This is a genomic window from Flavobacterium qiangtangense (genome assembly GCF_042658345.1).
In the GTDB taxonomy this organism is placed as follows: domain Bacteria; phylum Bacteroidota; class Bacteroidia; order Flavobacteriales; family Flavobacteriaceae; genus Flavobacterium; species Flavobacterium qiangtangense.
This window is the reverse complement of sequence record NZ_JBHSQB010000004.1, coordinates 228966-286636: the sequence shown is the minus strand read 5'-3', so window position 1 is coordinate 286636 and position 57671 is coordinate 228966. Positions and strand designations below refer to the sequence as shown.

The following is a 57671-nucleotide window of genomic DNA, read 5'->3' as shown; positions in this document are numbered from 1 at the left end:
AGACGCGGAAATGCCGGAAGAAGCACGGTTTCGTCAACGATTGAACCGGTTCCTGACGAACAGCAATGGTTCAATGTTTTTCGTGTGGGAGTTTGGCCAAAGTATTTTGACAATGTTCAATTTGCAAGAGATTCTGCTACGCTTAATCAGTATTTCCGCTCGATGACTCCAAATATTGGAACAATTGATATAAATGTGACTACAAATGCTGCGTCAGCATTATTCGAAAAAATTGGGCCAGCAATTCTGGTAACACATTCGCATTCAGGAGGAATGGGTTGGATTACTGCTGTCAAAAATCAAAATGTAAAAGCAATAGTTTCTTATGAACCCGGAAGCGGTTTTATTTTTCCAGCCGGAGAAGTTCCCCAGCCGATTGCCAGTTCAGCGGGCGCTTTGGAGGCTTCTTCCGTACCTATGGAGGATTTTATGAAACTGACCAAAATTCCGATTATCATTTATTATGGCGATAATATTCCAGAAAAACCTTCTGATAATTCAGGTGCCGATGGCTGGAGAGCGCGCCTTCAGATGGCAAGACTTTGGAGAGATGCCGTTAACAAACACGGTGGCGATGTTACTGTTGTGCATCTTCCGGAAGCCGGTATGAAAGGAAATACGCATTTCCCGTTTTCAGATTTGAACAATATTGAAGTTGCCGATTTGATGAGCAAATGGCTTAAAGACAAAAAATTAGACCAATAGAAATTATGAAAAAGATAATGATCCTGCTTTTTTCAGTATTCTGTTTTTCCTCCTGTTCAAAAGCGCAAGAAACCACAGCCATGAAAGATAAAAACGTGCTGATTGTCTATCTGTCCAGAACAAAAAACACGAAAACCGTCGCCGAAATCATCCATCAAAAAACGGGTGGAAAATTAGTCGAATTGGAACTAAAAAATCCCTATCCTGAAAATTATCAGGAAATCGTGGCGCAAGTTTCTAAAGAAAATGAAACCGGTTTTCTGCCTCCGTTGAAGACAAAAATCGAAAATATAGAAAAATACGATGCAATATTTATCGGATTTCCTACTTGGGGAATGCAATTGCCTCCGCCGATGAAAAGCTTTTTAAAAGAATATAATCTAAAAGGGAAAACCATTATTCCTTTCAATACCAACGCGGGTTATGGCATCGGAAGCAGTTTTGAAACCGTAAAAGAACTAGCGCCAGAAAGCAAAATCCTAGAAGGTTTTTCAATCAAAGGCGGCAAAGAAAAAGACGGAATCTTATTTGTAATGAAAGGCGATAAAAAAGTCAAAGCCGAAAAAGAAATCCAAGAATGGCTCAAGAAAATTGGGATTTTATAAACATAAAATAGCACTATGAAAACAACCTACAATCTAAAAAATATTGGACTAATATTAATGCTATGCTTCGCTTTATTTTCTAATTTAATCAAAGCACAAAATATGAAAACACTAGAAAACGGACTTAATCCAAATCAGAAAAGCATCATTTATATCGCATCATTTACTGCAAAAGGTGATTTAGAAAATCTAAAAGTGCAATTAAATTCAGGACTCGACAATGGCTTAACCATCAATGAAATCAAGGAAATTCTAGTTCATACGTATGCCTATTGCGGTTTTCCCCGAAGCATTCGTGGCCTGCAGACTTTCATGGAAGTTTTGAACGAACGAAAAGCAAAAGGAATTGCTGACAAAGAAGGAAAACAAGCCTCAGAAATTAAAAATGATGAAGCAAAATATCAAAGAGGCAAAAAAATTCTGGAAGAACTTACCAAAACACCGCAACCGGAAACACTTTCGGGATATTCTGCCTTTGCTCCTGCTATTGATACTTTTTTAAAAGAACATTTATTTGCTGATATTTTTGAAAGAGATGTCCTGACTTTTGCCCAAAGAGAACTGGTAACTATTTCAGTAATTGCAACCATCGGCGATGCCGAACCAATGCTGAAAAGCCATTTGGGAATTTCCCTAAACGTTGGGATTAATCCAAATCAACTGCAAGATTTTGTATCCATAATCAAGATTTCTTCGGGAGAAAAAAATGCAAAATCGGCCAAAGAAGTTTTGGATGAAGTCTTGAAATCTCAAAAGTAATTTATAAAAAAAACTGTTATGAAATTTAGATCGAAATATAGTTTGCCCATCTTTTTACTTGCAATTTTTGCTTGCAATGACAAGAACGATGCGTCAAATGACAATGCCTTAATTTTTCCAAAAGGAGAAAAAATAACCAACGATAATTTTACCGGAACCGCTTATTTGCAGATGCTGGTAAAAAATGACAGTGTAAATCCAACAGCGGTTGGAAACGTGACTTTTGAACCCGGAGCCCGAACAAAATGGCATTCGCATCCTGGCGGACAGATAATTTTGGCAACCGACGGCATCGGGTTTTACCAAGAAAAAGGACAGCCAAAAAAAATTATTCACAAAGGAGACGCTGTAAAATGTCCGCCAAATATTGAGCATTGGCACGGCGCCAGCGCTGACAGCCATTTTGTGCAACTGGCAGTTACCAATAACGACAAAGGAAGTGTTGTGTGGCTAAAACCAGTCACCGATGAAGAGTATAATTTAAAATAAAAACAGCCACTCAAAAGTGGCTTTTCTTATAATGGAGTAATTACGAAATTTCGCTTATCGCTGTTTCTGCGTTTCCAATCTATTTCAAATATTTTTGAGATTAATAATTTTAAATCTCTGTAATCGGATGGCTTGCTAATAAAAGCGTCAGCACCGGCAATAAAAGTTTCCGCTTGGTCAAATTCTGAAGTTGAAGTGGAATAAATCGCGATAACCGGAATCGATTTAAACTCTTTCATGGCGCGAAGTTCTTTTAAAGCTTCCTTTCCGTTTTTAACTGGCATATTCAAATCTAAGAAAACCAAGTCTGGTATCGCCTGTTTGTTAGAAACCATGCCGTCAACAAATTCCTGACCATTTTTATATTGTGTGAGTGCTACGTTAAATGGAAGTTGGCTTAGTACTTCCTCAAAAAACTCTCTATCTTCTGCGTCGTCATCAACAAGAACGACTTTAATTATATCTAATTCTGCTAACATATATATTTTTAAAAACTTTGCCAAATTTATAAAAAATATACACATAAAAAAAGCGACCATTGATAGTCGCTTGTTGTTATAAAGGAGTGATTATAAAATTCTTTTTGTCAGTGTTTCTGTTCTTCCAGTCGATCTCAAAAATCTGTCGAATCAATCGCTTGAGATCTTTATAATCATTTGGCTTGCTGATGAATGCGTCTGCTCCGTGGAGAAAAGTTTCGGCATGATCTTTCTCAGATATCGAAGTGGAATAAATCGCAACCACCGGAATATTTTTAAAATCTGGCAACGCTCTCAATTCTTTAAGCGCCTGAACGCCATTTTTTACAGGCATGTTGAGGTCAAGAAAAACCAAGTCAGGAAGATTCGTTCTGTTAGCAATCATTCCATCCACAAACTCCTGTCCATTTCGATAAGTGGTGACTTCTGCCTCATAAGGAAGATCCTCAAGACATTCCATGAAAAATTCAATATCCTCAGCATCATCTTCTACTAAAATAACTTTTGTTTTTCCTAACTTATCAATCATAGCCACTTGTTTTTGAAATTTAAAGATAGTCAGAATCTTCAGGACAAGCAAATTAAATTTCCGTGACAATGGGCTATTTAACTATTTTTAAGACTATTTAAATAGTAACAGATTGAAATAATTATAGAAATAAGAATAAATCTTAAGGACGCGCAGAAACGGGAGTTTTGGAAAACTCCTCCTCCATTTTCTTCGGGTCGATCAAGTCAGATTCGATAACGTGTTTTAGATTTTCGCCTCGCACGGTCACTTTTAATTTATCCGTAGAAATAAAAGTAATGACTTCCACGGGCTTTCCTTGGTATTCGCAATGATACACCGAAGTATTGCGAACCGCAATCGCCTTTTTGATAATCTTTAAAGTTCCAAGCGGTTTTACATCGATATCAGAATCAGAAATGGTTAGAATCGTTTCGGGATCCAAGTAAGGAACGCCGTCGATAATATAACTTTCTGACTTGAAAACACTAACATCGTTAGATTGAGAATAGCCCGTGGCAACTGCCAAAAGCATTGCGAACGTAAATAATTTTTTCATAATAATTAATTTTACGTCGGAAACCGGGGGAATTGTCCGATAATTTGATGCAATTTATAAATTGAAACAGTGCGTTGTCTTACACTTTTTTAAGATTAGATTACCAGATTCCTATAATTTGGATCGGTTCTCAAATACCAGACTTTTTTTTAATCTCTAATTAAATAGTAACTTTGGGTAGTTAAATTTTAAGAATGTTATCACGAAGAGTAAAATATGCCTTAAAAGCGCTAGTCTATTTGTACAACACAAAAGAGGCAATCCCGGTGTCTGCAAAGAAAATTGCCGAAGCAGAACGCATTCCTTACAAATTCTTGGAAGCCATTTTAAACGATTTGAAACTAAACAAAATCGTTAAAAGCCAACGCGGACCCCAAGGCGGTTATAGTTTTGCAAAAGACCCAAACGACATCAGCGTGGCGTCAATCATGCGAATTATCGATGGGCCAATTGCCTTAACCTCTTGCACTTCAGAAAATTTCTATGAAAAGTGCGACACCTGCATTGACGAAGAAACCTGCCACATCAGAAAATTGTTTTTAGAACTGAGGATAAAAATGATCCCGATACTCGAAAAGTCAATCGCCTCATTTTCTTCTACCTAAAACATTTAATAAAATATAATTCCTATAGGATTAGTATGAATTAATAAAACTTTTTATCTTTGTTCGAACAAAAGTGAAGCATACTTAAATTCGAACAATGGAAAATATTAACTTTTTAGCTTTTGCAATGCCGGCCTTTTTCCTTTTCGTATGGCTGGAATTCAAGTTAGCGCAACGCAAAAAAAGACCCGAAATATTCAATTATGAAAGTTCCGTTTCAAACATCAGCATCGGAATTGCAGAGCGGTTAATCAATCTTTTTATCGCCGGAAGTTTTTACCAATTGTACTTTTATATCTACGAAAACTATAGAGTATTCGAAATCCCAAGCACTTTTTTAGTTTGGATCGCCTTGATTTTAGCCACCGATTTTGTTTGGTATTGGTACCACCGATTGGGTCACGAAGTCAATTTCTTTTGGGCAGCGCACATTGTCCACCACCACAGCGAAGAATTTAATTACACTGCCGCTGCAAGAATTACCACATTCCAGGCAATTATCAGAACGGGATTTTGGTGCATTTTGCCCTTTATAGGATTTCATCCGATGATGATCATCACGATGCTTGTGGTTCACGGAGCCTATTCTTTTTTCACGCATACGCAAGTCGTCGGCCGTATCAAATGTCTGGAATATGTTTTTGTGACGCCATCAGTCCACGGAGTGCACCATGCTTCCGATGAAAAATACCTGGACAAAAATTATGGTGATATGTTTACGTTTTGGGATAGAATTTTTGGCACATTTCAAGAGGAACAGGAAAAGCCAAAATACGGACTGACGCATCCTTTGAAAAGCTACAGTTTTTTATGGCAGCATTTTCATTACTACTTTGAGATTTATGAATTGATGCAACGCTCAAAAGGTTTTAAGCCAAAATGGAAAGCCGTCTTCGGAAGCCCCGCCGAAATGGACCAAGACATTCGCCCAATGCTCGAAAGAAAGTTTCTCCAAGACAAAACCGATCGAAGCCACCGCTTAAAATTCAGAAATTACCTTTACGTTCAGCTAGCAATTAGCGTGGTTGTCTTAACCGGATTTACCTATTATTTCGAAAGCGTAAATTTCTATGACAAACTTTTCGTGCTCACATTTATCATGGTCACATTGATCAATTGTTGCGCGCTTTTAGAACAAAGAAAATGGATTTATTACTTAGAATATTTTAGGCTGTTTGCGATTTCCACCTATATTTTACACTTAGAAAATGCCACCGAATACCTGTTTATCCCAGTTGTATTGATGCTGATCGCAGAAAAATCATTCTCGTTAAGTACCAAATACCAAAAACTTGTCTTGCAATTAGAGACACGTTAATTTTTTGTTTTGTTTGTTTTGTTTGTTTTGTTTGTTTCAAAAAAGCGCTCCGGAATATTCTGAAGCGCTTTTTTTCCATAAAAAAAATCCCGAGCTCTCACCCAGGATTTTATACAATACAAAAGGAAAACTACTTTCCTTTTCTTCTATCTCTTTCCGTTTTAATCAAATTCAGTTCACGGCTCGTCTGTCCGGCAACCGAAGTATTTTCCTCCGCTCTACGAATCAAATACGGCATCACATCACGAACTGGCCCAAAAGGCAAATATTTCGCCACATTATAACCATTCTCCGCCAAGTTATAGCTGATGTTGTCACTCATGCCATACAATTGACCAAACCAAACACGGTCATCACCTTTTTCAATTCCGTTTTCGTTCATCAATTTCATTAGTTTATATGAGCTTTCTTCATTGTGAGTTCCGGCAAAAATGGCCATCTTGTCTAAATGTTCCACCATATAAATCACGGCATCGTCATAATTAATATCGGTTGCTTCCTTTGAAATACAAATCGGCGACATATATCCTTTTTCTTCAGCGCGCTTGTTTTCCTTTTCCATATACGCGCCACGAACCAGTTTCATCCCAATGTAAAAACCTTCGTTTTTAGCAATCTCGTGAACCTTTTTCAAATAATCCAATCGGTCCCAACGATACATTTGCAAGGTGTTGAAAACAATCGCCTTCTCCTTATTATACTTGCGCATCATATCTAAAACCACATCATCCGCCGCGTCTTGCATCCAGCTTTCCTCGCCGTCAATCAACAGCGCCACATCTTTTTCATAAGCCGTTTTGCAAACCAAATCAAAACGCTCCAGAACACGGTGCCATTCAGAAGCTTCTTCAACGGTCAGCGTTTTCCCCTCGCCTAATTTTTCATACAATTCAAATCGTCCAAAACCAGTCGGCTTAAAAACCGCAAACGGAATCGCCTGCTTTTCTCTGGCAAATTCAATGGTTTTCAGCGTCATATCAAGCGCAATATCAAACTGCTTTTCCTCCTCTTTTCCCTCCACAGAATAATCCAAAACCGAAGAAACCTTGCCTTTCGTGTACATTTTATCCACAACCGTCAAGCAATCTTCCTCATTCACGCCGCCGCAAAAATGGTCAAAAACCGAAGCTCTAATTAAGCCCTCCACCGGCAAATGCGCCTTCAAGGCAAAATTTGTGACCGCAGTCCCAATGCGAACCAAAGGTTCAGAAGCAATCATCTTAAAAAGAAAGTAAGCTCTATCAAGTTCGGTATCACTTTTCAAGGCAAACGCCACCTGTGTATTATTGAAAATCTTTTCCATTCGTTAGTTTAATATTACCGCAAATATAATTACTCATTTGCGATTTTTTCTTAAAAATTGCCTTATTTTGCCATTTAAAATTAAGATTTTTATCAAGAGCGAATGGCCGGTAATTTTCAGTAATTCATTTTCCCGCTGAAGCCGCTCGCTTTGCTTTTTCTAGCGCAAAAGCAAGAGCTCAAACAACGGCATCATCGGGGCTATTTGAGAAACCATTTGATTTTTTGGAAACGCCAGTACCAATCTTTGTCGATAAACGTTGTCGGTATCCTAACAGGTTTTCAAAACGGGTTAGGTATTTATTCGATAGATTTTTTTTTAAAATCAGCAATAAAAGTTTCGGCTAAAGCCAAAATGACATTGCAAAAATAAAACGGGCTAAAGCCCGTTCCTATTCATAAAAAAAAGGAGACACAAAATATTCGATAACGTTTAGATGAATAGGATTGGGCTTTAGCCCATTCATTAAAAGATAAATCACAAATCGGCTTTAGCCAAATTTTTAATCGGCTAAAACCAAACAATATAAATGTTGACTAAAAATCAACAAAAAATAATAACAATGAACACAATCCAAGCCAACGGTTATCCAATCCATTTCAATGAAAATGCCTATTTAGAATTAAATAAGTTTCTTTCTGAAAACAAATACTCCAACATTTTCATCTTTGCCGACAGCGATACAAACGAACATTGTCTTCCTGTTTTTCTGCCAAACTTAGAAACAGATTTGACCATTGAAATCGTAGAATTTGAACCAGGCGAAGAAAACAAAAACATCGAAACCTGCGTAGAACTTTGGAAAGTCTTAACCGAATTAAAAGGCGACAGAAAAAGTTTGGTCATTAATGTTGGCGGTGGCGTTGTCACAGACTTGGGCGGATTTGTAGCTTCTACCTTTAAAAGAGGAATTGATTTTATTCACGTTCCTACTACTTTATTATCAATGGTTGATGCTTCCGTTGGTGGAAAAAATGGTGTGGATCTAGGCAATCTAAAAAACCAAATCGGGGTGATAAACGTTCCTAAAATGGTTTTGATTGACACACAATATTTAACATCGCTTCCGCAGAATCAAATGCGTTCTGGTCTTGCAGAAATGCTAAAACACGGATTAATCTTCGATAGAAAGTATTGGAACTTATTTTCAGACCTAAATAACTTAAATACAAACGATTTAGATATTTTAATTCATCAATCTGTTGAAATAAAAAATAACATCGTAATACAAGATCCCACAGAACACGGAATCAGAAAAGCGTTGAATTTCGGACATACTTTGGGGCACGCCATCGAGAGTTATTTCCTTGAAAATGAAACTAAAACCACACTTCTGCACGGAGAAGCAATTGCCGTGGGAATGATTTTAGAAGCTTACATTTCGTTCAAAAAACAATTGATTTCAGAAACTGACTACGAAGAAATAAAATCGGTCATCAACAGCATCTTTGATAAAATTACTTTTGAAGAAAACGACCTAAATCCAATACTGGAATTGCTTATCCACGACAAGAAAAATGAGTTTGGAACAATTCAATTCGCGCTCCTTGATGGCATTGGGAACATAAAAATTAATCAAACTGTTGAAAACGAATTGCTTATTGATGCATTTTTAGAATACAATTCTTAATATTTTTTTAATAAAAATCATTGCATAACAGCTATTTTATTTTTTACATTTGCCTCAATGAAAATGAACCAAAATCCATCTCTTTTTTTACTTGGCTTTAGCGAAAACAACAAGTATTATCAGCATTTGCTGAAAATTCTGTGTGCTATTAAAAGCATTATGGTTTTTGATATTTTCCAATATTCAAATACTTACCAAGAAAAACTGCCGATCATTTATGCAAATATTAGGGTTTGAACTTTAGATAAAAAATAATTTTTTACTATATTTAAATCTAAAATACTGACAAATAAATGAATACAAAATATTCTGATCTAATAAATCAAACATTCTATTTCCCTCAAGAAGAATTTAAGCTAAACAAAGACAACCTTTTGTTCCACAATATTGATTTGATGAAAATCGTTGAACAATATGGCACGCCTTTGAAATTCACCTACTTGCCTCAAATTTCTAACAACATCAACCGCGCAAAAGGTTGGTTCAGAAAAGCGATGGAAAAAAACAAGTATGAAGGAAAATATTTTTATTGCTACTGTACAAAAAGCTCTCATTTTGAATTCATTATGAACGAAGCTTTTAAAAATAACATCCATATTGAGACTTCTTCTGCGTTTGACATCAACATCGTGGAAAACTTGTTGGAAAATGGAAAAATCAACAAAAGCACGTATGTAATTTGCAATGGTTTCAAACGAGATCAATACATCACAAACATCGCTCGTTTGATCAATAACGGTCATAAAAACACAATTCCGATCATTGATAATTATGAAGAATTAGACTTGCTTCAGGCAGAAATCCCTGGTAAATTTAAAATCGGGATTCGAATTGCGGCTGAAGAAGAACCTAAATTTGAGTTTTATACGTCTCGTTTGGGAATTGGTTACAAAAATATCGTGAGCTTTTACAAAAAACAGATTCAGGAAAACCCGAATTTGGAATTAAAAATGCTTCACTTCTTCATTAATACTGGTATCAACGATACTTCGTATTACTGGAATGAATTGGTAAAATGTATTAAAGTGTACATTGCTTTGAAAAAAGAATGTCCAACTTTAGACGGTTTGAACATCGGCGGCGGTTTTCCAATTAAAAATTCTTTGGCTTTTGAATTCGATTATCAATATATGATTGACGAAATCTTGAACCAAATTAAAATTGCTTGCGACGAAGCTGAAGTTGATGTTCCAAACATTTTTACAGAATTCGGATCATTCACAGTTGGAGAAAGTGGCGGTGCGATTTACCAAGTTTTGTATCAAAAACAACAAAATGATAGAGAAAAGTGGAACATGATTGATTCGTCTTTCATCACGACTTTGCCAGATACTTGGGCGATTAACAAGCGTTTTGTAATGTTGGCCGTGAACCGCTGGAACGATACTTATGAAAGAGTACTTCTAGGCGGAATGACTTGTGATAGCGACGATTATTACAATTCAGAACAAAATATGAATGCAATTTATCTTCCAAAATACAGCAAAGAAAAACCGTTGTACATTGGTTTTTTCAACACCGGAGCGTATCAAGAAACCATCGGAGGTTATGGCGGTTTGCACCACTGTTTGATTCCGCAACCAAAACATATTTTGATTGATCGTGATGAAAATGGGATTTTGGCTACAGAAGTATTTTCTGAACAGCAGAGTTCGGAAGACGTGCTAAAAATATTGGGTTACACACAAAAATAAATTCAAAATTAGGCAACAAGGAAATTTGAAAATTCGTAACATTGCCGAAATTAAAAAAATTGAAACCATATAATAATTTCTATGATTTGAATAACATTTGAATCTTGAAGTTGTATAATTTTAAAAATAAAAAAATGAGTAAAGGACCAATCAGTCAGTTTATTGAAAAGTATTATTTGCATTTCAATTCTGCAACAGTAGTTGACGCAGCGAAAGCTTATGAACAGCAATTGCAAAATGGTGCGAAAATGATGGTGACTTTGGCTGGCGCAATGAGTACTGCTGAAATCGGTAAGATTTTCGCAGAAATGATTAGACAAGATAAAGTTCAAATTATTTCGTGTACGGGCGCAAACCTTGAAGAAGATATTATGAACCTTGTGGCCCACTCTCACTATGAAAGAGTTCCAAATTATAGAGATTTGACTCCACAGCAAGAATGGGATTTATTAGAAAGAGGATTGAATCGTGTGACTGATACTTGTATTCCTGAGCACGAAGCGTTTAGAAGATTGCAAAAACACATTCATAAGATCTGGAAAGACGCTGAAGATGCTGGCGAAAGATATTTTCCACATGAATTTATGTACAAAATGTTGCTTTCAGGTGTTCTTGAAGAATATTATGAAATTGACTTAAAAGATAGCTGGATGTATGCTGCAGCAGAAGCTAATTTGCCAATTATCGTTCCGGGATGGGAAGATAGCACAATGGGAAATATCTTTGCTTCATACGTTATCAAAGGAGAATTGAAAGCTTCTACGATGAAATCTGGAATTGAATATATGACTTACCTTGCTGATTGGTATTCTAAAAACAGTAGCAATGGCGTAGGTTTCTTCCAAATCGGTGGAGGAATTGCGGGAGATTTCCCAATCTGCGTTGTGCCAATGTTGTACCAAGATATGGAAATGCACGATGTACCTTTCTGGAGTTATTTCTGCCAAATTTCTGATTCAACTACAAGTTATGGTTCTTATTCTGGAGCAGTTCCAAATGAGAAAATTACTTGGGGTAAATTAGATATTAATACTCCAAAATTTGTTATCGAGTCGGATGCTACCATTGTGGCACCATTAATTTTTGCTTACCTACTAGACTTATAATAAAATTGTATGAAAAGAATTATTGTAGATTATTCTAAACTAACCAACGAAATCTTGACTTTATTAGTTGAGAAATTTCCTGACGGATATGATGACTCTAACATTATCCGATTCAGAAATGCAAAAGACGAAATGATCGAAGCGGTTGAAGTTCGTACCGAAGACACTATTTATTTAGTGAAAGTTAGCACGAAATTAGCCAGCAGAATTGAAAATTTTGATGACGAAGATGATTTAGATGATGTTGTTGTGCCAATCGACGCTATCAAAGGTCTTGACCTTGATGACGATATCGACGACGATGAAGAAGAAGAAAAAGAAGAAAAAATTGAGTTAGACGATGAAGATGATGAAGACAGAGATGTAAATGACATCGCTGATGATGAAGATGATGAAGACGAAGACTAACTTCTGAATAAAATTTAAAAGGGAACTCGATAAGACGTTCCCTTTTTTTATTTAAGATAAGTAGTACAACTGCAAAATAAACGTGATTTTCATCGTATATTTTTGACTTACATCGATTTAGAGAATTTGGCAATGATAATTTTTATATTTTTAAATTACCAATTACAACCAAAAAATCGATGTTTCCGTTCAACCAAAAACAAAACCGATGTCAGGAATGGTTTGACTTTAGAGTCTTAATCATCATTAAAATCATATTTCTACTTTGGGGATTAGCCATCTTAGGAATCCAACTAAAAATGTTTGAAATCACAGTTGGTTTCAAAGTTCTGCTTCCCATTGCGGTATTAGTTTTTATTTTCAGCTATTTTGCAAAAAATAAAATCAACAGAGAAAAAGCCATCGCACTCTCCTTATTTATCTTTGCGCTTTTTTTAATCATAAAAGTTATGGACATCGCGCACGGAACCAAATGTTTCTCTGGAATAAATCTATAAATAACGCTCCTCAAAAACCTTTTGATGATGCTTTTGATGGCCAATAATAATTACACCCAAAGCTCGAACCGAAACAGGAAAGCCAGAAGCCGTCCCCATTCTTAACAACGCTTCTTCATTAAATGTTTTAAACAAATGAATTGTGGATTGTCTCACGAGCGCCAGTTCTGTCAGCAGATCGCGAATGGTTCGTTCGCTTCCTCCGGCAATAGCAGCATAATCATTTTCATCAAAACCAGGCAACGGAGTTCTGTCGTTTCTGGCAATTCGCAAAGCACGGTAAGCAAAAATGCGCTCTGAATCCATCAAATGTTGCAAAATATCTTTTATCGTCCATTTTCCCTCCGCGTAGCGGTAATCATATTTATCCATCGGAATATTTTGAACAAATCGAATCAAATCGTGAACCGAAATTTCCAACTCTTCTAATAAATCTCCATCAGAAATCTGCCCAACATACGAAGTATAAAATGGCGCAAATTCTGAATCTGTCAATTGGCTAATTTTCATCTTAAGCGGAATTTCTGCTGGCATTAATATTTCCGAAAAGAGAACGCATTACGATTTTTTCGTATGTTTTCAAAAGATCATCGTCGTGCTTTTCATCAGCATTCAACTCGTTAATTTTTGACAAAGCATATTGTTGTATCGTCAAGAGTGGCAATACAATCTGCTCTCTCAATTGAATCGAAGCTTTACCATCAGGATAATTTTCCATCAATTCATCAAAACCAGAAAGTTTTAAAAGAAGGCGTTTTGTTTCTTCAAATTCCTTGAAAATAATTTCCCAAAATGCTCCAAACTCAGCATCTTCTTTCATATAAGCGGTCAACGGAAAAAATGATTTTGCCAGCGACATCATACTGTTTTCAATCAAGGTTTTGAAGAACAAAGAATTATTATACAAATCTTGGACTTTATCCCAATTTCCATTTTCTTCAAAATGTTTTAGCGCAGTTCCCACGCCATAAAAACCAGGAACATTTTGCTTCAATTGACTCCAAGCGCCGACAAACGGAATCGCTCTCAAGTCATTAAAATCTAATTTATCTGACTTGCTTCTCTTCGAAGGACGGCTTCCAATATTGGCTTGCGCATAGTATTTCAACGCACTTCTTCGCTCTAAATAAGGAATAAATTTTGGGTGATTTTTAAAGTCAGAATACGATTTATAGCTCACTGTTGACAATTCTTCCAAAAGTTCTTTTTCAGAATCTGAGAGCTTATTTTCTCCTTTGTAAAAAACTTGATTGGCCACACCGGCACTCAAAAGATTTTCTAAATTGAAACGACAAGAATCCAAAGTTCCAAAATTTGAACTGATGGTTTGCCCTTGAATTGTAATTTGAATTTCTTTATTTTCAATATCTGGTCCCAGCGAAGCATAGAATTTATGCGTCTTCCCTCCGCCTCTAGCCGGCGGTCCGCCACGTCCGTCGAAGAAAATTACTTCCACATCATATTTTCTGGAAATTGCTGTAAGCGCTTCTTTTGCTTTGTAAATACTCCAATTCGCCATCAGATAACCGCCGTCTTTTGTTCCGTCTGAAAATCCTAACATAATCGTCTGTTTTCCATTTCTTCGGTTCAAATGTTCAGCATATTTTTTATTGGAATAAAGCATATCCATAATTTTTTCTGCATTTTGCAAATCTTCCACCGTTTCAAATAGCGGAACAATATCTACCGTCGGGTTTTCCCAACCGCATAATCCAAACAAAGCATACGTTTCTAAAATATTCTGAGCACTTTGCGTATTGCTGATGATGTAACGGTTTGAACCATATTCGCCATTATTTTCTTGGATGGTTTTTATCGCATAAATCGAATCGATCGTGGATTTGGTATTTTCTTCCTCAAACATTGTTGCCGTCAAATCAGATTTTACTTCCATCAAAATGTTCAATCGTTCTGATTCGCTCAAATCATCATAATTTTCAGGAAAAATATTCAGGTTTTTATCTTTTGCCACTTTCTCAATCTCATCAAAAACAGCATCGTGAATCTTACTATTTTGTCTTACGTCAAGCGTTGCAAAATAAAATCCGAAGAGATTTACTTTATTTATAAATTTATCCAAATCATCCAAATATAAAGATTGATGATTGGTTACAATTTTTTCCCTGATTTCTGCCAAAGTCGCTTTAATTTCGTCAAGCGTAATGTAAAGTTCACCTTTTGAATAAAAAACAGAACGGTAAATTTTGTGTTCTAATTCTGTCCAAATCGTGTCAACTCCGGCAAATGTGAGCTTTCTTTTCAACTGACGGATGTCATTATAGTAACACTTTAAAATCGATGTGCGAAGTCTGTCGGTTACTTTCAGCGTAATTTCATTGGTTACAAAAGGATTTCCGTCGCGGTCGCCTCCAGGCCAAAACCCAAAATTGATGATTTGATTTTTAAGCAATTCTCCTTCAAAAACATTTTTTTGAAAGTATTGCATAATATTTCCTGCGGTTTCATAAAAAACATTCTCAAGATACCAAGTCAAACTCACCGCTTCGTCAAAAGGAGTTGGTTTTTCTTTTTTTATAAAAGGTGTTTTCCCCAATTGCGCTAACAATTCTTTGATCCTTTTCAAATCGTTTCCGGTAATCGCTTCTTCCAAATCGGTAATAATTCCCAAAACAGATCCTGGATAAAACTGCGTTGGATGTGCCGTCAAAACGGTTCTGATCTTAAAATCCTCAAAGAATTTCTTCAGCTCTTTTGACATATTTTTTGACTCTGCCCTATCTTTTGTATTTCGCACAGAATTGGCTCCATCCAAATTATTTATAATTGAAAAAGCAGCATCTTCAATGGCATCAAATAAAACGATCTGCCTTTCCACATATTGGATAAAGCGAAACATCAAGTCGATTTTTTCCTTTTCGGAAGCATTGTCAAGATATTTTTCAGAGAAGAAATCAAAAATCTGCTGTGGTTTCCATTGGTTTTTAAAACCTGATTCACAAACTTCAGCAAAAAGCGGAAGCATAATTCCTGTATTTCCAACGTTATCAAACGGAAGCGTGATTAACATACTGTTGTAAATCTGATATTTAGAAGCGACGTTTTCTTCGAAGCGCTCGAGTTTTGGGGATGTATACATTTCTATAATTTTTGTCGAATAATTTTGCCTTAAATTAATAAAAAAACCCTCAAGTTTTCACAAGAGGGTCTTAAATTTATATCAATAAAAGATTACATATCTTTAAAAATTGTGTGCATCAGACGCTTTTTATCGTTGATACTTTCGTCAAGCGAAATCATCGTTTCTGTTCTGTAAACTCCTTCGATATCATCGATCATGAAGATTACTTCTTTTGCATGTTTTGTATCCATCGCACGAATTTTGCAGAAAATATTGAATTTTCCTGTAGTAACGTGAGCAACTGTCACGAATGGAATTTCATTGATTCTCTCCAAAACAAATTTGGTTTGAGAAGTATTGTGAAGGAAAACTCCAACATAAGCGATAAACGAATATCCTAATTTTTCATAGTTTAAAGTCAATGAAGAACCCATGATAATCCCAGCCTCTTCCATTTTCTTAACTCTCACGTGAACTGTTCCTGCAGAAATCAGCAATTTTTTAGCGATATCTGTAAAAGGAACTCTTGTGTTGTCAATCAGCATATCCAATATCTGATGGTCAACTTCATCTAAACGAAACTTATTCATAAATTATAGTTTGTATTTGTTTTCTAAATTTGAGTACAAAAAAATTAATTTTTTTTCAATAAAAAAAGAAAATCCTTAAACAATTGGCAAACCGTTAACAATTTTAACATTGTCTCCCAAGTAAAAATCAAAATTTTGACCTATTTTCGGAATATTGGATTGCTTGTCAGAATATACTTTTCCTTCAGCATCAAATTCAAAGTGGCCAAAATTTTCTTTCAAATCTCCAATATCAGCAAGGGTTGCGACAAATTCAATATGTTTTTCAACTAAAACCTCTTTAAATTGAATTGCAAAATTCGTAATAATTTGTCTATTATCATAGTTAATTTTGATATTTTTATAAATGAAATCATAAAAAATCGGTTTATTCTGCGGAATATTGAAATATTTATCCGTTTTATTGCAAACTATATCGTTTTCGTAAATGTATTTTAAACCCGAAATCAACGCGATGAAAATAAATTTTCGTGTGATTTCACGGTCATAATCGCCTTGAAAATGGCCAGCTTCAAACAAAATTGTCGGAGTTCCAAGATATTTAAAAGTGTCTCCAACACAATTTAAGTTGAATCCGTCATCAAAACGTCCAACTTGACCAGGAATAAATTCTTGAAGAACTTCATTCATCGCCACAATCACGTTCATTGCTTTTTCGCGAACTTCATTAATATCTCGATTTTCATTGTAAGAAGGTGCTAAAAATGAAACTGTCGCGGGATTTCTAGTTTCTCCCGAAGCAAAAATTGTGCGCTGATCGTGCAGATTATAGCAAAAATCAGGTTTAAACTCGGAATGAATTTTTCTGAGCAATTGGCTTTCGGGTTGAGAAAGCGTTTGAAAATCTCTGTTTAAATCGACTTCGTTCGCATTCACGCGCGTGTAATTTTTTGCTCCGTCTGGATTTAACATCGGAATACAATAAAATGTAAAACGTTCCAGAAGCTTTTCTGCCAATTCACTTTTGCTATTCAATAACTTTAATAAATCAAAAAGTGCTTTTGTAGTCGTGCTTTCGTTTCCGTGCATTTGCGACCAGAGCAACATCTTCATTTTTCCGCTTCCTACTATATACGAATGAATATCTTTTCCTTCAACAGATTTTCCGATAACTTTTAAATTGTCATTTTGGTTCAAGGAATTTAAAATCGGTAGAATATTTTCAAGAGTTACATATCTTCCAAACAAAGATTCTACTTTGCTTTCAAGGAATAATTTTTCGAAATCCATTGGTCAAATTTTAGATTTACAAAAGTAAACAACTTAATTTTATTATTACTGCTGAATTGGGTAGGCATAAAAAAAGGAAAACCTCAATTCGAAAGAATCAAGGTTTTCCAAACCAATAAAACAAACACAAAAAATTAATCTCTTAAATAAATTCCTGTAACTCCAGGTTCTATTCTATTTGCTGTTGGTGCCACATTCGCGTCTGCCGCCGTTGGATAAGCAAAAGTCAAAACTCTACCTCCACCGTTTAAACGCTCTGCCACGTATATTTTGTTTGAATCATCATCGATAGAAACATCCACCGGATTTCCTAACATTGTGTTCGATCCATAAATTCTTTTCTGATTTGATAAAGCGATCGTTCCGCCATCAACTGTTCCTGAAAAAACTGAAATGAAATTTTCGATTACAACAATTCCACCATCTGAATCAGAATTTGCATCTCCAACATCTGTCAAAACAACAGTGTTATCATCAAAATCGATTCCGTGTGTTCTAACAAGACCTTCAATTGCAACTGATTTATCGGCAGTTAATGCACCACTTTGCTTTGAAAAAATGTTGTTGAAAACTGCAACTCTATTAGTTAAATCTTCAACGGCAAATAAATTTCCGTCCTTAATATGGATTCCCCAAAGTTTAAAACTTACGTCAAAAGTTTTTTCTAATGTAAAACCAGTCGCTGTTCTCAAATAAACAAAAAGTCTATTTTGCAATCCGTTTGTAGCGAATTGATCTTGAGCAACAATCACTCTGTCGTCGTCAACTGTAATTTCTCTAGCGTTTGTGAAATCTCCTGTTGTGCTACTTGCCGTCATTGTTAAGCTTGAGCCAGTTCCTGCCAAAGCTTCTCTGAAGTTTCCATAAACTTCTAATCTGTTGTTTGTTCTTGACGCGATAATCACTTCGTTTCTGTCGTCGTCAAAATAAATTCCGTCAGCATCAACTGACCCTGTGCTAAAAAAACGAGCTACTGGACTTGATGTCGTTAAATCTGTGTACGAAATCGTACCGCTTGTGTTACTTGAAGCAAATAATTCCGTGTCCGGATCGTTGCTTCCTCCGTTGTTGTTTCCTGAATCATCATCGCTACTGCACGAGACTACTCCGATTGCGCTTACCGAAAGCGCCACTAAAAATAAATTCTTTTTCATAATTTATGGTTTTTTAAAATGGTTGAACATACTTAAAATTACGAAAGCTGTTTCGCTTTGGTTTTAAAACGATTCACAAACGTTTGTTAAAAAATAAATTTAAAATCACAACAATCTAAAAATCAATAACAAAAACTCAACGAATTTTCATTTTATATGCTGAAAATATTCTATTCGATTTTTAAGAACATATCGCTTATTATTTTATTTTTGAATCAAATTAAATTTTGTGTTTAAAAAACTTTTCAGCTACATACTTCCAGTAAATATCCACAAGCAAAATTCTTCCATAAGCAAGAATATCGAAATTACGTGGGCAAATGGCGAATTGGTTTTAGATTCAAAAAACACAAATTATTCTTATGGAAGTTTGCAACGCATTTTGAGAAAAGGTCTTAAAAGCATTGGTTTTGAACGAATTTTAAAGATGAATCATATCTTGGTTTTGGGTGTTGCCGGCGGAAGCGTAATAAAAACTTTATCGGAAGAAATTAAATTCAAAGGAAAAATTACCGGCGTTGAAATTGATTCTGAAATTATAAAAATTGCGAATTCCTATTTTCATTTGGACCAAATTCCAAATTTTGAAGTAGTTATCGATGATGCTTTTGAATTTGTTTTGAAAACTAAAGAAAAATATGACCTTATAATTATTGACATCTTTCAAGACACCACGATGCCTAATTTTTTGTTTGAAGAATTTTTTCAAAACCGAACTTGTTTCTTATTAAAGGAGAAAGGGATAATTCTGTTTAACACGATGTGTCTTTCTGAAAAGGAAAATCTTCGGAACAAAAAATATCTGGAACAAGTTAATTCAGAATTATTTTCTGCAAGAACAATTCCGCGTGTTGAAGACCACAACGAGCTGATCATTTTAGAACGAAAATAATTTTATAACAATTTATCGAAATTTTCACTCTTGAAAGAAGATTTCCTGCGTACCTTTATATCTCAATTTTAATAAAAATGTCTGAATTCCAAATACTTTCTCGCGCCCATTTCGATGATTATAAAAAATCACTTCAATCCAATTTCCAAGCCGATTATCTTGCCATAAAGTCAAAGCCGATGGACCCCGATTCTTTTAAAGTTTATAATTCAAATTCTGTTGTATTTTCATCAAGAATTGAAGGCGAAAAAATTGAATTGGATGATTATTTAAAATACAAATTACTGAAACAAAATCTGGAGGAAGATTTGGTTGAAAAGCCAGACGACTTATATGAAGCGTATATTTTTGCCCAAAGGGAAAAACTGAAATTTGATAATTTTTTCAAAGCACATTCGATACTTTCAAAAAGCCTTTTGCCACAAGAACAACAAGGAAGAATGCGTTTTGGACAGAAAGTAATTTCAACAGAAAAAGATGGAAAAATTACGTATGAAGCTTGTCAGGCCTCAGATGTTCCAAAGGAATTCAGAAAATTATTTGAAGACATTGACTATTTGTTAGAACAAGATTTAACCATGGAAGAAAGCTTTTATTTTGCTTCTTATATTCATTTGGTTTTCGTGAAAATTCATCCGTTTGATGACGGAAACGGACGTTCTGCACGGCTTTTAGAAAAATGGTTTTTAGCCAGAAAACTAGATATTTCGGTTTGGAGCATCAATTCTGAAAAATATTACCACGACCATTTATCTGAATATTACAAAAATTTGGAAGACGTCGGTTTTTTCTATGAAAATTTGGATTATGGAAAAGCGAATGATTTTTTAGGAATGTTGGCAAAGGCGGTTTCTTATGAATAATTAAAGCATTTTTCTCGCCTTTTCTAAATCTTCAATTGTATCAATTCCAATGCCTACGTGCGTGGTTTCAACCATTTTAATTTTCTTTCCATATTCCAGATAACGAAGCTGTTCTAATTTTTCAGAAGCTTCCAAAGATTTCATCGGAAGACTGTAAAAATCCAACAAAGCTGGTTTTCTGAAAGCATAAATTCCAATGTGTTGAAAATAACGAACGCCCACATTTTCTTCCCTTGGATAAGGAATCACCGAACGCGAAAAATATAGTGCAAGACCATTTTGGTCCACAATCACTTTTACATTATTCGGATTTGCAATTTCTTCTTTGTCTGTTATTTCACGCATTAAAGAAGCCAAATCGATTTGTCGCGCTTCATCGTTTTTAAAAACTTCCAGTAATTTTTCAAGAGGTTCTTTGTTGATAAAAGGTTCGTCACCCTGAACATTTACAACAATATCAACGTCTAAATCTTGAACCGCTTCCGCAATCCGGTCGCTTCCTGATTCGTGTTCTTTTTTGCTCATAATGGCTTTGCCTCCATTGGAAACAATTTCATTAAAAATCAAATCAGAATCGGTTACCAAAAAAACATCGTCAAATAGATTGGTCTCAACCGCCGATTCGTAAGTTCTTAAAATGACTGTTTTTCCGCCCAAATCTTGCATTAATTTGGCTGGAAATCTTGTGGATGCGTAACGTGCTGGAATGACTGCGGTTATTTTCATTTTTTAAAGACTTGCAAAGTTTAGAGTTGCAAAGTTACCACGTTTGGTAAGATTAAAAGACTTTCTAGAAATTAATCTATAATGTAAAACTCAAATTTATTGTTTTAAAAAGTTTTTATCTATTGATTTAATATTACTGATAAATAAAATCTATATTTGTAAAAATATTTTTTTATTATGGAAGCAATTTATATAGAAGAATTTGGACAAAATTTAAATAATCTATTTGTCGAAAAAATCATTGAAGCTGAAAGCGGTTTAAACAAAAAATTTGAAGAATTGGAAAAGACTTGCTATAGATTTAGCCCAAAAATTGGAGCTATTATTAACGGTAGAGAATTTACAGTAGAAGTTAATGAATGGATTTTCTATAAAGACGGAAAAGTAGTTTGTTATCTAGATACAATGCTAGATATAAAAGGGAGGTATTTTTATATAAATTCAAGTATAGTTTAAAAAAATCTATGGATTAATTATAAGTACGAAATCATTCAAAATTACTCCTCCAAAAAACTTTCATCCTTAAAACCAATCAAATATAATTTATCTTTTGCTCGCGTAATTGCCGTGTAAAGCCAGCGAATATAATCTCTGTCAATGCCGTTTGGCAAGTAAGGTTGTTCTACAAAAACGGTATTCCATTGACCTCCTTGTGATTTGTGACACGTGATTGCGTATGAAAATTTGACTTGCAACGCATTGAAATATGAATTTTCTTTTACCTTTTGGAATTTTCTGTAATTTGTTCTTTCGTCTTCATAATCGAGCATAACCTCTTGGTACAATCGATTCGATTCATCATAGGAAAGTGAAGCTGATTCGCTTGTCAATGTGTCCAAAATCAAGACGGTTTCAAAAGGTTTTTGGTTTGGATAATCGACCATTCTGATTTTTACGGTGGCAAATTTAAAGCTGTACAATTCCTGCATTTTATAGATTTCTAAAACTTCGATGATGTCGCCGTTGGCAATAAAATCGGTTTCGGTAGAATCTTTCAGCCAGAAGTAATTATTTTTTACGACCATCAAAAAATCGCCTGTGGAAAGTTCGCTTTCCTTATCGAGAATTCTAGTTCTAATTTGCTGATTGTAAGCATTTGCACGTTTGTTAGAACGAACAATAAATGCGGTATCTTCTAAACCATAATTGCTGTAAGCGCCATGAATTGCGTCTTGAATGTCATAGCCGTCAGTCAATCTGACGATGTCTTTGAAATTTTTTACGTCGAATTTAAAATCTTCGTAGAAATCATCATTTAATTGTTCGCGAAGTTCAGTTGCGTTGAACAAAATTCCGGAGTTTTCTTCCTGGCGCATTACTTCGTCAAATTCGATGTGGGAGATTTCCATATCATAATTTCGGGTAAGCAAATCGATGTCTAATGCTGGCGAAATATCAAGATTTACAGGAGGCAATTGCGCTGTATCGCCCAATAAAATCATCTTGCAATTTTGTCCCGAATACACATAATATATAAGGTCATCGAGCAACGAACCGTTTTCGTACATCGTCGAATCGGAGCTGGAATCTGAAATCATTGACGATTCATCGACTATGAAAATCGTGTTTTTGTGCTTGTTTTGCTGCGTTGTGAAGCTTACGCCTCCGCCTTTTGTCTTTGGGTAATAAATCTTTTTATGGATTGTATGCGCTGGTTTTTGGGAATAATTGGCGATGACTTTTGCAGCGCGACCTGTTGGCGCCAGAAGCACATATTTTTTATTTATTTCTGTAAGATTATTGACTATCGTGGAAATTACTGTGGTTTTTCCGGTTCCGGCGTAGCCTTTTAAAACGAAGATTTCGTCTTGTTTTGTATTGGTTAAAAATTCTGCGATTTTCTGGAAAAAAATGTCCTGCTTTAATGTGGGATTGAAGGGGAATTTTGTTTTTAAGGTTTTGTAGAAAAGTGCGGAATTCATTTGGATTTTATTTGGTACAAAGTTATACTTTTTTAATTGATTGCGGATTTAAACGCAAAGTTTGGAAGTTTTTCGCAAAGTTAAAAAAAGCTTTTTCGTAATTTTACTTTGCGAAACTTTGCGAAAACCTTTTTAAACTTTGCGTTAGAAAAATAACTTATAATTTCTCTCAAACAATTAAACTTTTAAACAATTAAACTTCTCGCTCTTATTTTTTGTAAGTTTGCGAACATCAGTAAAAATCAATGTCGGTTAACCAAAACATAACAGAAAAAACATATAGAAAATTGGCTATTCAAGTATCTTTGAGTGGTTTCAAGTTCTGTGCTTTTGATACTTTGAACAATGTGGTTTTATTTGTGAAAACGGTTGATTTTAACGATTTTCCGAAGTCGAATAAAGTGGAAGACCATTTTTGGAAGGCTTTTGTGGAAGACCGAGATTTGACTAAATCGTATGACGAAGTTGTGGTAATTCACGAAAATAATCTGTCGAGTTTTGTGCCAAGCGCGCTGTTTGACGAGAATTATTTGGGAAGTTATTTGCAATATAACACCAAGGTTTTTGAGACAGATTTCTTTGCTTTTGATGAGCTTTCGACTTTTGAAATGGCAAATGTTTATATTCCGTATGTGAATGTCAACAATTATTTGCTGGACCAATTTGAGTCTTTTGATTACAAACACGTGAACAGCATTTTGGTTTCAAAGCTTTTGGAAGCGTCAAAAAATGTGGAGGAAAAACAGGTTTTTGTGCATTTGGGCAACGGTCATTTTGAGATTGTAATTGTAGAAAATCAGAAGCTTTTGCTGTTCAATTCATTTGATTTTGCCACAAAAGAGGATTTTATCTATTATATTCTTTTTACGGCAGAACAGCTGAAATTGAATCCGGAAACGTTCAAATTGCAACTTTTGGGCGATATCTATGGAGAAAGCGATTTCTTTAAAATTGCCTATAAATACATCAGAAACGTTTCGCTGATGGGCGTTTACCAGACTCAGAAACACAACGATTTTTCTACCGAAGAAAATTTAAAGCATTTTATTTTATTCAATTCATAAATGAGAATTATATCCGGAAAATATAAAGGCAGGAGAATTTCTCCGCCTAAAGGTCTGCCTGTTCGTCCCACCACAGATATGAGCAAGGAAGCGCTGTTCAACGTTTTGAACAATTATTTTAATTTTAGCGGATTAAAAGTTTTGGATTTGTTTGCCGGAACTGGAAATATCAGTTATGAATTTGCCTCGCGCGGAAGCGAAAATATCACGAGTGTTGACGGCGATTTTGGTTGCGTGAAATTTATCAAACAGACCGCCGACGAATTTGATTTCAATATCGCCGGAATAAAAAGCGACGTTTTTAAATTTATCGAGAAGAACAAAAGTTCGTATGATATTATTTTTGCCGACCCGCCTTATAATTTAGACCAAAAGACTTTTGAGAAATTAGTTGAATTGATTTTTGCAAACGAACTTTTACAGGAAGACGGAATGATGGTTATTGAACATTCAAAATATACAAAATTGGACCACATGATTAATTTTTCATTTAAGAAAAGCTACGGCGGTTCGATTTTTTCTTTCTTTGAAATTAACGGAGAAAGTGAAGAAGAAGTAAAAAACGAAGTGGACGGAACTGAGGAAGGTTAAATTTTCACCGCAGATTCGCAGATTAAAAATTTAAAGCCACTGATTAAGTGGCTTTTTTTTGCCACGAATTCACGAATGATTGTCTACAATACTATAGAAATTCGTGAATTCGTGGCAAATTTTCTGTTCGCTTTTTTGATGATTATTTTATTCTATCTGAATTCTCATTGATTTCTTTTTCTTTAAAAATCGATTCTTTTAATTTCCCGAAAGTGTATTTCAAGGCGATTGAAAACTCATAGTTGTCAACGATAAAAATGGCTCTTGAATTCACATTATTGACTTCAAAGTTTTCTTTGTAAATGTTGTTTTTAAAAATGTTGTTGTAACTCAAAGTACACGACAGATTTTTATAGGTTTTGGAAATTGCTCCGTCAAGATTGAAGATTGCATTTCTTTGAAAAACACCTTCATTTCTAGTCGAAAGTCCCCAACCGATTAAAGAAATTGTCCAATCTTTTTTTAAATTAAAAGTCTGATTGGAGTAATAATAAATATACGGTTTTGAGTCGCCAATAGCCGCCGATTTATCTTCAATTTTATTCAAAATAAAACTCAAAGTATTCAAAGAACTCCAAAACTGATGACTGAACGGAAGCGAAAATTCTAAATTATATCCTGTTTCTTTGTCAAAATTTTCGGGTCTGTAAATCAAGATATTTTCGGCTTCATTAAATTGAAAACCATAATTCATCGCATTTTTATTGTTGTAATAAATCAACTTAACCGATTTGTCTTTGTACTGAAAATTTGCCGAAATTTCATCAGAAGTCGATGGATTCAAATTAACATTACTCGAAAAAATAAAATAAGGATTGATATAAGTTTGACCGTGGCTTGTTTCTGAATAATTTGGTCTAGAAATATTTTTGGCATAATTAAAAGTCAATGTTTTCGTGCTGTCAATTGGGATTTCAATCTGAGCTTTTGGAAAGAAATTTGTGTAGTTTTTAGCTACAGAAGCAGATGATTCATCAGCATATTTTCCTTTGATGTTTGTATTTTCGATACGAAGTCCGAATAGCCAAGAAAACTTCTTTATCGTTCCAGAAAGTTGCGTGTAAGCCGAAGCATTTTTCTCCTTTAAATTATATTTTGAATCTGAATTTGTGTTTTCTTCAAAGTTTTGCAATTGCAAATTTGAGTTCGCATTTGCTGACGAATAGATTCCGCCTAGCTCCCACTTCATTTCGTTTTGAAACTTTTTCTCGAAATCAATTCGTCCTGAAAAAACGTCGACTTTAAAATCTTGATTTATTTTTTGGAATGGCTGAAAATTAGTTTCATTATAATTATTCGAAGAATTAATTATCGAACCTGTATTGTAATTCGAATATTGCAAACCACCGAAAAAGCCTGAACTTTCGTTAATTTTCATATTATAATTAAGGAAGGAATTAATAAAATTTCTATCGCCATTTGCAATTCCCAACGTGTTTAAATTAGTCTGTTCGCCGTTTGCGAGATTATTTGTTTTCGTTTTCAAATTGAAATTGTCCTTTTTCATATTCCCATTTATGGAAAAAGAAAACGAATCATTTTCATTAATTGTGTGATAAATGCCACCGCCAAAAACGTAATTATCGCGACTCGTCAAACCTACAACTCTGTAATTTGAAACAATATTATTGCTCGGAATTTCATAATTATTTCCGTTGCTTTCCCAAACATTTAAGGCATTATAATTGAAATTTGCCTTGAATTCGGTCTTTTTTAATTTCAAGCTAGAATTGATTCCGGCATAATTATTAAACCGTTTTTTGAACGAAACCGTTTCTGAAATCACTGTTTGAAAACCTTCTTTTCGATTCAATTTTCTGGTAATCAAAATCACGGCTCTGCCTTCGGCTTCATATTTTGACGACGGATTATTGATGATTTCAATCGACTTAATATCATCAACAGAAAGTGCCAGCAAATCATTCATTTCGATTCGTTGATTGTCCAAATAAAGTAACGGATTTCCTTTTCCAATAACCGAAATGGCTGTTTTATCGGGGCTAATTTGCACTTTCGGAAGCTTTGATAATAAGTCCAAAGTATTTGGAATTGATTTTAAAAACGAATTTGCCACGTCCACTTTCACATTTCCGTTTTTGTATGAAAAAGTTTTGATTTTTCCCTCTACAACAATTTCTTCCATTTGTTGCAAACTGTCGATTTCTTTACCTTGAGAAAATGATTTGGCGCAGAAAAGCAAAAGAACTCCAAGCTTAATTTTTAATTTCATATTATAATTTGTGTAGCCAATTAATCCAATCTTCGGCAATTTTATCCCAGTTATAAATTTCTTGATTTGCAGTTCCGTTCGTGTCTATGGGAAAATAATTGTGTTCTAAATTCAAGTAACTATTGAACAAAATATTTTTCTTTTTCTCCCGAATTGCTTCTATTTGAAACAAATCATTAAACGAAGCCGACCAATCTTTTGTTCCGTAAGAAATCAAAACCGGAATCTCCAAATTCATCAGATTTTCTTTTTGTGGCAATGAAAAACTGAACGTCGTTTTATAAGAATCGCCCGATTGTGAATTAATTTCATTCGGATTTTCAACTACTTTTTTCCAATAATCAATCATGTTATTTCCTTCGTTTACCGAATCTGTATCGAAGCTTCTGCTTTGCGCCAAAATGTTCATTATTCTGCCGTAAGGATTTCCTCCAGAATAAATCAAATGCGTAATTTTCCTATTGATGGAAGCCATTTTTGAGGCAATCGTACTTCCTTCAGAATGTCCAGCGACAATCAGTTTTTTGTTTTTTACCCAACGTTCTTTGGCCAATTGTTTCAATACAAAATTGTTTCTGAACACATAATAATCAAGATAATTTCGTTCTAAATAACCTTTCGGTGGCAATTCTTTTTCCACATCTTTATAATAGCAAAAATTATTTCCGAGCTTCTTTACGTCAGAAATTATTGGAACAAATGGCTTTCCAACAATCACAATATGAAAGTCTTCCAAAAACGGATTTTCATCGAAAGGCAAAGTTCCATACAAACCTTTCTCGTCATATTTTACGACAGGTTGCGGTAAACTTCCTTGACAGAAAAAGAAAATCGGCTTGGCTAATTTCTCCTCTCCTTTTTTAGAAATCACAATAATATCAACCGGTTCGTCCTGATATTTCATCGCTATGTGTTTATAGCCAAAATCTTCAGGAACTTTCTGAGCGTGCGCGTAGATTTTTGAAAATAAAAGCATAAGAATTATAAGTTTTGAGTTATAAATTAGGAGTTGGAGCACATTGAAATTTAATTTTGAAATTATTATGGTTATTATTCATTGCAAAGTTGGATTAAAAACAAACTGCGAAGGTTAATGCTGGGTTAATGCTGAGTTAATGTCTGTTTTTCAGAATAATTCACTTATTTTTGAACTGTAATTCATTGATATGAAACAGAAAATAAATTTATTAATCGGATTTTCAGCGGTCGTTTTGATTGCGCTTTCGGCTATTCAATATTATCTGGTGAAGACGGCTTATGAATACAAAGTCGAGCAGTTTCGTTCAGAAATAAAGGAGAAAATTGCTAAAATCACCAACGATTACAGCGATATCGATTCGACGATTTTCAACAAAAAAGATTTGCTTTACAAGCAATTGGCCGAAAATTATATCCGGGATAAAAAGACACGTTTTCATATAAAAAATCAGTTGCTTCAGAATGAATTTAAAAGCGAATTGACTCGGAAATTGCAAGAAGAATTTGAAAATGAAGTTCCAGATTTGGAGATTGATTTTGCGATTGTTTTGGACAAATTCGTGATTTATGACGCCACAAAAGAAGCCGATACCATCTTTGCAGAAAAACCATTCATCGAAAATAAATTGTATGGAAATTTGGCTTCGCTTGACGATGCTTTTTTGATTCGGAATTATGTGGGAACGACGAGCGGTTCTTTGCAACAAGAACTAAATTCGGATTACAAACTTTTGACGGAAGACACCTTATATGTTTCCATCCAAAACTGGGAAACTATTGTTTTAAAACGAATGACTTTGATTTTGGTTTTCGCTGTTTTTTCGATTTTGACGTTGATTACATTATTCGTAATTGCTTTGAAAGCGTTGATCAAACAGAAAAAAATGAGCGACATCAAAACCGATTTTATCAACAATATTACACACGAATTAAAAACGCCTTTGACTACTTTATCGGTTTCCACAAAGATTTTGGAACGCAAAGATATTCGTGATAATGATGAGAATTTTCAAAATATTTTAGGAACAATCAATCGTCAAAATAATCGACTGCAGAATTTGATTGACCAAGTAATGACGAATTCTTTGGGTTATGAAGAAATTGAATTACACAAAGAAAAAGTGTCAATGCCCGATTTTTTGAATTCGATTATAAGCGATTTTCAATTGGCTTTCCCAAATGTTTCCATTGCAACCGATTTTAATTCAGAAAAAGTAAATCTGAATTTGGATAAATTTCATTTGACAACAGCGATTGCCAATGTTTTGGAAAACGCCGTGAAATATGGTTGCAAGAATATTTATGTAAAAGCGTCGTTGGCGGAAAATCAATTTTCAATCAGCATTTCTGATGATGGAATTGGAATTTCGAAAAGCAAACATCCGTTATTATTTGATAAATTTTACAGAGTCGAACAAGGAAATCTGCACGACGCAAAAGGCTTAGGTTTGGGATTATATTATGTGGACCAAATCATAAAAGCACATCAAGGAACAATAAATGTGATGAGTGATTTGGGCAAAGGTGCTACGTTTGATTTAAGATTTTCAATATAGTTTTTGCCAAAGATTTCAAAGATTAACACAGATTTTAAAAATCCTTTTAATTCTTTAAATCTGTGGCAAAATAATTTTTAAAAAATCCGCAAATCCGCGGTAAAAAAGTTTTTGTGACAATTGTTTTTTGCCACAGATTTCACAGATTCTCACAGATTTAAAATCTTTTATTTCGTTAAATCTGTAGCATAATAATTTAAAAAATCTGCGAATCCGGGGGTAAAAAATAAATTCGTGGATTCGTGGCAAATAAAAAATCCGCAAATCTGCGGTGAAAAAAATATTCGTGGCGACAACAAAAAAAGTACTTTTAGCGGAAGATGATTTTGACTTTGCAATGATTTTGAAGCAATATCTTGACTTGCACAATTTTGAAGCTTTCTGGGCGAAAGATGGAGAACAAGCTTTGGATTTATTCCAAAAAGAAAATTTCAGCATCTGCATTTTTGATGTCATGATGCCAAAAAAAGACGGTTTTACTTTAGCCGAAAAAATCATAAAAATCAATCCCGAGGTTCCATTCGTGTTTTTGACCGCTCGAAAATTAAAAGACGATAAAATCAAAGGTTTAAAATTGGGAGCCGATGATTATATCGTAAAACCTTTTGAAGCCGACGAATTGGTTTTGCGTTTGAGTAACATCCTAAAAAGAAGCGAACAAAAATCTAACGTAATTTCATCGGAAGAAATTTCTATCGGAAATTACACGTTTAATCCGCAACGGCTCGAATTAAAAATCAATAATTCTATCCAAAGAGTTACTGAAAAAGAAGGCTCTTTGATTTTATTTCTTTACAAAAACCGAAACCAGTTGCTGAAACGGGAAGAAATTTTAAAAGCAGTTTGGGGAAGCGACGACTTTTTCTCGGGACGAAGTATGGATGTTTTTATCAGCCGACTACGCAAATATTTTAATGAAGATTCTAGAATTTCGATTGAAAGTATAAGGAATATTGGATTGGAGTTTAAGTTGAAGAATTAATATAATTCTAGTTTTTGAATTTTTTTTGCATTAAAGACCACGCTAACCATATCTTGCTCATCTGACGAATATTCAATTTCTAATTTACCTTCTAAGCTAAAGTCGATATCATCTACATTATATCCTTTATTTAAAACTATTTTTTTAGAGGTAAATTTCGAATCACATTCATTTTGTACAATATCTGTGTAGCCTTTAATGTCTATAATCAATTGATTCGCTTTTTCAAGAAGAATTTGATCGGGCTTAATCTGACTTCCCTCGATCCATAATGAAGTAGAATACTTATTTTCGTTGAAACGATCGGTATAAATGTGCCAATAAAAACATTGATCATCTTTACCAAATTCACAGGTCATCGTGCCAAATTTAGTATGAAAGTCTTTTCTAGTTTTCTTCTTAAATAATGGAAGAATTATTTCTAAAATCATTCCAAATGCACCCATAAAAAATCGTGATTTGTTAAAAAAAATGCAGACCTATAAGCCGGGTTCTGTATCTCTAAAATTAGAAACCCTTATCATTTATCTAGATTCTGAATTGCTCCAGAACTCAATCTACCTACCCTTCGGCAACGGACGAGTAATCCTTAAATGCCGATATACTTGGTATTTCACCGCATAGAGTTTACCTGGTTTCACTACAGCATTACCTGTACATACTTTCTGTTGCACTTGTCCTCCCAAAATTGCTCTCGGTGGCGGGCGTTACCCGCTATGCTACCCTTTGGTGCCCGGACTTTCCTCCCTTCAATAAATTAAACGGCGATAAGGCGGTCTGCGGTGCAAAAGTAACGATTTTTTTTGGGTTGAGGGTGAAAGGTTTTGGGTTTACTTACATTCTGGTTATTAAAACCATTTTACTTTAAGGGTTCTACAATCAAATTCCTTTAAACATCCAACCCTAAACCCTGTAACCCAAAAAAGAAATCATATAAACTCTATTAACATTCTCTTGGCACATCTCAAACCTTATAAATTGTAACTTAGAAATAATAAACTAACTAATTAAAACAAAATATTATGGACCGTCAAATGTATCATTACGCTACTGTTTCCAAAGCTTTGGAGGAGTTGGCAGAAAAAGGATTTACCGTTGATTTCAATTTAGAATCTGATCGAATCAAAGCCTGTGGAGACTGCTTTGAAATCGTTCATATTTACCGTTATGAAGGCGCCACCGATCCTGGTGACGAAGCTACGGTTTATGGAATCAAATCTGATAAAGGAGAAAAAGGAGTTTATGTTTCTGGCGATTTGTCATTTTCAGAAGACGACGCTGCAAAAACATTGCACGAATTGATCATCAAAGGAAGACAGGAACAAAACTAACATGAATCGATTAGAAGCAAAACTCGAAAAAATTGGCAGTGATCCAAAAGTGACCGCCAAAGCTGTTGGCTTGAGATATACCTTGGCCAACGCAAAAGGTTACCATCGCATCAAGAAAGGAAAAAATTTTTCTTATACTGATGAAGATAAAACTCCAGTAAATGATAAGCTGATAATCGAAAGAATAAATAAGCTGGTGATTCCCCCGGCTTGGGAAAACGTATGGATTTGTCCCTATGAAAATGGGCATTTGCAAGTCACCGGAATTGATGCCAAAGGACGAAAACAGTATCGTTATCATCCAAATTGGAACAAAATCCGAAATCAGTCGAAGTTTTATCGATTGAGGCGATTTGCAAATGCCTTACCTATCATAAGAAAGCAAGTCGATAAAGATTTGAACCGAAAGGGATTGCCTTTTGAAAAAGTAGTGGCTTTGGTTGTGAAATTAATCGAAATGACCAATATTAGAATCGGAAATGATGCTTATAAAAAATTATATGGCTCATTCGGATTGACAACTTTACGCGACCGCCACGTAAAATTTGGTAAAAATGCAACGTCTATTTTCTTTGAATTTAAAGGAAAAAAAGGCGTGCAACACAAAATTAATTTGCAAAGCAGAAAATTGGTCAACTTGGTCAAAAAGTGCAAGGAAATTCCGGGTCAGGATTTGTTCCAATATTATGATGACGACGGAAAAAGGCACACGATTGGTTCGGGCGATATCAACAATTATTTAAAGGAAATTACGCACGAAGATTTCACGGCAAAAGACTTTAGAGTTTGGGCCGGAAGCGTAAATGCGATGTTTGCTTTTCAGGAAATTGGACAATTCGAAAGCCAAACCGAATGCAAAAGAAAAATTGTGGAAGTCATTGATCAAGTCGCTTCAAAACTAGGAAACACAAGAACTGTTTGCCGAAAATATTATGTGCATCCAACAGTTATTGCGTCTTATGAAAAAGGAACAATCAACAATTATAAAATCAAAGCCAACATCAAAAACAATAAATTAAATCCCGAAGAAGAAGCGTTGGTTCGCCTTTTAAAGAAAGAAACAATTGCGGAAGTTTTGGGATAATTTACACCTTAATATATGAAGAAATTTTCACTGCTTTTAATCGGAATTTGTCTGGCTTCTTGTTCAGATAAAAAGACAACTTTAGAAACTGAAAATGACGCTGTTTCTACGGATACAATTAAATACGTTCCTCCGAAAGTTACAGAAAATGCTTATGAAATAATTCCGGGTGAACGAATTGGCTTGACCAAATTAGATGAAAATACAGAAACACTTTCAGAACTTGGAAAACCAGATTTCTCAGATTCGGCAATGGGAAAATCGTGGGCAACGTGGATTTCAAAAGACGATGAGAACAACGAATTAAACATTTATTCTACTTATAAAGATTCAAAAATGAAGGAAAAAGTGGTTCGTCAAATCAGAATTACTTCTTCAAAATTTAAAACTCCAAACGAAATTTCTACCGGAAAATCACTTCAAGAAATCCAAAAAGCTTTTTCTGACATCAAACTTGTTGCAAAATATACCGATGAGAAAACTAAAAATCTTGTAGAAATTTATGATTCTGAAACCAATGGAATTGCCTTTGAATTTACTCAAAACGGATGTGCTGCGATTATTGTTCACACAAAAGGCAAAAAAGTTACCGACGAATACATCACGCTTCATCCAAATATGGAGAAATTCTAGACGCTAAAAACAAATTGTTTATAACTAAAATGTAATTTTTCAACCCTATTTTTTTACATCTTTAATTAAAAAACTATATTTGTCGTCGAGTAAAAATCTATGGAACATTTCGTTGTATCAGCCCGCAAATATCGTCCGCAAACATTTAAAGATGTTGTCGGCCAGCAAGCTATTACAAATACTTTATTGAATGCCATAGAAAACAATCATCTCGCTCAAGCCTTGTTATTTACGGGTCCGCGTGGTGTTGGAAAGACAACTTGTGCCAGAATCTTGGCTCGAAAAATCAACCAAGAAGGTTATGACGACCCGACAGAAGATTTTGCTTTCAACGTTTTTGAATTAGATGCCGCGTCAAATAACTCGGTTGATGATATCAGAAGTTTAATTGACCAAGTTCGAATCCCACCCCAAACTGGGCAATACAAAGTGTATATTATTGACGAGGTTCACATGCTTTCGCAAGCGGCATTCAATGCGTTTTTGAAAACTTTAGAAGAACCACCGAAACACGCCATTTTTATTTTAGCTACGACAGAAAAGCACAAAATTATTCCTACGATTTTATCGCGTTGTCAAATATTTGATTTCAAGAGAATTACGGTAAAAGACGCTAAAAATCATTTGGCTGACGTTGCAAAAAGTGAAGGAATTACCGCTGAAGACGATGCTTTGCACATTATCGCTCAAAAAGCGGATGGCGCCATGCGTGATGCTTTGTCGATTTTTGATAGAGTCGTGAGTTTTTCAGGAAACAACCTTACGCGTCAAGCAGTTACAGAAAATTTAAACGTATTAGATTACGAAACATACATTAATGTAACCGATTTGATTTTGGAAAATAAAATTCCAGAATTGTTAATTGCTTACAATGAAATCTTGGCAAAAGGTTTCGACGGACATCATTTTATTGCCGGTTTGGCTTCTCATTTTAGAGATTTATTGGTTTCAAAAACGCCAAGCACTTTGGTTTTATTGGAAGCTGGCGAACAAGCGCAAAAAATGTATGGAATGCAATCCCAAAAAGCATCGCAAGATTTTCTTTTAAAAGGAATTGACTTGGCAAACGACTGTGATTTGAAATTCAAATCGAGCCAAAACCAACGACTTCTTGTGGAACTTTGCTTGATGCAATTGGCCTCTATCACTTTTGATGGAGAAAAAAAAAAGTTGACGGATATATAATTCCGCCTAATCATTTTTACGGAAGAGTTTTAGAAATTCCGGTAAAATCTCCTGAAATCATTCACGTTGAAACTGTTGCGGTAACTCCGGAAGTTGCTGTTGTGGAAGAAAGACAACCTGAAAAAGAAATTTCTGCTTCTACTCCAACTCCAAAAATTGAAACTCCGATTGATTCAAATGTGCCAAAAGTTTCGGCTTTATCACTTTCGAGTATTCGTGCCAAACGTGAATTGGAAAAAGCCAATAGTTCGATAGTTAGAAATGTTGCCGATTTGCCTAAAGAAGCGTTCACGCACACCGATATGCTTTTGCATTGGAACAAATATGCACAACGTTTGGGCGACAAAGGTTATAAAATCATGGAGTCGCTTCTGCTGATCAATGAGCCAAAATTAAACGGAACAATGATTATTCACGAGCTTCCAAATGAAGGTTCGAAGATAGATTTTGATTCTGAAAAGCACGATTTATTGGGTTATTTGAGAGGAAAACTACATAATCACGACATTCAAATTGATGTGGTTGTGAATGAAACTGTTGAGAATAAATTTGCCTTTTTACCGCAAGATAAATACAATCGTCTTAATGAAATAAATCCTGCTTTGGATGTTTTGAGACGAACTTTTGACTTGGAATTTTAAATCATTCCTTCGTATAATTTGAAGTTCCGTTGATAGAAACGGTTTCGCCTAAAAAGTGTGGCTGGCGATTTCTTGCAACATCCAAAACTGATTTGGCAATTGAAAAATATTCCCTAAAAGAATAATATTTGTAACCTTTATATTCGCCGTTATTTGCCGAATATCCATAGGATTTTATTCCCAATTTCTCTCCAATATAAATACATCGGTTCAAGTGATATTGCTGCGTGACTAAAATTGCAGTATCAACTTTGAAGATTTCTTTGGCGCGATACATCGTGGAATAACTGTCGAAACCAGCATAATCAATATAGATTTTTGTGGTGTCAATGCCTTTTTCAAAACAATATAATTTCATCACGGTTAGTTCGTCATGCGCGTCGTTTCCGTTATCGCCAGAAAGCAACAATTTTTGAACTTTATTGTTTTTGTATAAAGAAATTCCGGCGTCAAGTCTATCTTTCAGGTATCTTCCGGGTTTATTGTCTTTAATTCCTGCTCCAAAAATTATGGCAACATTTGTTTTTGGCAAATAACTTTGGTCTTCAAAAATCAATTTGTCAGTTTTTGAATCTACATATATATTTGTGGCGATTACAGCTATAATTCCAATTAAGGAAAGAATCAAAATTGGTTTTATAAATTTTTTAAAGACTTTTAATTTCATTTATTTTAAGGAGTATGAATTTGACTATCAATGTTCTGTTTGTTTCCAAAGTTATCAAATGCGTTGGGATTTCCAATGGCAATATTAGAAAATACAATTCCAAATAATCCTGCAAATGCTAAAAATAATTGTGGAAATAAAATTGCCTTTTGCAATAACGACGGCCCTTTTCGAATGGAAATAAATAAGTCTTTTGTATTTGATTCTGAAAATAATCCATTGGGAATAATTGCTTCTTCAAATTTTCTTCGAATTTTGCTCAAAGTAAATTCTCCTTCTACAATTTCAATTGCATATTTTCCAGGCGTTTCGATTTCGAAACCAAATTTTTCCACTCTTCCGCCATCAAAATTATTTGACCTTACTGCAAAAAAAGAGGAATTAATAATCGGAATTTCTATGGACGAACTTGCACTTTTAATTTTTGGAATCCATTTTGTAGGAAGCAGACGAAAATTTTTTGCATGAATATAAATTGCGTGATAGCCTACATTTTCGATTGTAAATTCAGCCTCTTGTTGAGAAAAAGGAAACTTGACAATTTCTTTGGAAGAAAACATTTTTATCCAAGCTTTTATTCCGAAAATTAGAAATGCAATTGCGACTATCAATAAAAGAAATGCGTAAGTTCTTGTCATAATTATTTCTCGCAATACGTTCCTACTTCGCCAGTTTTCAAACTTTTTATAGTCAAAATTCTGTCGCCAGCCCAAAATCTGTTTTCTAAATCTACAACAACGCCAACAGGAGTTTGACCTGCAAAAATAGTATCGTTTCTAAAATTATTATCTTCTTTTGAAAGATGAAAAGCATCACCGATAACTGGATTTTCACCGCAGACTTTCCAGAAACTATCTGGATTGTTCAATGGCGATTTATTTGGAAAAATGTAAAGCAAAATCAAAACTACAATCAAAATTGAAATCCCAATCACGCTGTATTTTATATTCTTGTTTTTCATCTTCCAAAAAAATTTAAATTATATTTTTCCGTAATACAAAGCTTTTACGATTCCGTCTGAAAGTCCAATTTTTGGAACATAAATATTTCTGGCGCCACTCCATTTCATTGCATTTAAATACACTTTTAATGCCGGAATAATTACGTCAGCGCGATCAGCGTTTAAGCCTAATTCAGAAATTCTCTGTTCATAAGAAAGGTTATTCAACGCCGTAAATTGGGCGTTCAAATACATATAAGACAATGGTTTTTCATTCAATTTTCCAGACATTTTGAAAAGTTTATTGATGTTTCCACCTGAACCAATCATATTTAGATTTTCATAATCTTCGGTAATATTTTTAATCCATTTTTCAATTTCCTGCCAAACGATTTCGCTGACCATATTATTTAAAAGACGAACAGTACCGACTTTGAATGATTTTGAAGCCACGATTTTCCCTTCGGAGAAAAGTGAAAATTCTGTGCTTCCGCCGCCAACATCTACGTATAAATAAGTTTGATCCGTTTTTAATAAATGATGCAAATCTGTGGAAGCGATAATGGCCGCTTCTTTTTTTCCATCGATAATTTCAATTTTTATGTCGGCTTTTTTCTTGATTAATTCCACAACTTCCTTTCCGTTGTACGCTTCGCGCATTGCTGAAGTCGCGCAAGCCATGTATTTTTCGACTTTGTGAACTTTCATCAAAAGTTTAAACGCCTTCATCGCATCGACCATTCGTTCGATATTTTCTTCGGTAATTTCGCCTACGGTAAAAGCATCTTGTCCCAACCGAATTGGCACACGAACGAGTGAACTTTTACTGAATTGCGTTTCCTTACCTTTTTGCTCCACAATATTGGAAATCAACAAGCGCATCGCGTTAGATCCGATGTCAATGGCAGCATATTTTTTAATTGTAATCATCTTTTTTAAGCCAAGAGTAAATGCCAAAAGGCAAAATTTTACTCAGGAATTTTAATATTTATATTTTATCAGCTTTGCCTTTTGGCTTTTTACTAATGTCTTTTTTACAAAATTTCGTCAACTATTACCGTCAATTTATCTCTATAATAATTGTAAGTTTCCAGTTGTGCGCGGAAACTCGGATTGTCTTTTCTCATTCTGTATTGATTGTCTAACTTTTCAGAGTGAAGGCGAACTTTTACGTTTCCTTTCCAACCAATATTAAAGGTGTCGATCAACTCTTTCTTAATTTCATCGTCATAAATTGGGCAAGTCACTTCCACTCTTCCGTCTAAATTTCTGGTCATAAAATCTGCCGAAGAAATATAAACTTCTGGGTCGCCATCATTTCCAAAAATATAAACGCGAGAATGTTCTAAATAATTATCAACTATGGAAATCGCTTCAATATTTTCAGACATTCCGGGAACGCCAGGAATTAACGAACAAATTCCACGAATAATCAACCTGATTTTTACACCAGCGCGACTTGCGTCATACAATTTATCGATCATTTCATAATCTGACAAGCTGTTCATTTTCAAACTAATACTGGCTCTTTTTCCTTCTAAAGCATTGCTGATTTCTCTATCAATCAACTTTTCAAAACGCGTTCTCGTGTAATGTGGAGAAACGATCAAGTGCTTGTAACGATGAATTCTGTAATTGATATCAAAGAAATCAAAAATCTTGGCGACGTCTTTTAAAATTTTTGAATGGCTTGTAAAAAGTGTCACATCGGTGTACACTTTTGCTGTTGATTCGTTGAAATTTCCGGTAGAAATTAGTCCGTATCGTTTTACTTTTCCATCTTCAAGACGTTCGATTACGCAGATTTTACTGTGCACTTTTAAGCCTTTAATTCCGAAAATCAATTCAATTCCTTCGGTTTGCATTTGTTCCGCATACGAAATATTGCTTGCTTCGTCAAAACGCGCTTGCAATTCGATTTGAACGGTAACTTTTTTTCCGTTTTTAGCAGCATTGATCAAAGAACTGATGATTTGTGAGTTCTTGGCCAAACGATATAATGTGATTTTAATCGAAACAACTTTTGGATCTAAAGCCGCTTCCCTTAAAAATTTCACCAAATATGAAAAAGACTGATATGGCGCGTTTACCAAATAATCTTTTTGAGCGATTTTCTCGAGCATACTTCCTTCCAAACTCAATCCGTCGACCGGAAGCGGAATATTCGATTGGTATAATAAATCATATCTTCCGAGGTTTGGAAAATCCATATAATCACGACGATTATGATATCTTCCGCCAGGAATGATACTGTCGGTGGAATCAATCCCCATCTTATTTAGGAAGAACTTCAGCGTGTCTTTTTCAATAGATTGGTCATAAACAAAACGCACCGGCTCGCCAATTCTTCGGTCTTTTACGCTTGACGAAATTTTTTCCATCAAACTTTTACTTAAGTCGCTATCAATGTCTAATTGCGCGTCACGAGTGATTTTTATCATGTGAGCAGAAATACTTTGGTAGTCAAAAATATTAAAAATACTGCTCAAATTATATCGAATTACGTCATCTAAAAGAATGATGTATTGCTTATTATTATTAGACGGAAGCACGACAAAACGGTTGATTGTTTTTGGAATTTCAACCACCGCATATCGAATATCTTTTTTTTCTTTTTTGATTTTTAAAACCGTGTCATTGACTACAATTTTCGTTGTAGCTTTTGGTTTTGTCATTACCATTTTCACGGCCAAATATCCAGAAGTATCTTTCAAAAGCGGAAATTCTGCCAAATCATTCAAGATAATTGTGACCAACGCCGGACTTACTTTTTGGATAAAAAAGTCTTTGATAAAATTTTCTTGTTCGCGAGAGATTTCCGTTTCATTGATGATAAAAATGCCTTCTTTTTCAAGTTCGCTTTCAATAATACTAAGGATTCGCAAGCTTTCAGACTGTTGCTGAATCACGATTTCTGTAATATCTTTTACTAATTGTTGCGAAGAAATGCCTCCTAAAACTTTTTCTCCCGAAACTCCAGAATGACTCAAACGACGAATTGCGGCGAATCTCACGCGGAAAAATTCATCTAAATTATTGGAAAAAATTCCTAAAAAACGAAGTCTATCTAAAAGTGGAACAGTGTTATCGGCGGCTTCCTGAAGAACTCTGGCATTAAAAGCTAACCAGCTTTTTTCTCGGTCAATATAGCGGTATTCAATCGGTTCAATCATATTTTTAAATCTCTTGGAAAAATCACTTTTTGCGTTTTGCCTTTATCGATTGTCTCCCAGTTTTTGGAATCAAAATTTATAGATACGAATCCAGAAGTGGGAACATTATCGATAAAAACATTTCCAAATTTATTAACAAAATTCGTTATAGCATCATTATGACCGAAAAGAATAACATTATCGTAATCATTATTGCAAGATTTGACGATTTTTTCGAGCTGTCTGTCATCAAAAGTGTATAATTCATCCTTAAAAATGATGCTTTCAACAGGACAAGAAAGATTTTGGGCAAAAATCATTGCGGTTTCTGAAGCTCGTTTTGCAGTACTGCTCCAGATTATAAATGTTCTTGGGAGGTGTTCGTCTATTGAAGTTGAAACAAGGTGCGCGTCTTGCATTCCTCGATTAGCTAATGGTCTGTCTTTGTCTAGAAGTGGGGCATTCCAGCTTGATTTTGCATGTCTTATTAAAATCAGATTTTTCATAAAAAAACTTTTAATTAAATGAATTCACTTCTATTGATACCAACAAATTACAAAAAAAAAGTTTACTTCATAGAGAATTTTTGCACTTTTATCGAATAATTAGGAGTAAATTATTTGTCAAATATTTTTTGGTATACATTCGCCGTGTAGTTCAAAAATTGACGCTACAAATTAAAATTTCAAGACGTTTTTTTTTCTAGAAAAATAAATACCATAATAGATTTTTCTCGTAAATAAAAATGTACTCAAATCACTTCCCTCAAAATCTTTTCGATTTTTGTGATTGAAATTGCTTTGTAAGAATTTGAACATTCTTCAAACTTTTGCGATTTCAACAATCAAAACTTAAATTATAGTTATTGAAAGACTCTAAATCATGAAGATAAAGCACTTCAACGACTATTTATGCTATTCAAAGGAAAAATTATTTTTCTTGGTGCAGAGGTTATAATTTTACCCAATAAAGTAATTCCCTCGCTTGTGTTATACAAGTTTTGCTTTAACATTTTTACCACAAATATATTCTATATGAAAAATTTTGCAATGCAAAAAAAACTCAAAATTTCCACCATTTTGACGTTTGTTATTATGTTTTTATGTTTTTCAACCAAAGGTTTTGCTCAAGAAAACATGGTTTTTGACTACAAATCTCTTTTGACAAAAACACAGGACAAAGAGCGTAAAAATGATTTAATGAAAATGCAAAGTTTGGCTACCGATCTTCTTCCATCGATTTCTATTGTGGATGGAAAGGTGCAACGATTTGGCGATTCTGATGCAATTTCGATAGAAACTGACGCGAAATCTTTTTCTGATATTAAAAATCTAAAAGGCTTAACTGCGGATGTTAAAATATTAAAAATCAAGCTGAATTCTTCAAGCGATTTGAGTTCTAAATTTGATTTAGAGTCATTGAAAAATATTGAAAGCCTTGAATATGTTTACATTGTCTGCCCGTTTGATGCCACGGCTTCACAGGTTTCAAATCTTTTGACCGGAACAAATAATAATGTAACTGTAATTTATACTGCCTCACTTCCTAGATAGGAAGTTAAAATTCTAAACGTTTCCCTAATGAAAAATATTTACACTACGTCACTTAACAATTCAAAGCTACTTTTCGTTGCTCTAACATTGTTAATAATTGGAAATTTTTCTGCCATTGCACAGGTAAAAAGGCCTTTCAAGCAAAGAACTTCAAGCTATTCTCCTACAAAAACAATTTATAATGTTAAGGGAGATTTTGCTATGATTGGAAATACCAACCTTACATTGCAAACTTATAACGACAATAGTACGAACAACTATGTCAACATGAAATATGTGGATATTGATGGCGTAAGTAGCACTTTCAATTCGTCTTCAGCAGATTTAAATTTTTCAACTGAAAACGGTGCGGTTCCAAGTTGCTCAAATATCGTATTTGCAGGATTATATTGGACAGGAAGATCGTCTGATGCAGCTACAAGTCCGATGACTTTTTCTGTTACAAAAAATAATGTTCAAAAAAGTTTTGACAAAAGAAAAATTTCTATAAAAGGACCTGCATCAAGCGGTTATACCCAAATTACTGCTAACAATAACGATATTTACTACCCAGAAACTACAGACGGATTTATGTATTCTGCTTTTGCTGAAGTAACTGATTACGTGAAATTAAACGGAATTGGTTCTTACACAGTTGCAGACATTGCATTAGTAGAGGGCGACGGTGGCGACACTGGTTTTTATGGAGGATGGAGCTTAGTTGTAGTTTATGAAAACTCTAAAATGAAATTTAGAGATATTACTGTTTTTGACGGACATGCTTATATTGCTGGAGGCGTTGGAAATTTCCAATTGCCTATTTCTGGTTTCAATGCCGTTCAATCTGGACAAGTAAATATGAAACTTGGTGTAATGGCTGGCGAAGGTGACCGACCAATTCAAGGAGATTATCTTCAAATTCAGAAAAAAAATACAAATGATTATTTGGCCTTGAGTCACGCAAATAATGCTACAAACAACTTCTTTAACTCTTCAATTTATACCGGCGGAAATAATCGAAATCCAAATTTACTGAATAATACAGGACTTGATATTAGCGTTTTCGATATTCCAAACTCTAATAATTCAGTAATTGACAACAACCAAACTTCTACAAATTTTAGGTATGGATCTACTCAAGATACTTACGTGATTTTTGCCACGGTTATGGCTGTTGACGCTTATATTCCTCAGATTGAAGGTATATTAACTGTAGAGACGGTAAATAACGTTGCCGTTACATCGCAAACTCCAACGGCTCTTCCTGGCCAGGAAATTGGATATAATGTCAATATTAAAAATTTAGGTACAGAAGCTTTAAACAACACTAAAATAATTATTCCAGTTCCTTTTAATGCAACATATGTTACTGGCAGCGCGATTGGAAATATATTGTTTTCACCGCTTCCAACGCCAAATAATGTTTATTTTGACGCAAATCTTGGAGCAAATGGTTCAGTAGTTTGGGATTTAGGTACGTTGCCACTTCCTTCAGATCCAAGTACTTTATTGGGTACTTTAAAATTTAAGTTCAAAACTACAACTGACTGTTCTATCTTAGTGAACACAAGTTGTGCCAACGGAATTTTGGTATACGGTTCAACGACAGGTGTTGGCGCAACAACCAATACGATCATAAAAGATCAGCCATTAATCAGAGGTTACAATACCAATGGTCAATGTGCCGGCGAACCAATTGCAGTTCCATTAACAGTAAATATTAACGCGACAAATTACACCGCACAAAACTGTTCAACAACTTCAACAACCAGAACATTTGCATTTTGTAATGTTGGAAGTTCAATCGCATTGTCACAAATTTCTGGAAGCTTTCCTGCAGGATCGATGTTTTATAATCAATATCCGGTAACAGGAAGTGCGATTCAATATACAACTTCAAATCCTTTTCCTGCGGTTGCTGGTTCATCAATTACCTATTATGCAGTTCCGCAAAATGGAGGAGCTTGTGTTTTTCCATTTAAAATAAATATTTGCAATCCAATTGATGCTGTTGATGACAACATGCCACAAACGTTAGGCATAACTGGAAGTTCAAACATAGGAAACATTTTTGCAAACAACGGAAATGGTGCTGACATGTTAAATGGTTCGCAAGTAGCAATTGGCCTTGTGAATTTGACTGTAACAAATCCTGCGACGCCGCTTTTGCCAGGACTTCCTGTTCCATCAATCAATTTAGCAACAGGAAACGTTAGCGTACCAGTCGGAACTCCTGCCGGTAATTATTTTATTACTTACCAAATTTGTGAAAAAGCAAATCCAACAAACTGCGATACTGCAATTGTAAAAATTCCTGTTTCTATAACGCCAATTGATGCGGTTAATGACCTTATGCCACAAACTGTTGGAGCTGTTGGAAATCCAAATGCAGGCAATATCTTTGCAAATAACGGAAGCGGAATCGACACTTTAAACGGAGTTTTAGCAACGCTTGGTTTAGTAAACCTTTCGGTTATTTCTCCTGCAGTTGCAATTGTTCCGGGTTCACCAGTTCCTTCTGTAAATATTTTAAACGGAACTGTGATTGTCCCTCAAGGAACTCCAGAAGGAAATTATCAGATAACTTATAGAATCTGCGAAAGCTTGAATTCAAATAACTGCGATACCGCGGTGGTTACTATTCCTGTGACTAGCGCTCCAATTGTAGCCCAAAACGATGCGATTCCGTCAACAAACGGCGCAACCGGAAACACAAATGCAGGAAACATTTTTGCTTCTAACGGAAGCGGAATCGACACATTAAACGGAACACAGGTCTTGATTTCTAACGTAAATCTTACAGTTACAACGCCTGCAACGCCAAATACGGCCGGAGCCTTGGTTCCAACGATCGACCTTGCAACCGGAAACGTTGTAATTCCTGCGGGAACCCCAGCCGGAAGCTACACGATCACCTACCAGATCTGCGAAAAACTAAACCCGACGAATTGCGATACCGCAGTAGTGACGATTCCCGTAGCAAAAGCAGTAATCGATGCCCAAAATGATGCGATTCCATCGACAAACGGAGCAACCGGAAGCACGAATGCCGGAAACATTTTCGCCTCTAACGGAAGCGGAATCGACACGTTAAACGGAACACAGGCAACAATCGGACAAGTAAATCTTACAGTTACAACTCCAGCAACGCCGAACACGGCCGGAGCATTGGTTCCGACGATCGACCTTGCAACCGGAAACGTTGTAATTCCTGCGGGAACCCCAGCCGGAAGCTACACGATCACCTACCAGATCTGCGAAAAACTAAACCCGACGAACTGCGATACGGCGGTAGTTACGATTCCCGTAGCAAAAGCAGCAATCGACGCTGTCAACGATGCAATTCCATCAACAAACGGAGCTACGGGAAACACAAATGCAGGAAACATCTTCGCTAATAACGGAAGCGGAATCGACACATTAAACGGTGCCCAGGTTCTTATCGGAAACGTAAATCTTTCGGTTACGACTCCTGCAACGCCGAACACGGCCGGAGCATTGGTTCCAACGATCGACCTTGCAACCGGAAACGTTGTAATTCCTGCGGGAACCCCAGCCGGAAGCTACACGATCACCTACCAGATCTGCGAAAAACTAAACCCGACGAACTGCGATACGGCAGTAGTGACGATTCCCGTAGCAAAAGCAGTTATCGATGCCCAAAACGACACGATTCCATCGACAAACGGCGCAACCGGAAGCACGAATGCCGGAAACATCTTCGCCTCTAACGGAAGCGGAATCGACACATTAAACGGAACACAGGCAACAATCGGACAAGTAAATCTTTCGGTAACCGCTCCTGCAACGCCAAACACGGCCGGAGCCTTGGTTCCAACGATCGACNTTGGTTCCAACGATCGACCTTGCAACCGGAAACGTTGTAATTCCTGCGGGAACCCCAGCCGGAAGCTACACGATCACCTACCAGATCTGCGAAAAACTAAACCCGACGAACTGCGATACGGCAGTAGTTACGATTCCCGTAGCAAAAGCAGTAATCGACGCTGTCAACGACACGATTCCGTCAACAAACGGCGCAACCGGAAACACGAATGCCGGAAACATCTTCGCCTCTAACGGAAGCGGAATCGACACGTTAAACGGAACACAGGCAACAATCGGACAAGTAAATCTTTCGGTAACCGCTCCTGCAACGCCAAACACGGCCGGAGCCTTGGTTCCAACAATCGACCTTGCAACCGGAAACGTAATAATTCCTGCGGGAACCCCAGCCGGAAGCTATACGATCACCTACCAGATCTGCGAAAAATTAAACCCGACGAATTGCGATACGGCAATAGTTACGATTCCTGTTACAAAAGCATTAATCGACGCCCAAAACGATGCGATTCCATCGACAAACGGCGCAACCGGAAGCACGAATGCCGGAAACATCTTCGCTTCTAACGGAAGCGGAATCGACACTTTGAACGGTGCCCAGGTTCTTATCGGAAACGTAAATCTTACAGTTACGACTCCTGCAACACCGAACACGGCAGGAGCATTGGTTCCGACGATCGACCTTGCAACCGGAAACGTAGTAATTCCTGCGGGAACCCCAGCCGGAAATTATACGATCACCTACCAGATCTGCGAAAAACTAAACCCGACGAACTGCGATACGGCGGTGGTAACGATTCCTGTGACAAAAGCAGTAATCGACGCTGTCAACGACACGATTCCATCAACAAACGGAGCAACCGGAAGCACGAATGCCGGAAACATTTTCGCCTCTAACGGAAGCGGAATCGACACATTAAATGGCGCCCAAGTTCTTATCGGAAACGTAAATCTTACAGTTACAGCTCCTGCAACGCCAAACACGGCCGGAGCATTGGTTCCGACAATCGACCTTGCAACCGGAAACGTAGTGATTCCTGCGGGAACCCCTGCCGGAAGCTACACGATCACCTACCAGATCTGCGAAAAACTAAACCCGACGAACTGCGATACGGCAATAGTTACGATTCCTGTTGCAAAAGCAGCAATCGACGCCCAAAACGATGCAATTCCATCAACAAACGGCGCAACCGGAAACAACAATGCCGGAAACATTTTCGCCTCTAACGGAAGCGGAATCGACACATTAAACGGAACACAGGCAACAATCGGACAAGTAAATCTTACAGTTACAACTCCTGCAACGCCAAACACGGCCGGAGCATTGGTTCCAACGATCGACCTTGCAACCGGAAACGTAGTGATTCCTGCCGGAACCCCAGCCGGAAGCTACACGATCACCTACCAGATCTGCGAAAAACTAAACCCGACGAACTGCGATACGGCAGTAGTTACGATTCCTGTGACTAGCGCTCCAATTGTAGCCCAAAACGATGCGATTCCATCGACAAACGGCGCAACCGGAAACAACAATGCCGGAAACATTTTCGCCTCTAACGGAAGCGGAATCGACACTTTGAACGGTGCCCAGGTTCTTATCGGAAACGTAAATCTTTCGGTTACGACTCCAGCAACGCCAAATACGGCCGGAGCATTGGTTCCGACGATCGACCTTGCAACCGGAAACGTAACAATTCCTGCGGGAACCCCTGCCGGAAGCTACACGATCACCTACCAGATCTGCGAAAAACTAAACCCGACGAATTGCGATACGGCAGTAGTTACGATTCCCGTAGCAAAAGCAGCAATCGACGCTGTCAACGACACGATTCCATCGACAAACGGCGCAACCGGAAACACAAATGCAGGAAACATCTTCGCTTCTAACGGAAGCGGAATCGACACATTAAACGGTGCCCAGGTTCTTATCGGAAACGTAAATCTTACAGTTACAACTCCTGCAACGCCAAATACGGCCGGAGCATTGGTTCCAACGATCGACCTTGCAACCGGAAACGTAGTGATTCCTGCGGGAACCCCAGCCGGAAGCTACACGATCACCTACCAGATCTGCGAAAAACTAAATCCGACGAACTGCGATACGGCAGTAGTTACGATTCCTGTTGCAAAAGCAGTAATCGATGCCCAAAACGATGCGATTCCATCAACAAACGGAGCAACCGGAAGCACGAATGCCGGAAACATCTTCGCCTCTAACGGAAGCGGAATCGACACGTTAAACGGAACACAGGCAACAATCGGACAAGTAAATCTTACAGTTACAACTCCAGCAACGCCGAACACGGCCGGAGCATTGGTTCCGACGATCGACCTTGCAACCGGAAACGTGGTGATTCCTGCGGGAACCCCAGCCGGAAGCTACACGATGACCTACCAGATCTGCGAAAAACTAAACCCGACAAACTGCGATACGGCAATAGTTACGATTCCTGTATATACTCCTTCCATCAAATTATTGAAAGAAGGAACTTACGTTGATTCTAATCTTCCGGCTGGAGTATCGGTTGGAGATATCATTAATTATACATTTACAGTAATTAACAATGGAACGAGTGCTCTTACAAATATTACGGTAACTGATCCACTTGTAACCGTTATCGGTGGGCCAATTGCTACTTTAGCTGCTGGAGAATCAGATTCAACAACATTCACAGCAACTTATACAGTTACACAGACTGATATCGATGCGGGACAAGTAAACAACCTTGCAATTGCAACAGGAACACCACCTGCTGGTCCTCCAGTTACAGATACTTCATCTGACCCTACTCCATGTGCTACTTGTGAGCCAGTTGTTGGATGTCCTGATTGTACTTCTACTGAGCTTCCATCAAATCCGGGTATCAAAATAACTAAGGATGGGACTTACGTGGACAATAACGGTGATGGAATTACAAATGCTGGAGATACTGTTACATATGCATTTGTGATCACAAACACAGGAAACGTTACTTTAACGAATGTGACTGTGACCGATAATAATGCAGTAGTTTCAGGCGGACCAATTGCAACTCTTGTTGTAGGAGCCACAGATTCAACAACCTTTACTGCTGTTCACACAATTACTCAAGCAGATATAACTGCAGGACAAGTAAATAACTTGGCACTTGCTACGGGCACGACTCCTTCAGGAACACCAGTTACAGATGAATCTTCCGACCCTACTCCTTGTACCACTTGTACTCCTTCTCCTGGATGTTTAGATTGTACAAATACGCCATTGATTAATGCTGTAAATGACTTTTTTAATGCAATTGCTTGTAATGTGAATGGTGTAGCAGGAAATATTTTAGCTAATGATACTTATGGTTCGACTTTCGTTAACACGGATGCTTCTAGCCAAGTAAATTTGACTGTATTATCAGGAACTAATTCTTACATAAACATTAGCTCAACTGGTATTGTAAATATTTCAAGCGGTATTGCTGCAGGTACTTATACTATTACCTACCAAATATGTAGTGCTCTATCTCCAAACGTATGTGACAAAGCAATCGTTACCATAAATATAGTAGATACAACTGCGCCGATGTTTGTTGAAACACTGCCAGCAAATGTTACGGTTGAATGTAATGCGGTTCCAACTGCGCCAACATTGACTGCGACTGACACTTGTGGAAGCGCTACTGTAACTTTTACTACATCGACAACCAACGGAAACTGCCCAGGAAATTACACTATAACTAACACTTGGACTGCAACTGATGCTTCTGGAAACACAACGATTCACGTTCAGACTGTAACTGTTCAGGACACGACGGCTCCGACTTTCACGGAAGCACTTCCAACAGACGTGACGGTAGAATGCTCAGCGGTTCCGACCGCCCCGACATTGACTGCAACCGACAACTGCGGCACTGCGGCGGTTGCCTATTCTGAAACATCTGCAGCAGGAAATTGCGCCGGAAGCTACACATTGACAAGAACATGGACCGCGACAGACCTTTGCGGGCTGACTGCGACTCATATCCAGACAATCACGGTTCAGGACACGACCGCTCCGACTTTCGTGGAAGCTTTACCATCAAACATTACGGTACAATGCTCTGCGGTTCCGACCGCCCCGACCTTGACTGCAACCGACAACTGCGGAACTGCCACAGTTTCTTATTCTGAAACTTCTGCTCCTGGAACATGCGCCGGAAGCTACACATTGACAAGAACATGGACCGCAACAGACCTTTGCGGACTGACTGCAACTCACGTTCAGACAATCACCGTTCAGGACACGACAGCTCCGACTTTCACGGAAGCTTTACCAACTAACGCAACGGTAGAATGCTCAGCGGTTCCGACTGCCCCGACATTGACTGCAACCGACAACTGCGGCACTGCGACAGTTTCTTATTCTGAAACATCTGCGCCAGGAAATTGCGCCGGAAGCTATACCTTGACAAGAACATGGACAGCGACAGACCTTTGCGGGCTGACTGCGACGCATATCCAGACGATTACCGTTCAGGACACGACAGCTCCGACTTTCACGGAAGCACTTCCAGCGAATGTAACGGTAGAATGCTCTGCGGTTCCGACCGCCCCGACATTGACTGCAACCGACAACTGCGGCACTGCTTCGGTTTCTTATTCTGAAACGACTGCTCCTGGAACATGCGCCGGAAGCTACACATTGACAAGAACATGGACCGCAACAGACCTTTGCGGACTGACTGCGACTCACGTTCAGACAATCACCGTTCAGGACACGACAGCTCCGACTTTCACGGAAGCACTTCCAGCGAATGTAACGGCAGAATGCTCTGCGGTTCCGACCGCCCCGACTTTGACTGCGACGGACAACTGCGGCACTGCCACAGTTTCTTATTCTGAAACTTCTGCAGCAGGAACATGCGCCGGAAGCTACACATTGACAAGAACATGGACCGCAACAGACCTTTGCGGACTGACTGCAACTCATATCCAGACAATCACGGTTCAGGACACGACGGCTCCAAGTTTCGTAGAAGCTTTACCAACTAACGCAACGGTTGAATGCTCTGCGGTTCCGACTGCCCCGACATTGACTGCGACGGACAACTGCGGAACTGCCACAGTTTCTTATTCTGAAACGACTGCTCCTGGAACATGCGCCGGAAGCTATACATTGACAAGAACATGGACCGCAACAGACCTTTGCGGGCTGACTGCAACTCATATCCAGACAATCACCGTTCAGGACACGACAGCTCCAAGTTTCGTAGAAGCTTTACCAACTAACGCAACGGTTGAATGCTCGGCAATCCCAACCGACCCTACTTTGACTGCAACCGACAACTGCGGAACTGCCACAGTTTCTTATTCTGAAACTTCTGCTCCTGGAACATGCGCGGGAAGCTATACATTGACAAGAACATGGACCGCAACAGACCTTTGCGGACTGACTGCAACTCACGTTCAGACAATCACCGTTCAGGACACGACAGCTCCAAGTTTCGTAGAAGCTTTACCAACTAACGCAACGGTTGAATGCTCTGCGGTTCCGACTGCCCCGACATTGACTGCGACGGACAACTGCGGAACTGCCACAGTTTCTTATTCTGAAACGACTGCTCCTGGAACATGCGCCGGAAGCTACACATTGACAAGAACATGGACCGCAACAGACCTTTGCGGGCTGACTGCAACTCATATCCAGACAGTCACGGTTCAGGACACGACGGCTCCAAGTTTCGTAGAAGCTTTACCAACTAACGCAACGGTTGAATGCTCGGCAATCCCAACCGCCCCTACTTTGACTGCAACCGACAACTGTGGCACTGCGACGGTTTCTTATTCTGAGACATCTGCAGCAGGAACATGCGCCGGAAGCTACACATTGACAAGAACATGGACGGCAACGGACCTTTGCGGACTGACTGCAACTCACGTTCAGACAATCACCGTTCAGGACACGACAGCTCCGACTTTCACGGAAGCACTTCCAGCGAATGTAACGGTAGAATGCTCTGCGGTTCCGACCGCGCCGACTTTGACTGCGACAGACAACTGCGGAACTGCGACAGTTGCTTATTCTGAAACATCTGCACAAGGAACATGCGCCGGAAGCTACACATTGACAAGAACATGGACCGCGACCGACCTTTGCGGGCTGACTGCGACTCATATCCAGACAATCACCGTTCAGGACACGACGGCTCCGACATTTGTGGAAGCACTTCCAGCGAATGTAACGGCAGAATGCTCAGCTGTTCCGACCGCTCCTATTTTGACTGCGACAGACAACTGCGGAACTGCGACAGTTGCTTATTCTGAAACGACTACAGCCGGAAATTGCGCCGGAAGCTACACATTAACAAGAACATGGACGGCAACAGACCTTTGCGGGCTGACTGCGACTCATATCCAGACAATCACGGTTCAGGACACGACGGCTCCGACTTTTAATATGACTGTTCCGGCTGATGTTACTGTTTCTTGCGGATCAATCCCGGCAGCGGCAACTATGACAGCTGCCGATTCTTGCGGAACTGCAGCAGTTTCTTACAGCGAAACTTCTGCTCCTGGAGCTTGCGTTGGCGATTCGATCATCACGAGAACTTGGACCGCTACTGATTCTTGCGGCAACGCGGCTTCGGTTTCACAAATAATTACGGTGGAAGATAATGTGGCGCCAACGACCAACACGACATTTGATGCAGTATTAAATGTCACGTGTGATTCGATCAACGCAGTACCAGATTTACAATTTGCAGATGCTTGTTCTTCAGTAGAAAACACTACTTTTGACGAGCAAATTACAAACCAGACAGCTTCAGGCTATACCATCATCAGAACTTGGACTGCGACTGACGAATGCGGAAACATAGGAACGGTAAACCAGACGGTTAACGTTGCGATCAGAGTTCCTGTTGAGACGATCCCGAGCGAATTGTGCATCGAAGACCTGTCAATCGACCTGTTCACGCTGCTTGACCCTACTGTTGAACAAAACGGAACCTGGATCGACACGAATAACTCTGGAGGATTGAACGGAAGTACCTTCAACCCCGCCCAAGCTGCTGTCGGGTATTACTTGTTGAGCTATGTGATTCCGGGTGGCGACTGCCCGAGAACTATCGAGATCAATATGAACGTAAATGACGACTGCGTGGTATTGCCGGCCTGTACGATCAACGTGCACAACGCGATGAGCCCTAACAATGACGGAATGAATGACTTCTTCCAGATTGACGGACTTGACTGCTATCCGAATAACTCTGTAGAAATCTACAACCGTTGGGGAGTTCTTGTATTCGATACTGTTGGTTATGACAATAATTCTAAAGTGTTCCGAGGAATTTCTGAAGGAAGGGTAACGGTTAAGCAAGAATCTGAACTGCCAGCCGGAACGTACTTCTACATCCTAAAGTATTCTGATGCTGAAGGAAACAACAAGGAAAAAGCAAGCTACTTATATATTACCAGATAAAAAGTCTAACTTCCGGGAATGCCCGTTCCCGGAACTAAACAAACAAAATAAATGAAAACAAGAATTTTATTTTTCGCCTTGATGCTGTCCAGTTTTGCAGGTTTTGCGCAACAGGATGCCCAATACACGCAATATATGTACAACACTATCAATATAAATCCGGCTTATGCAGGTTCCCGAGGTGTCTTGAGCGTTTTCGGGCTTCACAGAACGCAGTGGGTCGGCCTTGACGGAGCTCCGACAACGAACGCTTTTTCTGTCAACGCGCCGATCAACAACAGCAAGCTCGGAGTCGGGTTGTCTTTCGTAAATGACAGAATCGGCCCGACAGAGGAAAACACGATTTCAGCAGACGTATCATACACGGTGCAGACTTCAGAAACCTACAACCTTTCCTTTGGCATCAAGGGAACTGCGAACCTTTTCAGCTTGGACGTAAACAAATTGAATCCGGCCGATGCCAATGACCCGAGACTTTATAATTTCGATAATAATTTCACGCCGAATGTGGGTGCCGGAGTTTACTTCCACTCTGAAAAGCTTTATGTGGGGCTTTCTGTCCCAAATTTCTTTGAGACGACCAGATACGAAGACAATTCTATTTCGGTGACAAAAGAAAGAATGAACTTTTACCTGATCGGAGGCTATGTTTTTGACTTGAGCCCAAGCATCAAGTTCAAGCCTGCCTTCTTGGCGAAGACAATCGAGGGAGCGCCATTGCAGCTTGACGTTTCAGGAAATTTCCTGATCAACGACAAGTTTACGATCGGTGCGGCCTGGAGATGGAGCGCCGCGGCGAGCTTGATGGCCGGCTTCCAGATCACTGACGGATTATTTGTGGGTTACGGATATGATCTTGAAACTACGAGACTGTCCAGATACAATTCTGGATCGCACGAAATCTTCTTGAGATTCGAGCTTTTCAGCAAATACGACAAAATTACTTCACCAAGATTCTTCTAATTATGAAAATGAAATTTATATATCTGGCATTTATCGGGATCCTCAGCATCAGCGGGTTTTCACAGGAAGCTGCGGTAAGAAAGGGCGATAAAAAATATGAAAAGTATGCTTATATCGATGCCATAAAAACATACGAGCGCGTTGCCGAAAAAGGCTACAAGTCTCCAGAAATGCTTCAGAAACTAGGAAACTCCTATTATTTCAATGCCGATCTGGCCAGCGCCGCAAAATGGTACGGAGAACTTTTTAAAATGACCGAAGATGTTGAGGCAGAATATTTCTACCGCTATTCCCAATCGCTGAAAAGCATCGGGGAATACGACAGGGCGAACCAGATGCTCGAAAAATTCAGCCAGAAATCTGGCGTGGATTCAAGAGCAAAATTATTCGTGGTCCAAAAAAATTACCTGGACCAGATCAAGAAAAATTCTGGAAGGTACAATCTCGAAAACGCCGGAATCAATTCTGCCTATTCTGATTACGGAAGTGCTTTCTACGGAGAAAAAATTGTCTTCGCTTCTGCAAAGGACACCGGAAATTTCTCAAAAAGAAAGCACGCCTGGACCGACCAGTATTTTACAAATATGTATGTTTCCGACCTAAACGCAGACGGAAGCCTGTCGGCGCCGCAGAAATTTGCAAAGAGCCTGAACACAAAATTCCACGAGTCCACTCCTGCTTTTTCGAAAGACGGAAAGACGATGTACTTTACCAGAAACAATTTTGCTGGCGGCAAGAAAGGGAAAAGCTCTGAAAAGATTACGTTCCTTAAAATTTACAAAGCCACTTTGGAGGGAGAAAAATGGACAAGCGTAACAGAACTTCCGTTCAATAACAATGACTACAGCGTGGCGCATCCTGCGTTGAGTCCGAATGGGAAGACGTTGTATTTTGCTTCAGACATGCCGGGAACCTTGGGCGCTTCAGATATATTCAAGGTCGATGTCAATGAAGACGGAAGCTTTGGAAAACCTGTAAATCTAGGTCCAAAAATCAATACGCCGGGAAGAGAAACCTTTCCTTTTATATCTGACGATAACGAGATTTATTTTGCTTCAGACGGCCATCCCGGATTGGGCGGACTCGATGTTTTTGCTGCAAAAATTGAAGGAAATGATTTCAGCGAAATACAAAATATTGGAGAGCCAGCAAACACAAAACTCGATGATTTCGGCTTTTTGATCAATACGAAAACCAAGATTGGGTTCATCAGCTCGAATCGCGAAGGCGGTAACGGAAATGACGACATCTATAAATTTCTGGAAACAAAACCTTTGGAATTTACCTGCAGGCAGTTGCTTTCCGGAATCGTAACCGACGAGGAAACAGGAGCGATTTTAGCAAATGCCAAAGTGACGCTGTTTGACGATAAGTTCAACAAAATTAAGGAAACCACATCTGATGCTTCCGGAAATTATTCGTTTGAAGAAGTGGAATGCGACAGATCTTACTATGTTCGTGGCGAGAAGCCAGAATATGTTACGAAAGAACAAAAGATTTTTATTCCGAAGGAAAGCGGGAAGACGGATTTGCCTGTTGCTCTAGAAAAATTGGTGAAACAGGTAAAAGTCGGTGATGACCTGGCAAAAACTTTCGGGATCAAGATTATCTATTTTGACTTGGACAAATGGGACATACGCCAGGATGCGGCAGTAGATTTGGCCAAAATCGTTGATGTCTTGCAGGAATATCCAACGATGAAAGTTGACGTAAGATCGCACACCGACAGCCGCCAGACGAAAAAATACAACGAGAAACTATCTGACAGAAGAGCAAAATCAACTGTCGAGTGGATGGTTCAGGATGGAATCGACGCTTCAAGGCTGACCGGAAAAGGTTATGGAGAGACACAATTGGTCAACAAATGTGCCGACGGCGTTCAGTGTTCTGAAGAAGAGCATCAGCTGAATAGAAGAAGTGAATTCATAATTACGGCTTTGTAATTAAAATTTTATTATAAAATGAAAAAGCATTCGCTAATTGCGAATGCTTTTTTTTGTTATTTAAATCTTTGTAATATATTTAAAAATATATCCCCATACAAAAATTTTTGCGCGATCGTTTTTTGAATTGTAATCAAAACAAAAGAATCAATTCTTTATACATTTTAACTGGAAACGTGCCGATTAAAATGACCCAAGAAAAATTAAACCCCATCTAATATTAATTATCTAAAAAATTCTCTTTTATAATGTGTGGCAGTCAAAAAATCGAGAGGCAAACTTAAATAACATTTATTTTAAAGACTGTTCAAAAAAAAACTGCATCTAAAATGCAGTCTTTTTTTTGAGCCTGTCATATTATTTTTTAATAAACATATTGGTATAATACTTTCTTCCACTTTCTGGATCAACACTCACTGATATTCCAAAATGTGTAAAATTTCCTTCGATGTTCGCTTTATGTCCTGGACTGTTTAACCAAGCATTTACGGCAGCTTGTGGCGTGTTGTAATTATAAGCTACATTTTCGCTTACTCTTACCGCGCCTAAAACTTGGATTAAATTTTCTGAACGTTCTTCGAATAGATCATGGTTAACTACGTTGTGCTGAATCATATATTCGTTGTGCTCTTGCGACTTGTACGAAATGTGATTAATTGGCAATAAAGCTGGTAAATTCAAAGATTGACGGTGTGCATTGATTAAGTTAAAAAGCTCCAATTCAGAAGCATCATAATCATAATTTTCAACCAAGGAAGTTGAAGTTGCAGTTTGTTTAAGAATTTGTTCGTCAGATTCTGAGTCAGAAGAACAGGAAACCATTGCGAACAATAGAGCCATTGGCAATAATGCTCTGAACATTTTTGCAGTCATAGTTAAGTAGGTTAAGATTTATAAGATCTCGAAAAAGCCTTTGGGAAAACTTTTTCTCGAAATATCATCAAGATTATTTGGGGCACAATCTTTTTGATATTCAATATTACTAAAACATCGTTAAACTGCAAAAAAAAATCGATGAACTACATCATTTTTCTAAAATTAGATGGTTATTCTTACAAATCAAGATGACAATCTGTCCATATTCCACTCAAAACTTTGTAATTGGAACCGAATTCGATCGTGGAGACGATTTGCTCTTCCTTGCCAAAATTCGATCTCAATTGGCTTGATCAAATAACCGCCCCAATATTCTGGACGTTGGATTTCTTTTCCTACAAATTGATCTTCAAGTTGTTGTATTTTATTTTCTAAAATTTCTCTACCAGAAATCACTTCGCTTTGATGAGATGCAACGGCTCCGAGTTGACTTCCTGTTGGTCTGGAATGAAAATAGTCGTCAGAAACTTTTTCAGTGGTTTTTTCGGCAATTCCTTTGATGATAACTTGGCGTTCTGAATTGTGCCAAAAGAAAGAAAGACACACATTTGGATTTTCTGCGATTGCTTTTCCTTTTTCAGATTCATAATTCGTAAAAAATATAAATCCTTCGGAAGTAAATTTTTTTAACAGCACTACTCTATTTTTTGGAAATCCGTCCAAACCAATTGTGGAAATTGTCATGGCATTGATTTCTTCGGAACCGCCGATTTCCTCAGCTTCCTGAAACCATTTTGCAAATAACTCAAAAGGATTTTTTGAAATAGAACTTTCTAAGAGTTCACTTTTTTCGTATGATTTTCTGTAGTTGCTTAAGTCTTTCATTTTTTTGAGTTGCTAAGTTTCTTAGGCGCTGAGGCACTAAGCATTTAAGCAAAGTTACAAAGTTTAAAAATTAAGGCTATGATAAATATCAGTTAAAGTAAAAAACTT

49 protein-coding genes and 1 other RNA gene (1 of these 50 only partly in view) are annotated in these 57671 nt (G+C 37.2%); 27 read left to right on the top strand and 23 right to left on the bottom strand.

Annotated features, from left to right (window positions below; all coding sequences use genetic code 11):
* From ACFPVY_RS04390 to ACFPVY_RS04375, 4 genes are all read left to right on the top strand, one after another.
* Window positions 1-705 carry the 3' portion of an alpha/beta hydrolase gene (locus ACFPVY_RS04390; protein ID WP_379790558.1) on the top strand. It extends 381 nt beyond the left edge of the window, so 705 of the gene's 1086 nt are visible here — the last part of the coding sequence; its start codon lies off the left edge, out of view; its stop codon occupies window positions 703-705.
* Between the two features lie 5 nt (window positions 706-710).
* On the top strand, window positions 711-1310 hold the full coding sequence (locus ACFPVY_RS04385; protein WP_379790557.1) for a flavodoxin: 600 nt from the start codon (window positions 711-713) through the stop codon (window positions 1308-1310).
* Between the two features lie 102 nt (window positions 1311-1412).
* A complete protein-coding gene (locus ACFPVY_RS04380; RefSeq protein WP_379790556.1) occupies window positions 1413-2069 on the top strand; it encodes a carboxymuconolactone decarboxylase family protein in 657 nt (218 codons plus the stop codon).
* Between the two features lie 18 nt (window positions 2070-2087).
* The gene (locus tag ACFPVY_RS04375) at window positions 2088-2558 is read left to right on the top strand and encodes a cupin domain-containing protein (protein ID WP_379790555.1); all 471 of its coding nucleotides are present in this window, start codon (window positions 2088-2090) and stop codon (window positions 2556-2558) included.
* A 26-nt stretch (window positions 2559-2584) separates the two neighbouring features.
* On the opposite strand, the gene ACFPVY_RS04370 is transcribed toward ACFPVY_RS04375, so the two are convergent.
* The 3 genes from ACFPVY_RS04370 to ACFPVY_RS04360 all read right to left on the bottom strand — a co-directional run bounded on the left by ACFPVY_RS04370 (window position 2585) and on the right by ACFPVY_RS04360 (window position 4104).
* Window positions 2585-3037, bottom strand: a complete 453-nt coding sequence (locus ACFPVY_RS04370) for a response regulator (protein WP_379790554.1) — start codon at window positions 3035-3037, stop codon at window positions 2585-2587.
* Window positions 3038-3113: 76 nt separating this feature from the next.
* Window positions 3114-3566, bottom strand: a complete 453-nt coding sequence (locus ACFPVY_RS04365) for a response regulator (RefSeq protein ID WP_379790553.1) — start codon at window positions 3564-3566, stop codon at window positions 3114-3116.
* A gap of 142 nt (window positions 3567-3708) precedes the next feature.
* Window positions 3709-4104, bottom strand: a complete 396-nt coding sequence (locus tag ACFPVY_RS04360; RefSeq protein WP_379790552.1) for a hypothetical protein — start codon at window positions 4102-4104, stop codon at window positions 3709-3711.
* Window positions 4105-4298: 194 nt separating this feature from the next.
* Here ACFPVY_RS04360 and ACFPVY_RS04355 point away from each other — a divergent pair, with 194 nt between their 5' ends.
* Window positions 4299-4709 carry an RrF2 family transcriptional regulator gene (locus ACFPVY_RS04355; RefSeq protein ID WP_379790550.1) on the top strand — a complete coding sequence of 137 codons (411 nt, stop codon included), beginning with the start codon at window positions 4299-4301 and terminating at the stop codon, window positions 4707-4709.
* Between the two features lie 97 nt (window positions 4710-4806).
* Entirely contained in the window at window positions 4807-6027 is a 1221-nt protein-coding gene (locus tag ACFPVY_RS04350) for a sterol desaturase family protein (protein ID WP_379790549.1), read from the top strand.
* 130 nt (window positions 6028-6157) lie between these two features.
* On the opposite strand, the gene ACFPVY_RS04345 is transcribed toward ACFPVY_RS04350, so the two are convergent.
* Complete coding sequence (locus tag ACFPVY_RS04345) at window positions 6158-7330, bottom strand: proline dehydrogenase family protein (RefSeq protein ID WP_379790548.1); 1173 nt, start codon at window positions 7328-7330, stop codon at window positions 6158-6160.
* A gap of 562 nt (window positions 7331-7892) precedes the next feature.
* Here ACFPVY_RS04345 and aroB point away from each other — a divergent pair.
* The 5 genes from aroB to ACFPVY_RS04320 all read left to right on the top strand — a co-directional run bounded on the left by aroB (window position 7893) and on the right by ACFPVY_RS04320 (window position 12665).
* Entirely contained in the window at window positions 7893-8960 is a 1068-nt protein-coding gene (gene aroB / locus ACFPVY_RS04340; protein WP_379790547.1) for a 3-dehydroquinate synthase, read from the top strand.
* 293 nt (window positions 8961-9253) lie between these two features.
* Window positions 9254-10654 carry a type III PLP-dependent enzyme domain-containing protein gene (locus tag ACFPVY_RS04335; protein WP_379790546.1) on the top strand — a complete coding sequence of 467 codons (1401 nt, stop codon included), beginning with the start codon at window positions 9254-9256 and terminating at the stop codon, window positions 10652-10654.
* 134 nt (window positions 10655-10788) lie between these two features.
* Window positions 10789-11760, top strand: a complete 972-nt coding sequence (locus tag ACFPVY_RS04330) for a deoxyhypusine synthase family protein (RefSeq protein ID WP_379790544.1) — start codon at window positions 10789-10791, stop codon at window positions 11758-11760.
* Window positions 11761-11769: 9 nt separating this feature from the next.
* Window positions 11770-12168, top strand: a complete 399-nt coding sequence (locus ACFPVY_RS04325) for a DNA primase (protein ID WP_379790542.1) — start codon at window positions 11770-11772, stop codon at window positions 12166-12168.
* Between the two features lie 179 nt (window positions 12169-12347).
* The gene (locus ACFPVY_RS04320) at window positions 12348-12665 is read left to right on the top strand and encodes a hypothetical protein (protein WP_379790541.1); all 318 of its coding nucleotides are present in this window, start codon (window positions 12348-12350) and stop codon (window positions 12663-12665) included.
* Here the strand turns inward: ACFPVY_RS04320 and ACFPVY_RS04315 are convergent.
* The 5 genes from ACFPVY_RS04315 to ACFPVY_RS04295 all read right to left on the bottom strand — a co-directional run bounded on the left by ACFPVY_RS04315 (window position 12660) and on the right by ACFPVY_RS04295 (window position 18718).
* Window positions 12660-13175, bottom strand: a complete 516-nt coding sequence (locus ACFPVY_RS04315) for a DinB family protein (protein ID WP_379790539.1) — start codon at window positions 13173-13175, stop codon at window positions 12660-12662. The two genes, ACFPVY_RS04320 and ACFPVY_RS04315, sit on opposite strands and share 6 nt — an antisense overlap.
* Window position 13176: 1 nt before the next feature.
* Window positions 13177-15762, bottom strand: a complete 2586-nt coding sequence (locus ACFPVY_RS04310; protein WP_379790538.1) for a phosphoenolpyruvate carboxylase — start codon at window positions 15760-15762, stop codon at window positions 13177-13179.
* A gap of 92 nt (window positions 15763-15854) precedes the next feature.
* Window positions 15855-16334: an Lrp/AsnC family transcriptional regulator gene (locus tag ACFPVY_RS04305; RefSeq protein ID WP_056067456.1), complete on the bottom strand. Its 480-nt coding sequence runs from the start codon at window positions 16332-16334 to the stop codon at window positions 15855-15857.
* Window positions 16335-16409: 75 nt separating this feature from the next.
* Entirely contained in the window at window positions 16410-17564 is a 1155-nt protein-coding gene (locus tag ACFPVY_RS04300; protein ID WP_379790537.1) for a M14 family metallopeptidase, read from the bottom strand.
* A 134-nt stretch (window positions 17565-17698) separates the two neighbouring features.
* Complete coding sequence (locus ACFPVY_RS04295) at window positions 17699-18718, bottom strand: NHL repeat-containing protein (RefSeq protein ID WP_379790536.1); 1020 nt, start codon at window positions 18716-18718, stop codon at window positions 17699-17701.
* Window positions 18719-18947: 229 nt separating this feature from the next.
* Here ACFPVY_RS04295 and ACFPVY_RS04290 point away from each other — a divergent pair, with 229 nt between their 5' ends.
* Both ACFPVY_RS04290 and ACFPVY_RS04285 read left to right on the top strand, forming a co-directional pair.
* Window positions 18948-19610, top strand: coding sequence for a spermidine synthase (locus ACFPVY_RS04290; RefSeq protein ID WP_379790535.1), 663 nt, complete (start codon window positions 18948-18950; stop codon window positions 19608-19610).
* 77 nt (window positions 19611-19687) lie between these two features.
* Window positions 19688-20473: a Fic family protein gene (locus ACFPVY_RS04285; RefSeq protein WP_379790534.1), complete on the top strand. Its 786-nt coding sequence runs from the start codon at window positions 19688-19690 to the stop codon at window positions 20471-20473.
* Here the strand turns inward: ACFPVY_RS04285 and kdsB are convergent, their stop codons facing one another.
* Window positions 20474-21199 (bottom strand): 3-deoxy-manno-octulosonate cytidylyltransferase, encoded by a 726-nt coding sequence (gene kdsB / locus ACFPVY_RS04280; protein WP_379790533.1) that lies wholly within the window; start codon window positions 21197-21199, stop codon window positions 20474-20476.
* A gap of 177 nt (window positions 21200-21376) precedes the next feature.
* On the opposite strand from kdsB, the gene ACFPVY_RS04275 reads away from it, so the two are divergent.
* Window positions 21377-21655: a hypothetical protein gene (locus ACFPVY_RS04275; protein WP_379790532.1), complete on the top strand. Its 279-nt coding sequence runs from the start codon at window positions 21377-21379 to the stop codon at window positions 21653-21655.
* Window positions 21656-21696: 41 nt separating this feature from the next.
* Here ACFPVY_RS04275 and ACFPVY_RS04270 read toward each other — a convergent pair whose 3' ends face one another.
* Window positions 21697-23121 (bottom strand): ATP-dependent DNA helicase, encoded by a 1425-nt coding sequence (locus ACFPVY_RS04270; RefSeq protein ID WP_379790531.1) that lies wholly within the window; start codon window positions 23119-23121, stop codon window positions 21697-21699.
* A gap of 245 nt (window positions 23122-23366) precedes the next feature.
* Between ACFPVY_RS04270 and ACFPVY_RS04265 the strand changes: the two genes are divergently transcribed.
* Together ACFPVY_RS04265 and ACFPVY_RS04260 are read left to right on the top strand one after the other, a co-directional pair.
* A complete protein-coding gene (locus ACFPVY_RS04265) occupies window positions 23367-24185 on the top strand; it encodes a DUF3822 family protein (RefSeq protein ID WP_379790530.1) in 819 nt (272 codons plus the stop codon).
* Window positions 24186-24776, top strand: coding sequence for an RsmD family RNA methyltransferase (locus ACFPVY_RS04260; RefSeq protein ID WP_379790529.1), 591 nt, complete (start codon window positions 24186-24188; stop codon window positions 24774-24776). It begins immediately after the preceding gene.
* A gap of 142 nt (window positions 24777-24918) precedes the next feature.
* Here the strand turns inward: ACFPVY_RS04260 and ACFPVY_RS04255 are convergent, their stop codons facing one another.
* Both ACFPVY_RS04255 and ACFPVY_RS04250 read right to left on the bottom strand, forming a co-directional pair.
* Window positions 24919-27006 carry a TonB-dependent receptor domain-containing protein gene (locus ACFPVY_RS04255; protein WP_379790528.1) on the bottom strand — a complete coding sequence of 696 codons (2088 nt, stop codon included), beginning with the start codon at window positions 27004-27006 and terminating at the stop codon, window positions 24919-24921.
* A gap of 1 nt (window position 27007) precedes the next feature.
* Window positions 27008-27982, bottom strand: coding sequence for an alpha/beta hydrolase (locus ACFPVY_RS04250; RefSeq protein WP_379790527.1), 975 nt, complete (start codon window positions 27980-27982; stop codon window positions 27008-27010).
* Between the two features lie 190 nt (window positions 27983-28172).
* On the opposite strand from ACFPVY_RS04250, the gene ACFPVY_RS04245 reads away from it, so the two are divergent.
* On the top strand, window positions 28173-29540 hold the full coding sequence (locus ACFPVY_RS04245) for a sensor histidine kinase (RefSeq protein WP_379790525.1): 1368 nt from the start codon (window positions 28173-28175) through the stop codon (window positions 29538-29540).
* A gap of 271 nt (window positions 29541-29811) precedes the next feature.
* Window positions 29812-30522, top strand: coding sequence for a response regulator transcription factor (locus tag ACFPVY_RS04240; RefSeq protein WP_379790524.1), 711 nt, complete (start codon window positions 29812-29814; stop codon window positions 30520-30522).
* Here ACFPVY_RS04240 and ACFPVY_RS04235 read toward each other — a convergent pair.
* Window positions 30519-30968, bottom strand: a complete 450-nt coding sequence (locus ACFPVY_RS04235) for a hypothetical protein (RefSeq protein ID WP_379790523.1) — start codon at window positions 30966-30968, stop codon at window positions 30519-30521. The two genes, ACFPVY_RS04240 and ACFPVY_RS04235, sit on opposite strands and share 4 nt — an antisense overlap.
* A 20-nt stretch (window positions 30969-30988) precedes the next feature.
* Window positions 30989-31306: RNase P RNA component class A (rnpB, locus tag ACFPVY_RS04230), an RNA gene on the bottom strand.
* Window positions 31307-31544: 238 nt separating this feature from the next.
* Here rnpB and ACFPVY_RS04225 point away from each other — a divergent pair.
* From ACFPVY_RS04225 to ACFPVY_RS04205, 5 genes are all read left to right on the top strand, one after another.
* Complete coding sequence (locus ACFPVY_RS04225; protein ID WP_379790522.1) at window positions 31545-31853, top strand: hypothetical protein; 309 nt, start codon at window positions 31545-31547, stop codon at window positions 31851-31853.
* 1 nt (window position 31854) lies between these two features.
* Complete coding sequence (locus ACFPVY_RS04220) at window positions 31855-32937, top strand: DNA topoisomerase IB (RefSeq protein WP_379790521.1); 1083 nt, start codon at window positions 31855-31857, stop codon at window positions 32935-32937.
* 15 nt (window positions 32938-32952) lie between these two features.
* A complete protein-coding gene (locus tag ACFPVY_RS04215; protein ID WP_379790520.1) occupies window positions 32953-33570 on the top strand; it encodes a hypothetical protein in 618 nt (205 codons plus the stop codon).
* A gap of 99 nt (window positions 33571-33669) precedes the next feature.
* Window positions 33670-34755, top strand: a complete 1086-nt coding sequence (gene dnaX, locus ACFPVY_RS04210) for a DNA polymerase III subunit gamma/tau (RefSeq protein ID WP_379790519.1) — start codon at window positions 33670-33672, stop codon at window positions 34753-34755.
* A 101-nt stretch (window positions 34756-34856) separates the two neighbouring features.
* Window positions 34857-35396: a DNA polymerase III subunit gamma/tau gene (locus ACFPVY_RS04205; RefSeq protein ID WP_379790517.1), complete on the top strand. Its 540-nt coding sequence runs from the start codon at window positions 34857-34859 to the stop codon at window positions 35394-35396.
* A gap of 1 nt (window position 35397) precedes the next feature.
* On the opposite strand, the gene ACFPVY_RS04200 is transcribed toward ACFPVY_RS04205, so the two are convergent.
* The 6 genes from ACFPVY_RS04200 to ACFPVY_RS04175 all read right to left on the bottom strand — a co-directional run bounded on the left by ACFPVY_RS04200 (window position 35398) and on the right by ACFPVY_RS04175 (window position 40661).
* Window positions 35398-36063 (bottom strand): SanA/YdcF family protein, encoded by a 666-nt coding sequence (locus tag ACFPVY_RS04200; protein WP_379790515.1) that lies wholly within the window; start codon window positions 36061-36063, stop codon window positions 35398-35400.
* Window positions 36064-36068: 5 nt separating this feature from the next.
* Entirely contained in the window at window positions 36069-36701 is a 633-nt protein-coding gene (locus ACFPVY_RS04195; protein ID WP_379790514.1) for a hypothetical protein, read from the bottom strand.
* A 2-nt stretch (window positions 36702-36703) separates the two neighbouring features.
* On the bottom strand, window positions 36704-37024 hold the full coding sequence (locus ACFPVY_RS04190) for a hypothetical protein (protein ID WP_379790513.1): 321 nt from the start codon (window positions 37022-37024) through the stop codon (window positions 36704-36706).
* A gap of 18 nt (window positions 37025-37042) precedes the next feature.
* Window positions 37043-37933, bottom strand: a complete 891-nt coding sequence (locus tag ACFPVY_RS04185) for a Ppx/GppA phosphatase family protein (protein ID WP_379790512.1) — start codon at window positions 37931-37933, stop codon at window positions 37043-37045.
* A 104-nt stretch (window positions 37934-38037) separates the two neighbouring features.
* On the bottom strand, window positions 38038-40176 hold the full coding sequence (ppk1, locus tag ACFPVY_RS04180; RefSeq protein ID WP_379790511.1) for a polyphosphate kinase 1: 2139 nt from the start codon (window positions 40174-40176) through the stop codon (window positions 38038-38040).
* Window positions 40173-40661 (bottom strand): SixA phosphatase family protein, encoded by a 489-nt coding sequence (locus ACFPVY_RS04175; RefSeq protein WP_379790510.1) that lies wholly within the window; start codon window positions 40659-40661, stop codon window positions 40173-40175. Before ACFPVY_RS04175 ends, ppk1 begins: the two co-directional genes overlap by 4 nt.
* A 543-nt stretch (window positions 40662-41204) precedes the next feature.
* Between ACFPVY_RS04175 and ACFPVY_RS04170 the strand changes: the two genes are divergently transcribed.
* The 4 genes from ACFPVY_RS04170 (at window position 41205) to ACFPVY_RS04155 (ending at window position 55862) form a co-directional block, all read left to right on the top strand.
* Window positions 41205-41708 (top strand): hypothetical protein, encoded by a 504-nt coding sequence (locus tag ACFPVY_RS04170; protein WP_379790508.1) that lies wholly within the window; start codon window positions 41205-41207, stop codon window positions 41706-41708.
* A gap of 3826 nt (window positions 41709-45534) precedes the next feature.
* On the top strand, window positions 45535-52956 hold the full coding sequence (locus ACFPVY_RS04165) for an HYR-like domain-containing protein (RefSeq protein WP_379790507.1): 7422 nt from the start codon (window positions 45535-45537) through the stop codon (window positions 52954-52956).
* A gap of 51 nt (window positions 52957-53007) precedes the next feature.
* A complete protein-coding gene (locus ACFPVY_RS04160) occupies window positions 53008-53919 on the top strand; it encodes a PorP/SprF family type IX secretion system membrane protein (protein WP_379790506.1) in 912 nt (303 codons plus the stop codon).
* Window positions 53920-53927: 8 nt separating this feature from the next.
* Window positions 53928-55862 (top strand): OmpA family protein, encoded by a 1935-nt coding sequence (locus ACFPVY_RS04155; RefSeq protein WP_379790505.1) that lies wholly within the window; start codon window positions 53928-53930, stop codon window positions 55860-55862.
* A 357-nt stretch (window positions 55863-56219) separates the two neighbouring features.
* Here the strand turns inward: ACFPVY_RS04155 and ACFPVY_RS04150 are convergent, their stop codons facing one another.
* Together ACFPVY_RS04150 and pdxH are read right to left on the bottom strand one after the other, a co-directional pair.
* Complete coding sequence (locus ACFPVY_RS04150; protein ID WP_379790504.1) at window positions 56220-56735, bottom strand: CAP domain-containing protein; 516 nt, start codon at window positions 56733-56735, stop codon at window positions 56220-56222.
* Window positions 56736-56921: 186 nt separating this feature from the next.
* The gene (pdxH, locus tag ACFPVY_RS04145) at window positions 56922-57563 is read right to left on the bottom strand and encodes a pyridoxamine 5'-phosphate oxidase (RefSeq protein WP_379790503.1); all 642 of its coding nucleotides are present in this window, start codon (window positions 57561-57563) and stop codon (window positions 56922-56924) included.
* Window positions 57564-57671 lie beyond the last annotated feature (108 nt).

Bases quoted from the DNA above. Each gene is read 5' to 3' on its own strand.
- ACFPVY_RS04200 (WP_379790515.1), bottom strand. From the start codon at position 36,063: ATGAAATTAAAAGTCTTTAAAAAATTTATAAAACCAATTTTGATTCTT.
- ACFPVY_RS04365 (WP_379790553.1), bottom strand. From the start codon at position 3,566: ATGATTGATAAGTTAGGAAAAACAAAAGTTATTTTAGTAGAAGATGAT.
- ACFPVY_RS04175 (WP_379790510.1), bottom strand. From the start codon at position 40,661: ATGAAAAATCTGATTTTAATAAGACATGCAAAATCAAGCTGGAATGCC.
- ACFPVY_RS04155 (WP_379790505.1), top strand. From the start codon at position 53,928: ATGAAATTTATATATCTGGCATTTATCGGGATCCTCAGCATCAGCGGG.
- ACFPVY_RS04325 (WP_379790542.1), top strand. From the start codon at position 11,770: ATGAAAAGAATTATTGTAGATTATTCTAAACTAACCAACGAAATCTTG.
- ACFPVY_RS04255 (WP_379790528.1), bottom strand. From the start codon at position 27,006: ATGAAATTAAAAATTAAGCTTGGAGTTCTTTTGCTTTTCTGCGCCAAA.
- ACFPVY_RS04330 (WP_379790544.1), top strand. From the start codon at position 10,789: ATGAGTAAAGGACCAATCAGTCAGTTTATTGAAAAGTATTATTTGCAT.
- ACFPVY_RS04360 (WP_379790552.1), bottom strand. From the start codon at position 4,104: ATGAAAAAATTATTTACGTTCGCAATGCTTTTGGCAGTTGCCACGGGC.
- ACFPVY_RS04250 (WP_379790527.1), bottom strand. From the start codon at position 27,982: ATGCTTTTATTTTCAAAAATCTACGCGCACGCTCAGAAAGTTCCTGAA.
- ACFPVY_RS04320 (WP_379790541.1), top strand. From the start codon at position 12,348: ATGTTTCCGTTCAACCAAAAACAAAACCGATGTCAGGAATGGTTTGAC.
- ACFPVY_RS04380 (WP_379790556.1), top strand. From the start codon at position 1,413: ATGAAAACACTAGAAAACGGACTTAATCCAAATCAGAAAAGCATCATT.
- ACFPVY_RS04265 (WP_379790530.1), top strand. From the start codon at position 23,367: ATGTCGGTTAACCAAAACATAACAGAAAAAACATATAGAAAATTGGCT.
- ACFPVY_RS04335 (WP_379790546.1), top strand. From the start codon at position 9,254: ATGAATACAAAATATTCTGATCTAATAAATCAAACATTCTATTTCCCT.
- ACFPVY_RS04185 (WP_379790512.1), bottom strand. From the start codon at position 37,933: ATGATTACAATTAAAAAATATGCTGCCATTGACATCGGATCTAACGCG.
- kdsB (WP_379790533.1), bottom strand. From the start codon at position 21,199: ATGAAAATAACCGCAGTCATTCCAGCACGTTACGCATCCACAAGATTT.
- ACFPVY_RS04285 (WP_379790534.1), top strand. From the start codon at position 19,688: ATGTCTGAATTCCAAATACTTTCTCGCGCCCATTTCGATGATTATAAA.
- ACFPVY_RS04195 (WP_379790514.1), bottom strand. From the start codon at position 36,701: ATGACAAGAACTTACGCATTTCTTTTATTGATAGTCGCAATTGCATTT.
- dnaX (WP_379790519.1), top strand. From the start codon at position 33,670: ATGGAACATTTCGTTGTATCAGCCCGCAAATATCGTCCGCAAACATTT.
- ACFPVY_RS04345 (WP_379790548.1), bottom strand. From the start codon at position 7,330: ATGGAAAAGATTTTCAATAATACACAGGTGGCGTTTGCCTTGAAAAGT.
- ppk1 (WP_379790511.1), bottom strand. From the start codon at position 40,176: ATGATTGAACCGATTGAATACCGCTATATTGACCGAGAAAAAAGCTGG.
- ACFPVY_RS04270 (WP_379790531.1), bottom strand. From the start codon at position 23,121: ATGAATTCCGCACTTTTCTACAAAACCTTAAAAACAAAATTCCCCTTC.
- ACFPVY_RS04275 (WP_379790532.1), top strand. From the start codon at position 21,377: ATGGAAGCAATTTATATAGAAGAATTTGGACAAAATTTAAATAATCTA.
- ACFPVY_RS04350 (WP_379790549.1), top strand. From the start codon at position 4,807: ATGGAAAATATTAACTTTTTAGCTTTTGCAATGCCGGCCTTTTTCCTT.
- ACFPVY_RS04295 (WP_379790536.1), bottom strand. From the start codon at position 18,718: ATGAAAAAGAATTTATTTTTAGTGGCGCTTTCGGTAAGCGCAATCGGA.
- ACFPVY_RS04160 (WP_379790506.1), top strand. From the start codon at position 53,008: ATGAAAACAAGAATTTTATTTTTCGCCTTGATGCTGTCCAGTTTTGCA.
- aroB (WP_379790547.1), top strand. From the start codon at position 7,893: ATGAACACAATCCAAGCCAACGGTTATCCAATCCATTTCAATGAAAAT.
- ACFPVY_RS04235 (WP_379790523.1), bottom strand. From the start codon at position 30,968: ATGGGTGCATTTGGAATGATTTTAGAAATAATTCTTCCATTATTTAAG.
- ACFPVY_RS04170 (WP_379790508.1), top strand. From the start codon at position 41,205: ATGCAAAAAAAACTCAAAATTTCCACCATTTTGACGTTTGTTATTATG.
- ACFPVY_RS04355 (WP_379790550.1), top strand. From the start codon at position 4,299: ATGTTATCACGAAGAGTAAAATATGCCTTAAAAGCGCTAGTCTATTTG.
- ACFPVY_RS04215 (WP_379790520.1), top strand. From the start codon at position 32,953: ATGAAGAAATTTTCACTGCTTTTAATCGGAATTTGTCTGGCTTCTTGT.
- ACFPVY_RS04310 (WP_379790538.1), bottom strand. From the start codon at position 15,762: ATGTATACATCCCCAAAACTCGAGCGCTTCGAAGAAAACGTCGCTTCT.
- ACFPVY_RS04220 (WP_379790521.1), top strand. From the start codon at position 31,855: ATGAATCGATTAGAAGCAAAACTCGAAAAAATTGGCAGTGATCCAAAA.
- ACFPVY_RS04190 (WP_379790513.1), bottom strand. From the start codon at position 37,024: ATGAAAAACAAGAATATAAAATACAGCGTGATTGGGATTTCAATTTTG.
- ACFPVY_RS04305 (WP_056067456.1), bottom strand. From the start codon at position 16,334: ATGAATAAGTTTCGTTTAGATGAAGTTGACCATCAGATATTGGATATG.
- ACFPVY_RS04260 (WP_379790529.1), top strand. From the start codon at position 24,186: ATGAGAATTATATCCGGAAAATATAAAGGCAGGAGAATTTCTCCGCCT.
- ACFPVY_RS04315 (WP_379790539.1), bottom strand. From the start codon at position 13,175: ATGAAAATTAGCCAATTGACAGATTCAGAATTTGCGCCATTTTATACT.
- ACFPVY_RS04370 (WP_379790554.1), bottom strand. From the start codon at position 3,037: ATGTTAGCAGAATTAGATATAATTAAAGTCGTTCTTGTTGATGACGAC.
- ACFPVY_RS04300 (WP_379790537.1), bottom strand. From the start codon at position 17,564: ATGGATTTCGAAAAATTATTCCTTGAAAGCAAAGTAGAATCTTTGTTT.
- ACFPVY_RS04375 (WP_379790555.1), top strand. From the start codon at position 2,088: ATGAAATTTAGATCGAAATATAGTTTGCCCATCTTTTTACTTGCAATT.
- ACFPVY_RS04150 (WP_379790504.1), bottom strand. From the start codon at position 56,735: ATGACTGCAAAAATGTTCAGAGCATTATTGCCAATGGCTCTATTGTTC.
- pdxH (WP_379790503.1), bottom strand. From the start codon at position 57,563: ATGAAAGACTTAAGCAACTACAGAAAATCATACGAAAAAAGTGAACTC.
- ACFPVY_RS04385 (WP_379790557.1), top strand. From the start codon at position 711: ATGAAAAAGATAATGATCCTGCTTTTTTCAGTATTCTGTTTTTCCTCC.
- ACFPVY_RS04245 (WP_379790525.1), top strand. From the start codon at position 28,173: ATGAAACAGAAAATAAATTTATTAATCGGATTTTCAGCGGTCGTTTTG.
- ACFPVY_RS04225 (WP_379790522.1), top strand. From the start codon at position 31,545: ATGGACCGTCAAATGTATCATTACGCTACTGTTTCCAAAGCTTTGGAG.